The organism is Microbulbifer sp. GL-2, assembly GCF_007183175.1.
Taxonomy (GTDB): Bacteria; Pseudomonadota; Gammaproteobacteria; order Pseudomonadales; family Cellvibrionaceae; genus Microbulbifer.
In genome coordinates this window covers 2,760,413-2,818,083 of the sequence record NZ_AP019807.1, presented here as the reverse complement: position 1 = coordinate 2,818,083, position 57,671 = coordinate 2,760,413, and the positions used below count along the sequence as shown (strand labels likewise).

General features: G+C 51.1%; 49 protein-coding genes and 1 pseudogene (2 of these 50 running past the window's edge). 18 read left to right on the top strand and 32 right to left on the bottom strand.

The genetic code is table 11. The features are described from left to right. The 6 genes from sixA to GL2_RS12240 all read right to left on the bottom strand — a co-directional run. Positions 1-54, bottom strand: partial view of a phosphohistidine phosphatase SixA gene (gene sixA, locus GL2_RS12265; protein WP_143730925.1) — the start only. The gene continues 399 nt to the left of window position 1, outside the view; 54 of the gene's 453 nt are visible here — the first part of the coding sequence; it begins with the start codon at positions 52-54; the stop codon falls past the left edge of the window. Positions 55-86: 32 nt separating this feature from the next. Beyond that, a complete protein-coding gene (locus tag GL2_RS12260; protein WP_143730924.1) occupies positions 87-614 on the bottom strand; it encodes a DUF4389 domain-containing protein in 528 nt (175 codons plus the stop codon). A gap of 12 nt (positions 615-626) precedes the next feature. Beyond that, positions 627-1,658, bottom strand: coding sequence for an NAD(P)H-dependent glycerol-3-phosphate dehydrogenase (locus GL2_RS12255; protein ID WP_143730923.1), 1,032 nt, complete (start codon positions 1,656-1,658; stop codon positions 627-629). 263 nt (positions 1,659-1,921) lie between these two features. After that, on the bottom strand, positions 1,922-3,841 hold the full coding sequence (gene htpG / locus GL2_RS12250; protein WP_143730922.1) for a molecular chaperone HtpG: 1,920 nt from the start codon (positions 3,839-3,841) through the stop codon (positions 1,922-1,924). A 100-nt stretch (positions 3,842-3,941) separates the two neighbouring features. Then, positions 3,942-5,144 carry a serine hydrolase gene (locus GL2_RS12245; RefSeq protein ID WP_143730921.1) on the bottom strand — a complete coding sequence of 401 codons (1,203 nt, stop codon included), beginning with the start codon at positions 5,142-5,144 and terminating at the stop codon, positions 3,942-3,944. Between the two features lie 240 nt (positions 5,145-5,384). After that, complete coding sequence (locus GL2_RS12240; protein WP_143730920.1) at positions 5,385-5,987, bottom strand: peroxiredoxin; 603 nt, start codon at positions 5,985-5,987, stop codon at positions 5,385-5,387. Between the two features lie 333 nt (positions 5,988-6,320). Between GL2_RS12240 and GL2_RS12235 the strand changes: the two genes are divergently transcribed. After that, a complete protein-coding gene (locus tag GL2_RS12235; RefSeq protein ID WP_143730919.1) occupies positions 6,321-6,533 on the top strand; it encodes a bacterioferritin-associated ferredoxin in 213 nt (70 codons plus the stop codon). Between the two features lie 123 nt (positions 6,534-6,656). Here the strand turns inward: GL2_RS12235 and GL2_RS12230 are convergent, their stop codons facing one another. The 4 genes from GL2_RS12230 to GL2_RS12215 all read right to left on the bottom strand — a co-directional run bounded on the left by GL2_RS12230 (position 6,657) and on the right by GL2_RS12215 (position 10,396). Next, positions 6,657-8,144, bottom strand: coding sequence for an ATP-binding protein (locus GL2_RS12230; protein ID WP_143730918.1), 1,488 nt, complete (start codon positions 8,142-8,144; stop codon positions 6,657-6,659). Further along, positions 8,125-8,832, bottom strand: a complete 708-nt coding sequence (locus tag GL2_RS12225; RefSeq protein WP_143730917.1) for a response regulator transcription factor — start codon at positions 8,830-8,832, stop codon at positions 8,125-8,127. The genes GL2_RS12230 and GL2_RS12225 overlap by 20 nt, the downstream gene beginning before the upstream one ends. Before the next feature lie 98 nt (positions 8,833-8,930). Next, positions 8,931-9,671 (bottom strand): spondin domain-containing protein, encoded by a 741-nt coding sequence (locus tag GL2_RS12220; protein ID WP_143730916.1) that lies wholly within the window; start codon positions 9,669-9,671, stop codon positions 8,931-8,933. 23 nt (positions 9,672-9,694) lie between these two features. Continuing rightward, positions 9,695-10,396 (bottom strand): spondin domain-containing protein, encoded by a 702-nt coding sequence (locus GL2_RS12215; RefSeq protein WP_143730915.1) that lies wholly within the window; start codon positions 10,394-10,396, stop codon positions 9,695-9,697. Positions 10,397-10,757: 361 nt separating this feature from the next. Here GL2_RS12215 and GL2_RS12210 point away from each other — a divergent pair, with 361 nt between their 5' ends. Then, on the top strand, positions 10,758-12,086 hold the full coding sequence (locus GL2_RS12210) for a DUF2254 domain-containing protein (RefSeq protein WP_143730914.1): 1,329 nt from the start codon (positions 10,758-10,760) through the stop codon (positions 12,084-12,086). A 306-nt stretch (positions 12,087-12,392) separates the two neighbouring features. Continuing rightward, positions 12,393-12,872 (top strand): bacterioferritin, encoded by a 480-nt coding sequence (bfr, locus tag GL2_RS12200; protein WP_143730912.1) that lies wholly within the window; start codon positions 12,393-12,395, stop codon positions 12,870-12,872. Between the two features lie 110 nt (positions 12,873-12,982). Here bfr and grxD read toward each other — a convergent pair whose 3' ends face one another. Further along, positions 12,983-13,315: a Grx4 family monothiol glutaredoxin gene (gene grxD, locus GL2_RS12195; RefSeq protein WP_143730911.1), complete on the bottom strand. Its 333-nt coding sequence runs from the start codon at positions 13,313-13,315 to the stop codon at positions 12,983-12,985. 334 nt (positions 13,316-13,649) lie between these two features. On the opposite strand from grxD, the gene GL2_RS12190 reads away from it, so the two are divergent. The 4 genes from GL2_RS12190 (at position 13,650) to GL2_RS12175 (ending at position 21,286) form a co-directional block, all read left to right on the top strand. Beyond that, a complete protein-coding gene (locus tag GL2_RS12190; protein ID WP_143730910.1) occupies positions 13,650-14,816 on the top strand; it encodes an aspartate aminotransferase family protein in 1,167 nt (388 codons plus the stop codon). Positions 14,817-14,839: 23 nt separating this feature from the next. Continuing rightward, the gene (gene argF, locus GL2_RS12185; RefSeq protein WP_143730909.1) at positions 14,840-15,754 is read left to right on the top strand and encodes an ornithine carbamoyltransferase; all 915 of its coding nucleotides are present in this window, start codon (positions 14,840-14,842) and stop codon (positions 15,752-15,754) included. Between the two features lie 856 nt (positions 15,755-16,610). Beyond that, positions 16,611-19,550: a ribonucleoside-diphosphate reductase subunit alpha gene (locus GL2_RS12180; RefSeq protein ID WP_143730908.1), complete on the top strand. Its 2,940-nt coding sequence runs from the start codon at positions 16,611-16,613 to the stop codon at positions 19,548-19,550. 470 nt (positions 19,551-20,020) lie between these two features. Beyond that, on the top strand, positions 20,021-21,286 hold the full coding sequence (locus GL2_RS12175; RefSeq protein WP_143730907.1) for a ribonucleotide-diphosphate reductase subunit beta: 1,266 nt from the start codon (positions 20,021-20,023) through the stop codon (positions 21,284-21,286). Positions 21,287-21,428: 142 nt separating this feature from the next. Here the strand turns inward: GL2_RS12175 and GL2_RS12170 are convergent. The 3 genes and pseudogenes from GL2_RS12170 to GL2_RS12160 form a co-directional block, all read right to left on the bottom strand. Then, a pseudogene (locus GL2_RS12170) lies at positions 21,429-22,627 on the bottom strand (IS256 family transposase). A 288-nt stretch (positions 22,628-22,915) separates the two neighbouring features. Further along, positions 22,916-23,251, bottom strand: a complete 336-nt coding sequence (locus GL2_RS12165) for a hypothetical protein (protein ID WP_143730906.1) — start codon at positions 23,249-23,251, stop codon at positions 22,916-22,918. Further along, positions 23,244-23,768 carry a hypothetical protein gene (locus GL2_RS12160; protein WP_143730905.1) on the bottom strand — a complete coding sequence of 175 codons (525 nt, stop codon included), beginning with the start codon at positions 23,766-23,768 and terminating at the stop codon, positions 23,244-23,246. The genes GL2_RS12165 and GL2_RS12160 overlap by 8 nt, the downstream gene beginning before the upstream one ends. Positions 23,769-23,971: 203 nt before the next feature. Between GL2_RS12160 and GL2_RS12155 the strand changes: the two genes are divergently transcribed. The 4 genes from GL2_RS12155 (at position 23,972) to GL2_RS12140 (ending at position 26,820) form a co-directional block, all read left to right on the top strand. Further along, the gene (locus tag GL2_RS12155) at positions 23,972-24,532 is read left to right on the top strand and encodes a GreA/GreB family elongation factor (RefSeq protein ID WP_143730904.1); all 561 of its coding nucleotides are present in this window, start codon (positions 23,972-23,974) and stop codon (positions 24,530-24,532) included. A gap of 186 nt (positions 24,533-24,718) precedes the next feature. Further along, positions 24,719-25,771, top strand: coding sequence for a DMT family transporter (locus tag GL2_RS12150; RefSeq protein WP_143730903.1), 1,053 nt, complete (start codon positions 24,719-24,721; stop codon positions 25,769-25,771). A 149-nt stretch (positions 25,772-25,920) separates the two neighbouring features. Then, a complete protein-coding gene (locus GL2_RS12145; protein ID WP_143730902.1) occupies positions 25,921-26,145 on the top strand; it encodes a hypothetical protein in 225 nt (74 codons plus the stop codon). Between the two features lie 288 nt (positions 26,146-26,433). Further along, on the top strand, positions 26,434-26,820 hold the full coding sequence (locus GL2_RS12140) for a DUF2750 domain-containing protein (protein WP_143730901.1): 387 nt from the start codon (positions 26,434-26,436) through the stop codon (positions 26,818-26,820). Between the two features lie 274 nt (positions 26,821-27,094). Here GL2_RS12140 and GL2_RS12135 read toward each other — a convergent pair whose 3' ends face one another. From GL2_RS12135 to GL2_RS12125, 3 genes are all read right to left on the bottom strand, one after another. Beyond that, entirely contained in the window at positions 27,095-28,312 is a 1,218-nt protein-coding gene (locus tag GL2_RS12135) for a hypothetical protein (protein ID WP_143730900.1), read from the bottom strand. A 717-nt stretch (positions 28,313-29,029) separates the two neighbouring features. After that, positions 29,030-29,152, bottom strand: coding sequence for a hypothetical protein (locus GL2_RS22145; protein ID WP_255505652.1), 123 nt, complete (start codon positions 29,150-29,152; stop codon positions 29,030-29,032). A 159-nt stretch (positions 29,153-29,311) separates the two neighbouring features. Next, entirely contained in the window at positions 29,312-29,980 is a 669-nt protein-coding gene (locus tag GL2_RS12125; RefSeq protein ID WP_143730899.1) for a DNA-3-methyladenine glycosylase I, read from the bottom strand. A 223-nt stretch (positions 29,981-30,203) separates the two neighbouring features. Here GL2_RS12125 and GL2_RS12120 point away from each other — a divergent pair, with 223 nt between their 5' ends. Next, positions 30,204-31,661, top strand: a complete 1,458-nt coding sequence (locus GL2_RS12120) for an amidohydrolase (RefSeq protein WP_143730898.1) — start codon at positions 30,204-30,206, stop codon at positions 31,659-31,661. Between the two features lie 145 nt (positions 31,662-31,806). Here the strand turns inward: GL2_RS12120 and GL2_RS12115 are convergent, their stop codons facing one another. Then, positions 31,807-33,990 (bottom strand): S9 family peptidase, encoded by a 2,184-nt coding sequence (locus GL2_RS12115; protein WP_143730897.1) that lies wholly within the window; start codon positions 33,988-33,990, stop codon positions 31,807-31,809. 204 nt (positions 33,991-34,194) lie between these two features. Beyond that, complete coding sequence (locus GL2_RS12110; protein ID WP_143730896.1) at positions 34,195-35,571, bottom strand: DASS family sodium-coupled anion symporter; 1,377 nt, start codon at positions 35,569-35,571, stop codon at positions 34,195-34,197. Between the two features lie 443 nt (positions 35,572-36,014). On the opposite strand from GL2_RS12110, the gene GL2_RS12105 reads away from it, so the two are divergent. The 3 genes from GL2_RS12105 (at position 36,015) to GL2_RS12095 (ending at position 38,039) form a co-directional block, all read left to right on the top strand. Then, complete coding sequence (locus GL2_RS12105; RefSeq protein WP_143730895.1) at positions 36,015-36,689, top strand: outer membrane beta-barrel protein; 675 nt, start codon at positions 36,015-36,017, stop codon at positions 36,687-36,689. 190 nt (positions 36,690-36,879) lie between these two features. Next, positions 36,880-37,479, top strand: a complete 600-nt coding sequence (locus GL2_RS12100; protein WP_143730894.1) for a DUF4231 domain-containing protein — start codon at positions 36,880-36,882, stop codon at positions 37,477-37,479. 41 nt (positions 37,480-37,520) lie between these two features. Continuing rightward, a complete protein-coding gene (locus tag GL2_RS12095) occupies positions 37,521-38,039 on the top strand; it encodes a TrmH family RNA methyltransferase (RefSeq protein WP_143730893.1) in 519 nt (172 codons plus the stop codon). A gap of 63 nt (positions 38,040-38,102) precedes the next feature. Here GL2_RS12095 and GL2_RS12090 read toward each other — a convergent pair whose 3' ends face one another. The 3 genes from GL2_RS12090 to purL all read right to left on the bottom strand — a co-directional run bounded on the left by GL2_RS12090 (position 38,103) and on the right by purL (position 43,785). Beyond that, entirely contained in the window at positions 38,103-38,987 is an 885-nt protein-coding gene (locus GL2_RS12090; protein WP_143730892.1) for an aldo/keto reductase, read from the bottom strand. A gap of 209 nt (positions 38,988-39,196) precedes the next feature. Continuing rightward, positions 39,197-39,520, bottom strand: coding sequence for a TfoX/Sxy family protein (locus tag GL2_RS12085; RefSeq protein WP_143730891.1), 324 nt, complete (start codon positions 39,518-39,520; stop codon positions 39,197-39,199). A 398-nt stretch (positions 39,521-39,918) separates the two neighbouring features. Then, entirely contained in the window at positions 39,919-43,785 is a 3,867-nt protein-coding gene (purL, locus tag GL2_RS12080; RefSeq protein WP_172621134.1) for a phosphoribosylformylglycinamidine synthase, read from the bottom strand. Between the two features lie 413 nt (positions 43,786-44,198). Here purL and mltF point away from each other — a divergent pair, with 413 nt between their 5' ends. Then, positions 44,199-45,677, top strand: coding sequence for a membrane-bound lytic murein transglycosylase MltF (gene mltF / locus GL2_RS12075; protein WP_143730890.1), 1,479 nt, complete (start codon positions 44,199-44,201; stop codon positions 45,675-45,677). On the opposite strand, the gene GL2_RS12070 is transcribed toward mltF, so the two are convergent. From GL2_RS12070 to mtnP, 6 genes are read right to left on the bottom strand one after another with little or no spacing between them, the layout of a single operon-like run. After that, positions 45,674-46,327: a TIGR04282 family arsenosugar biosynthesis glycosyltransferase gene (locus GL2_RS12070; RefSeq protein ID WP_143730889.1), complete on the bottom strand. Its 654-nt coding sequence runs from the start codon at positions 46,325-46,327 to the stop codon at positions 45,674-45,676. The two genes, mltF and GL2_RS12070, sit on opposite strands and share 4 nt — an antisense overlap. Next, a complete protein-coding gene (locus tag GL2_RS12065; RefSeq protein ID WP_143730888.1) occupies positions 46,320-46,994 on the bottom strand; it encodes a TIGR04283 family arsenosugar biosynthesis glycosyltransferase in 675 nt (224 codons plus the stop codon). Before GL2_RS12065 ends, GL2_RS12070 begins: the two co-directional genes overlap by 8 nt. Further along, positions 46,994-48,469 (bottom strand): NAD(P)/FAD-dependent oxidoreductase, encoded by a 1,476-nt coding sequence (locus tag GL2_RS12060; protein WP_143730887.1) that lies wholly within the window; start codon positions 48,467-48,469, stop codon positions 46,994-46,996. Before GL2_RS12060 ends, GL2_RS12065 begins: the two co-directional genes overlap by 1 nt. Before the next feature lie 9 nt (positions 48,470-48,478). Continuing rightward, positions 48,479-49,162 carry a TVP38/TMEM64 family protein gene (locus GL2_RS22140; RefSeq protein ID WP_143730886.1) on the bottom strand — a complete coding sequence of 228 codons (684 nt, stop codon included), beginning with the start codon at positions 49,160-49,162 and terminating at the stop codon, positions 48,479-48,481. A gap of 35 nt (positions 49,163-49,197) precedes the next feature. Then, positions 49,198-50,145: an arsenosugar biosynthesis radical SAM (seleno)protein ArsS gene (gene arsS, locus GL2_RS12050; protein WP_143730885.1), complete on the bottom strand. Its 948-nt coding sequence runs from the start codon at positions 50,143-50,145 to the stop codon at positions 49,198-49,200. Between the two features lie 5 nt (positions 50,146-50,150). Continuing rightward, complete coding sequence (gene mtnP, locus GL2_RS12045) at positions 50,151-51,050, bottom strand: S-methyl-5'-thioadenosine phosphorylase (protein WP_143730884.1); 900 nt, start codon at positions 51,048-51,050, stop codon at positions 50,151-50,153. 254 nt (positions 51,051-51,304) lie between these two features. Between mtnP and GL2_RS12040 the strand changes: the two genes are divergently transcribed. Then, positions 51,305-51,871 carry a DUF2239 family protein gene (locus tag GL2_RS12040; protein WP_143730883.1) on the top strand — a complete coding sequence of 189 codons (567 nt, stop codon included), beginning with the start codon at positions 51,305-51,307 and terminating at the stop codon, positions 51,869-51,871. Between the two features lie 12 nt (positions 51,872-51,883). Further along, the gene (locus GL2_RS12035; RefSeq protein ID WP_143730882.1) at positions 51,884-53,272 is read left to right on the top strand and encodes an MATE family efflux transporter; all 1,389 of its coding nucleotides are present in this window, start codon (positions 51,884-51,886) and stop codon (positions 53,270-53,272) included. A 107-nt stretch (positions 53,273-53,379) separates the two neighbouring features. Here the strand turns inward: GL2_RS12035 and sucD are convergent, their stop codons facing one another. From sucD to odhB, 4 genes are all read right to left on the bottom strand, one after another. Next, on the bottom strand, positions 53,380-54,252 hold the full coding sequence (gene sucD / locus GL2_RS12030) for a succinate--CoA ligase subunit alpha (protein WP_143730881.1): 873 nt from the start codon (positions 54,250-54,252) through the stop codon (positions 53,380-53,382). A 2-nt stretch (positions 54,253-54,254) separates the two neighbouring features. Beyond that, positions 54,255-55,421 carry an ADP-forming succinate--CoA ligase subunit beta gene (sucC, locus tag GL2_RS12025; RefSeq protein WP_143730880.1) on the bottom strand — a complete coding sequence of 389 codons (1,167 nt, stop codon included), beginning with the start codon at positions 55,419-55,421 and terminating at the stop codon, positions 54,255-54,257. Between the two features lie 164 nt (positions 55,422-55,585). Then, complete coding sequence (gene lpdA, locus GL2_RS12020; RefSeq protein WP_143730879.1) at positions 55,586-57,028, bottom strand: dihydrolipoyl dehydrogenase; 1,443 nt, start codon at positions 57,026-57,028, stop codon at positions 55,586-55,588. A gap of 65 nt (positions 57,029-57,093) precedes the next feature. After that, positions 57,094-57,671, bottom strand: the final stretch of a protein-coding gene (gene odhB, locus GL2_RS12015) for a 2-oxoglutarate dehydrogenase complex dihydrolipoyllysine-residue succinyltransferase (RefSeq protein WP_143730878.1). Its footprint extends 610 nt past the window's final position; only the last 578 of its 1,188 coding nucleotides appear in the window; the start codon falls outside the window, past its right edge; it ends in the stop codon at positions 57,094-57,096.

Below are 57,671 nucleotides of genomic sequence, written 5' to 3'. Positions count from 1 at the left end.
GTCGTTGCCGAGCATGGGCTCAGCCTTACCGTGGCGCAGGATAAACAATTGCATCAGTGCTGCCTCAACCGGAATTGCCCGATCAGCTAATTTTTATCATTGCGTTCGTCGGATTCGGGCTTTTTATCGGTAAAAGAAGCCGCAGTCTCATCTGCACTCTCCTCGACCAACTCGGGCTTGTTGTCATCGGACGGCTCATCACTACCGAGGATTATGGCATCCTCAACCTCTTCCTTTTTTGACTCAGATTTTTTCACCGACGCCGCTTTTTCCTCAGTTGAAACCACTTCCGCAGATACTTCTTCGGCACCTTCATAACCGGAGAGATCTTCTACGTCTGACTCTGGCCACTCGGCAAAGGGGAAAGGCTTTTCGTCGGAGTTGTAAATCAGGAATTGCACGGCCTGGTAGATATAGGAGGCGAGCTGGTCGCCGAAACGACGCAGGTTATCATTGGACTTGCCACCAATAATCGAAAACAGGAATTGCAGCACTACCACAGCCAGCAACACCCAGCCAGCCAACTGTAAGCAGATGGCAAACAGCACCATGTAGATCAATCGCACCCACTGGTTACCGGAAGTCAGGTTGCGTTTAAGTTCATCATTTTTCATAGGAGGCTTCCATCAAGGCTTGGCCGAGTAGGCCACATCAAATGTTTGCGCGCCCGACATTAAATTGCGAATTACCTCTGGAATCGGCCGCTCTTCAAATAATATGGCGTGAATCGCGGAAACCAAGGGCATGTAGACGCCCATTTCGTCGGCTTTCTGTTTTATCAGTCGAACAGTATTCACACCCTCGGCCACTTGACCGATTTCTGCGACAGCACGATCCAACGGTTTGCCTTTACCCACCAAATAACCCACCCGGTAATTGCGGCTCAGGTCTGAGGAGCAGGTCAGAATCAGGTCTCCAACACCGGCGAGACCGATAAATGTCATGGGATCTGCACCCATGGCCTCGGCAAAACGCATCATTTCGGCCAGGGAGCGGGTAATCAATAAACTGATCGTGTTTTGCCCACGATCCAGGGCCGCAGCCATACCGGTTACTATCGCGTAAATATTTTTCAGGGCGCCGGCCAGCTCCACTCCAAAAACGTCATTACTGGAATAAACCCGGAAGGTCTCCGAGTGCAGGGCCGACTGGATACTCTTGCACAGCGTTTCATCTTCGCTGGCGACCACCGTCGCAGTATAGTGGCCCGCAACAATTTCCTTGGCAAAGTTGGGCCCACTCAGTACCCCCACGCGCATGCCATTGGTTTCCTCGCGCAGAATATCGCTCATCAGGTGGAAATTATCGTGTTCAATTCCCTTGGTTGTGGAAATCAACATGGTACCCGGCTTCAGCAAAGGTGCCACACGGCGCACCACTTCACGGAATGATTTACTGGGAATAGCGACAAACACAATATCGCAGCCCTGCACGGCCTCCTGCAGGTCACTGCTGATACAAAGCTCTGGATGCAGGGCGACACCGGGCAGGTATTTACTGTTCTCACGTGTTTCCCGGCAAGCTTCAGCGCTCTCCGAATCCCGCATCCACTGGCGGGTATCATGACCATTGCCCGCCACAATATTGGCAATCGCCGTCCCGAAACTGCCGCCGCCCAATACGGCTATGGAGAGGGGGTTGGAAGTTTCCTTTTGCATAGTGATTCCGATAAAGCTTATCTCGTGGCCTGGGATTATAGAGGTATGACCCGCTAAGCCCAAAGGGTTCAAATTGCGGGAATTTGCACGCAACTTTGCAAAACTACAGTAAAAAAACAAAAAACGGCCCGCTGCAGCAACCAGCCATGCCGAATTATCAGCGGGCCGTTACGACAGGGGCCGTACATCAGAAGCGCGCGGGCACCCCGCAGGGCTTTAACGCGCTGGGCTCACAGGGCGAGCCCGTAAATGGAGCGAATCGCTTAGCCGTGCATTTCCAGCAGCAGCGTATTCAGGCGGCGCACATAGTCGGCCGGATCTGCCAGCTGGTTGCCCGCAGCCAGGTTGGCCTGGTCCATCAGGATATTGGTGAGGTCCGCGAAGCGATCCTCATCCTGTTCCTGATCCAGACGCTGTACCAGCGGGTGAGACGGGTTCAGCTCAAAGATAGGCTTGGCATCCGGCAGGGCTTGGCCAGCCTGCTCCAGAATACGGCGCATCTGCGGGCCCATATCCTGTTCGCTCACGACCAGACATGCAGGAGAATCCACCAGGCGAGTGGTCGCGCGCACAGACTCAACGCGCTCTTCTAGTACTTCCTGTACCCGTTCAACCAGGGCACCGGACTCCTTCTCAACCTTTTCGCGCTCGGCCTTGTCCTCATCGCTTTCGGCTTCACCCAGGTCCAGCGCGCCCTTGGCCACGTCCTGGAACTGTTTGCCATCGAATTCGTTCATATGGCCTACGAACCACTCATCCACCTGGTCGGTGAGCAGCAGAACCTCAATACCCTTCTTGCGGAAAACTTCCAGGTAAGGGCTGGATTTTGCGGTGGCAAAGTTATCAGCGCAAACATAGTAGATCGCCTTTTGGCCATCTTTCATGCGCCCGATATAATCTTCCAGGGACTGATCCTGCTTGTCAGTATCAGTGTGGGTGGTTGCAAAGCGCAGCAGCTTGGCCACTTTTTCCTTGTTGGAAAAGTCTTCTGCCGGACCTTCTTTCAGTACATTGCCGAACAGATCCCAGAATTTTTGGTACTCGTCGCCATCCTTTTTCGCCAGCTTGTCCAGCATATCCAGAACGCGCTTGGTCAGGGCGCTCTTGATCGCATCAGTATTGCGATCCTTCTGCAGGATTTCACGGGATACGTTCAGCGGCAGGTCGTTGGAATCCAGCACTCCCTTCACAAAGCGCAGATACAGCGGCAGGAACTGCTCGGCGTCATCCATGATAAAGGTGCGCTGTACATAGAGCTTGAGGCCGCGGGCCGCATCGCGCTGATACAGGTCAAACGGAGCACGCGCGGGGATATACAGCAGGCTGGTGTAATCCTGCTTGCCCTCTACACGGTTGTGGCTCCAAATCAACGGGTCGTCGAAGTCGTGGGAGATATGTTTGTAGAATTCCTTGTACTCCTCGGATTTCACCTCAGAGCGCGGGCGGGTCCACAGGGCCTGGGCGGCATTGACCGCTTCAAATTCAGGTGCTTTCTCTTCTTTCGGCTCCTCGCCCTCTTCTGCCGCCGGCATTTCCTCTTTCAGCATTTCCACCGGAATGGCGATGTGATCGGAGTACTTTTTAATAATGGAGCGCAAGCGCCAGCCATCGGCATACTCTTTGGCATCTTCTTTCAAGTGCAGCACCACGCGGGTACCGCGCTGGGGCCACTCTACATTTTCCACGGAATATTCCGCTTCGCCGTGACATTCCCAGTGCACACCCTGGTCAGCTTCCACACCAGCACGACGGGTAAATACTTCTACTTTGTCGGCGACAATAAATGCGGAGTAGAAACCCACACCAAACTGACCAATCAGGTGCGCATCTTTTTGCTGGTCACCGGTAAGCTGTTGCATAAATGCAGAGGTACCTGAGCGGGCAATGGTACCGAGGTTTTCGATAACTTCATCGCGACTCATGCCAATACCGTTATCGGTAATGGTCAGGGTGCCCTCGTCCTTGTCGAATTCAATCCGAATGCGCAGGTCGGTGTCCTCGCTCAGCAGCTCGGGCTTGGACAAAGCTTCGAAGCGCAACTTGTCTGCAGCATCGGAAGCGTTGGAAACCAACTCGCGCAGGAAAATCTCCTTGTTGGAGTAGAGCGAGTGGATCATCAGGTGTAATAGCTGCTTGGCTTCCGTCTGGAATCCATGGCTTTCTTTTTGGGCCGCAACGGTCATCTATTAGTTCTCCCCATACAAGTCAATCGGAACAGGGAGCAGATATGAGGCCCTTCTGGCGGGTTTCAAGGGGTGAGAGCTAGAAGCACTACTGCGGGGATCAACGATCCCCGCTGGCCTTGACGGTGACAGGGGTACCCTTGCCGGTAATATCGATCACAAAGTTTGCGGTCAAATCTGAGATTACACGGGACTCCGCGTTCATCAGGATGGCGATACCGATCTTCAATTTCTCCGAATAGGCCACCGCCGCGCGAAAGCCTGCCACCCAGCCACCGTGATAGATAATGCGATCATCGCCAATGGTGTACAGGCGCCAGCCCAAACCATAACCGGCATGGGACAGGTAGTCCCGCCAAATGCGATGGCGCATATGACGCTGGGTTGCCACCCGCTCAGTGGTCATATCCTCAATCACCTCCGGGGACAGCACTTTCGGGTAGTAACCCATCTGCGCTTTCAGCCACTGGGCCATATCGGAGATACTCGCGTTTACCCCTGCCGCCGGTGCGGCGAAGTAATACTCTTTCTCAACTTTCACCGGGCGCCAACCGCTGCCCGTCTGCACATGGGGCGCGGCGCGGTTGTCAGAGGCCATAAAGCTCTCCCAACCCACCGAGGCATTCTGCATTTTCAACGGCACGAAGATGCGTTTTTTCAGCTGACTGGCGAAGGAGACGCCGGTAGCCCCAAAAATCACATCCTCAATCAGGCTGAACAAGACATTCTGGTAGCCATAACACTTCCCTGGAGTGCAGCGCGGGTCAATATTGGCGAATTTCGGCAATATCTTACTCAGCGGCTTGTTGTCCTCAAGGTAGTTATCGTAGGCGTTGGGGGTCAGGCCTGAGGAGTGACTGAGTAAATGCTCCACCTGTAGCTGTCGCGACAGGGATGAAGTCTTGAAGCTCAGATCCGGCACAAAATTGACCACTTTGTCATTCCAACTGAAGCGATCCTCATGCTCCAGAATGGTGGCCATACTCGCAGCAAAGGTTTTCGACACCGAGGCCAGGCGGAACACCGTGTCACTATCCACCTTGCCGGCCTTACCTCTGATCCGCACACCATAGGTATCCATGGCGACCACCCGGTTGCCATCGACGATTACATAGGCGCCACCAGGAATTGACTTGCCCGCCATCATGTGCCGGAAGTAGCGGTCAAAAGCCTTGGCCCTGGCGTCAATATCTACCGCCCGCGCAGGCAGAGCCAGCCCACACAGAAGCAGTGTTGAGAGGAAAATACACGCCTTCCCGGCACGTAGGTGATAGACGATATTTAAAAGAATTGCAGGTCTCATACGCAAATCGAGCCGCCAAAGCAATCCGGTACTTGCAGATAAGACTAGCAGCCAACGGGCAAAAACTCTATTTAGGCGCCACGCAAGACTGACTGCAGAATTCTAGTCGCTATTTCCAGACTCCGCGCGGACACCGGTGCCAGATACACAAAACTGCGCACTGACACTGATATAAACGAAAAAACCGCCTCTCGGCGGTTCTTTCACTGTGGGGGCTTCACCCCCAGCGAGCGCTCAAGCTTACAGCTTTTCAGCATTCTCGCTCAGGTACGCCGCTACACCTTCAGGAGAAGCATTCATACCTTTGTCGCCTTCCTGCCAGCCGGCGGGGCAAACTTCACCGTGCTCCTGGTGGAACGCCAGGGCGTCAACCATACGCAGCATCTCATCAACGTTACGACCCAGCGGCAGGTCATTGACTACCTGATGGCGAACATTACCTTCTTCGTCGATCAGGAAGGAACCGCGGAAAGCGACACCAGCGTCAGCTTCAACGTCGTATGCCTGGCAGATTTCGTGCTTAACGTCTGCAACCAGGGTGTACTTAACCGGGCCAATACCACCGTCATTGACGGAAGTGTTGCGCCATGCGTTGTGAGAGAACTGCGAATCGATGGAAACACCGATCACCTCAACACCGCGCTTCTCAAACTCAGCGAAGCGGTGATCGAAAGCGATCAACTCAGAAGGACATACGAAGGTGAAGTCCAGTGGGTAGAAGAAAACTACCGCCTTCTTACCTTTGATCGCTTCTTTCAGGTTAAAAGTATCGACGATTTCGCCGTTACCCAATACCGCTGCAGCGGTGAAATCCGGAGCCGGCTTGCCTACCAGAACTGCCATGAAAACCTCCTCAATCCCATGATGGGTTGTTGATAAGATGTGAAGTGTTCAATTTATGAGCAATAGCTATAAATCGAATGGGAATTAATAGTGGGCCGCTATGATACACACCCGCTTAATTCAGGCCCATAAATTTTTTAAATGAGCTTGATAGCAGAACAGCTATGCGTGAACCAGGCCGCAAATAGGAAGAAAAGGCCCAACAATGCGCACAAAAAAGAACCAAAGTGGTCGATTTGCAATCTTTTCGGAATCTTATTGACACTCATTCTCAATTGCAATAGGATTTACATCAGTCTACTATTGAACAGTAATCGACCAGAGCCTCCAACGATGTATGTATGTATCTGTAAAGGTATAACCGACCGCCAAATCAAAGAGGCAGTCTATGATGGCTCCACTTCTGTCAAGGCATTGAGGCGCCAGCTGGGAGTTTCCTCCCAATGTGGTCGCTGTGCGGAGCAGACCAAGGAGATCATCGACGAGACCATGAGTGGAGGCATGATTACCTCAGGCAACAATGGCCTGTTTTACTCTGCCAACTGATTTCTGCTCTGGCTCTGTGATCGTCACATTGGCGATCGCCCCCCCTACCCTGATCTTTTCCCCTGTACTCTCACCATTCCCTTGTGCGAAGTTGGGTTTTCCCCACATCCGGCCCAACTACAGTCAGCTACGGTTCAATTGGAACTCAAAGGCAGTGCCACAGTTTTCTGTACTGTGCACATAAATATCAGCTTGGTGCAGAGCCAACAGCCTTTTGGTAATCGCAAGCCCCAGGCCGCCCTGCCCGCTGCTGTCGTGCACACTATTAGCAGCCCTGTAATGGGCATCGAAAATATGCGGCAGATCATCTACAGGAATTCCAATACCGCTGTCTTTCACACTCACCAAGACCTGATCACCCTGCGGCCGCAAGTGCACGATGACCTCATCACCGGAGCCACAGTGCCGCAGGGCGTTTTCTACCAGGTTGGAAAATACCCTTTCCAGTTTTTCAATATCGCCGTGTACTACGATGCTTGAATCTCGGGGGCTTACATCCATGTGCACACATTGTTCGTGCGCTTTTAAGGTAAATTTTTGTAGTACGTCCTGTATCAATTCCGCTAACACAACACGCTCAATATTCATCGGCACATCGGCGCTTTCCAGGCACGCCAGCTCGAATAACTGCTCCACCAGCCGGTTCACTTTCTTACTGTTGCGGTAAGCCGTTTCCACATAGTGTCGACTGTCATCCGGGTGCAGCTCCTCGCGCTTGATCAGCCAGGTTTCCAGGTAGCCTCGCAAAGATGAGAGTGGAGTACGTAAATCGTGAGAGATGTGAGTTAGTAATTCACGGCGCATTTCGTCGACAGTTTTTATTCTCTGATACTGCTCCCGCAGTGAGGCGGACAGTTCGTTGAAGGCACTGCCGAGACGGTGGACCACATCATTCGCATTGGTATCCCAGGGGGTTGGTGACAATTCCTGTTGCAGGCCCACGGCGCGAAAATGTTGCATATCCCGAGTAAGCTGTCTCAGCGGCCGGGTGAGCAGGGCAAATACCCACAAAGATGCGATCAAACTAAGTACCAGGCCGCCGAGAAAAACCACCACTACCCAGCGTAAGAGATGATTCTGCCAAACTCCCTGGACCACATCGTCGAACACTTCGCTACCGATAATCACATACATATATCCCTTTAACTGCCCCCCCTGCTCTACTGGAGCGGCGGAAAAGGCTTTCAGTCGCTCGTGGTCGCGAGGGTCTGGGCCGTATATCGTGCGCTGAATTTCCGTGGGATTATCGAGAAAAGAACGAATAGGCCTAGTATCAATAAACTGGCGTTTTATCTGTTCCGGATCAGCGGAATAGGCGAGGATCTCCCCCTGAGGACTCAGCAGATAAAATTCGAAGTTTGGACCCAACACCATCAAATCGTGAAACAGGTGATAGAGTCCCTCTTTATCCGGCGCGCCTTCGATAAATAATGTATTTTCTTCAACCAGGTGGCGAGCGAGGTCGCGGTGCAGGTTCTGCGCCACTTCGTTTTGATAAGCACTGACCAGATAGCCCATCAGGAGTAAAAACAGCACGCCCACAGCAATAAAGCTGCACAACAGCAATAAAGCCAGGCGGCGATAGAAAGCGTCACGCAGGAATTGCATCATTGAATTTGTAACCCACCCCCCAGACTGTCAACACGTATTGCGGTTGTGCAGGGTCCCGCTCCAGTTTGCTGCGCAAGCGATTGATGTGTGAGTTCACTGTGTGTTCGTAACCACTGTGCTGGTAGCCCCAAACTGCATCCAGAATCTGCGCTCGACGAAATACCCGACCAGGGTGACTGGCGAGGTAAAACAGGAGGTCGAATTCCCGTGCTGTAAGTTCCAGGTGCTGCTGATCCAGCATTGCAAGCCGTTTACTACAGTCAATCTTCAGACGGCCACAGGTGATCATAGAATCTGTTTGAGGCGCCATCTGGGCGTTAAGTGCGCTGCGGCGTAACAGCGCTTTGACCCGTGCCTGAAGCTCGCGCACACCGAATGGCTTGGGAAGGTAATCATCGGCTCCCATTTCGAGACCCAGCACACGATCCAGCTCGGAATTACGCGCGGTAAGCATCAGGATCGGAAGGGCACTACCAGCATCCCTCAGGCGTCTGCATATCTCCAACCCATCCAGACCCGGCAGCATTACGTCGAGTACCAGCAGATTGAACTTCTGGTTGAGGGCCCGCATCAACCCCTGCTCTCCGTTGTCACATGTGGTTACCGAATAACCCAGAGTCTCCAGGTGCATGTGCAACAACCGCAGTATGTCGTGATCGTCCTCGATTATCAGAATGCGCTTGCTCATGGTGCCCCACCGCTTCATCATCTTTCTCCTGTCGCACCCCCTCCAGAGGAGGGGGTGCGACAGGCCCCAGATTGTTTGTCGCGCCAGCAGCGAAATTATTACTCGGTCCGGGTTATTTCCAGAAGCATGGCCGGCTGATCAAAACGGTGTGACTGCTCGAGAGCTGACGCGTCGTAGCCATCCGCACGGCTGACTATGCCGGGATGACGTGCAACAAAATCCACATCATCCCGCTCAGCGTTAAAACCCTCGCCACCGTCGGCGGGGCCGGGAATAGTGCCTACTAGCTCGCTGTTAAACTCCGTGCCGGCATCGTAAACCGGAGCCAGTCTCTGCAGTGAGTCGCCTACCGCCAGGGAGGAAATATCAATTTGCGTGAGTCCGCTAAATGCATCATTGGTATTGACCAGCATGGTGACAATCGTCAACAACACCTCCTCCTCTTCATCGAACTCTAGGGTAAAGCGTTCAGTTGCCCCGGGTCCAAGCGGTGCCGTCCCACTCACATCGGTATAACTACCTGAATCTTCCAGCCCAGTCAGAAACTCACTGTTATCACCGCCCTCGGCAAGCAGCTCGAGACCGGCACTGGAAGGTTGACCAACAACCCAGCCTCGCAAAGTACTATCGTGGGCCACTATCGCCACTGGTGACAGAGGCTGATTTTGGGTCAGGTTGGTAATTGTTACTTCAAATCCCAACGTGACAGCTTCCGGGGTAGGTGTGGGTACAGGGGTAGCTGGCTCGTCATTACGGCTGTTGTTATCGCTGCTACAACCGGCCAGGAGGGCTGTGATGGCCAGGGGCAATAGCAGAGCGCCCAACGTGTATATTCTCATGGTGAATCCTCCCATAGGCACTCTTACTGAACAGTTACGACGACCTTAGCTACAGGGTTCAACCAGCGGTGAATACGGGCATCCAAGTCACTGCTGCCAGCGTCGGGGTCAGTGTCGCCGATATTGCCGCGATGGATATGTACTTGCTGGTTAACTTCTTCTGCTGTGATACCTATTCCACCCACACCTCCATTAGCGCCTGGATTGGCGGGGATACCAGCAACAAATGGCGCTCCGCTGCCCTCAACGAGCAATTCATTATTGGCCTCGGTGCCGGCATCATAGGCATTGAGGTAAAGGGTATAGCTGCCCGGTTCGGTGGGTATTTTCCAAGCATCGAGACCGACAAAACCGTCATTGGTGGGTAACAGCATGGCGGTTATGGACAGGAATCCATTGCTGCCGGTATCAAGCGCCTCGATATTGGTACTGGTGCCTGGAGCTAGCAAACCGGCCGCAGGATTTTCCACATTGGCCGCCCCCATTGCTGTGGCAGCGGCTACCAAACCACTGATATCACCGCCTTCGGCCATCATTTGTAATTCCGGGCTTGCGGCGGAGCCGGTTTCAAACAGGTGAAATTCACCAACATGTGCGGAAACCAGTAACGGCGTAAAATAAATACCCTGGGTGAGATTCGTGATTTCCACTGACGCAGTTTGCGCCTGGGCCGCTGTCGCGACAGTGGCCAGCGTCAACGCGCTGAGAACTGACTTTATTTTCATAGTTATTCCCAAAGTCTGTGGTTAAACAAGTAAATGGCCGATCAACCTGTTCCAGACTAAGGGTGAGATATCCAATAACTGTCACCAAAACATCACATTTTTATCACGGAGGCGCCACGCGTCTAACAGCGCTGTATCTATGTATCTGTTAAGGCAGTTTAAGGTGGCGTGACTTCTGCCAGAGCTTTTAAGGGGGCGCATGCTTACTGTAACTAGAGACTGCCTGTTTTACCCTATCAACTAAACGCATAACCCACTGCTCCAGATATCGGCGACCGGGAGCACCCCCTTGTTTTCCGGTTCTGTCTCCTTTCCACTGCCATTGGCTAAGCTGGCTTTATCTCTGTGCCAGCGACAAACCATGAAAAAATTTGGACACTTGTATGAGAAGTTACGCTCCAGTTTCTGGAGTGTGCCTTTAGTAATGATTCTGATGGCGCTGCTCCTCGCATGGCTGATGCGCACTCTGGATAATTTAGCTGCCCTCCCTCTCAGTGACAGGCAAGGATGGTCACTTCCCTCCCTGCTACAGATACGTGATACGGAAAGTGCCCGCGCCCTATTGTCAGTAATCGCCGGATCAACCATCACTGTCGCAGGAACGGTATTTTCGATCACAATGGTGGCTCTGACACTCGCTTCAAATCAATATGGTCCCCACCTGGTACGCAACTTCATCCGCGATAGAGGCACCCAGGTTTCCCTGGGTATTTTTCTCGCAACCTTTACCTATGCACTAGTCACCATGCGTGTAATCGGGAGATCAGGGGGGGCATTGGGTAGTTACGGTTTTTCGGTGCAGTTTGCCTTGCTGTTAACCTTGGCCAGTATCGGGTGCCTGGTTTATTTCATTCACAATGTCGCTCAGTCCATACAGGCAGACAACATCACCCAGCGTGTTTACAGCGAATTCTACCAATCAATTAATCGCGAGTACCCAGAGACTACCGACGCTGACAAAGGGCAATTATTCGATGTATCGAGATTGAAGCTGGGAAACAACCAGATGGCTGTGCCAACTTCTCGTAGTGGTTACGTACAGTTTATTGATCGCGAGAAGTTAATCAGTATTGCCCGGCAGTATAATTGCTGTATAAAAATTGAATGCCACCCAGGCTCGTTTCTACACAGCTGGAATGATATCGGGCGTATTTACCAAGATCAGAATAATTCACCTGCTTTATCACAATCACAGGTTCAGAGCGCTATACTGATTGGCTCTCTGCCCACCTCTGAGCAGGATGTTGTTTTCTGTATCCAGCAATTGTCACAAATTGCTGTACGCGCACTATCTTCTGGCATCAACGACCCGTTTACTGCTTACTCTAGTGTCGAGCGCCTAGTCGAAGGCCTGGGTAAGGTCTTATTGCGCCCAGAGCTTCCAAACTGCTTTACCGATTCATCCAATCAATTACGCCTCATCAGCTGTCGACTGGAATTTTCTCAATTGCTCAGCGCCGCACTGGATGAAATTATTGAACACGGCCATTCCAATGGCGTCTTTATTCTCCACCTGCTCAATTCACTAAGCAATCTAACCGGAATCTGCAGGCGTAAAAAAGATAAGTCAGCCTTATCCGATTACCTCAGCCGTCTTTCTGAAGACAGCGATTTTTACATTAAAAGTGCCAGTGATTTAAATGCTATTAAAGAAAAAATATCCGACATTCAAACGAGGCTGACAGACTAAAACCGTCCGCCCGCTCAACCTAAACAGGAATCATTTTCGTTGCGATTTTCGGCTGAATTAATGTTTAAACCCTTGTTTTTCCTGCATTCTGCAACAAATATTTTTTCTTGACTTGCCGCAAATCGCAACGCAAACTCGGCCCGGATTGCAGTTGCCACCCTAGAATAAATTGTGGGAAAACGGTCAGCCGCAGACTTTAGTGACTCAACCTGTTTAGTCACTTTTATCTCTACTTATCTCAAGCGACCAACAATTAGGAATCCTCTGCTGGCCTTATCGAGCTCGCAGGGCCACAGGAGCAAAGCTATGAAAGGCGACCCCAAGGTTATCGAACATTTAAACAAAGTATTAGGTAATGAGCTGGTAGCCATTAACCAATATTTTTTGCACGCTCGCATGTACGACAACTGGGGGTTAAAGGAGCTTGGCAAGCAGGAGTATCACGAATCTATTGATGAAATGAAGCACGCCGACTGGTTGATCGAGCGTATTCTTTTCCTTGAGGGCATTCCCAACCTGCAGCACTTGGGCAAACTGATGATCGGTGAAAACACCGAGGAAATGCTCAAGTGTGATTTGAAAATCGAGCACAAGGCAATTCCCGACCTTCGTGATGCTATCGCCTATTGCGAATCTGTACGCGATTACGGTAGCCGCGAGCTGCTGGAAAAAATTCTCGATTCCGAAGAGGAACACGTGGACTGGCTGGAGACCCAGCTTGAGCTGATCGACAAAGTGGGACTCAAGAATTACCTGCAAACCCAGATGGAAAAAGCGTCCGGCTGATTTGTCACAATACCCTCTGACAGAAAAAAACCGCGGTAAAAGCCGCGGTTTTTTTCTTTAATACGTCCGGCTATCCCTGCCACCGGAATCACATAGGAACAACAACTCGTCTAGTTGTCGCCCTCACCTTCAGCCGCAGCCTCATCAATCAGGGTTTTCAGCTCACCATTTTCATACATTTCCATGATGATATCGCAACCACCGATCAACTCGCCTTTAACCCACAGCTGAGGAAAAGTTGGCCAGTTGGCATACTTCGGCAGTTCGGTGCGAATATCCGGATTGGACAGGATGTCCACATAGGCGAAGCGCTTACCGCAGGCCATCATCGCCTGGGAGGCGCGCATGGAAAAGCCGCACTGGGGGGCGTTGGGGCTACCTTTCATATAAAGCAGGATGGCGTTGTCGGCAATCTGCTGTTTGATGTTCTCCAGTGTATCCATAAGCTTGAGAAACCTCAGGTGGTGGAAGCAAAAAAATGATTCGTGTGTTTCGCATCGGCACCCAGCCATTGCGCACGGGCCGCTATTGTACCCCAGCGCAGGGGGAATAAGTACCCGGTGCCCAGCACGGAATTAAAAAAACGCCACACACTACCTGGAATACGTCCTGTCCGGCAGCCCCAAATGGACAGCATACGCGACATAAAGCTTGTGATAGTATTAGCCAAACCCGTAGGGAATGCGGAAAGAAATACCACATACAAAATTTTCTGCGGAAATCAAATCAGCGACTCGAATACCAAAAAGGAGGCCCTGTAGTGGCACCCCCACACTGATGAGTAACTACGGCGAGAGAACCCTGACCCTGGTCAGGGGGGAAGGGAACTATGTGTGGGATGATCAGGGCCGACGATACTTGGATGCCATCTCCGGAATCGCCGTGTGCGGCCTGGGCCACTGCCACCCCAAGGTAACTGAAGCCCTACAGGAGCAGGCCAATACCCTGCTGCATGTCTCCAATCTGTACAACATTCCGGCACAACAACAACTGGCTGATCGGCTGGTTTATATGTCGGGCATGGATAACGTTTTCTTTTCCAACTCGGGGGCTGAAGCGAATGAGGCGGCAATCAAGCTGGCACGAAAGCTCGGCAACGAGCGCGGACTGGCAACACCCCATATCATTGTAATGGAGGGGGCCTTCCACGGACGTACTCTTGCTACTCTCACCGCAACCGGCAATGAAAAAGTCCAGCAGGGTTTTGCCCCGCTGCCGGAGGGATTTTTAAGAGTGCCATTTAACGACCTCGCCGCCATTAAACATCTGGCCACGCGGTACAGCGATATCGTCGCCGTGCTGGTGGAACCAGTACAGGGCGAAGGTGGTATTCGCGTCCCGGACCCAGGCTACCTGACAAACCTGCGTACCCTGTGTGACCAGCAGGACTGGCTATTGATGCTGGATGAAATCCAGACCGGCAATGGCCGCAGTGGCAGGATGTTTGCCTACCAGCACACGGACATATTGCCGGATGTACTCACTACCGCCAAAGGACTAGGCAACGGCACCCCAATCGGCGCTTGCCTGGCACGCGGTACTGCTTCGCGACTGTTTACTGCGGGCAGCCACGGCTCTACTTTCGGTGGCAACCCCCTCGCCTGTCGTGCCGGTCTCGCCGTACTCGAGACCCTGGAAAGTGAATGGTTGATCGAGCGCGCTGAAAAACTCGGCACACAATTGTTGCAATCTCTGCGCATTCAGCTCAACGACTGCCCCCTTATCGTCGACATTCGCGGGCTCGGCCTGATGATCGGTATAGAGTTGGAACGCCCTTGCACAGAACTGGTAGAGCAAGCCCGTGCACAGGGAATACTGATTAACGTCACCGCAGGCAATGTGGTTCGATTGCTACCACCACTCACCCTGACAGATATCGAATGCCAGCAGCTGGCCGGTGATATCAGTACCCTGATTCAACAGTTTGCCCTGCAAGCAGTCTGAAGCATTAATATGGAGAACAGCTTATGGCGACCAGGCACTTCCTCACCTTGCTGGACTTGTCCGCGGAGGAACTGAAACAGATCATTGAGCGCGCTATCGAACTGAAGTCACTGCGCGACCAGGGCATAACCACCGACCTTTTCCGCGGCAAGGTGCTGGGAATGATTTTTGAAAAATCCTCCACCCGCACACGGGTTTCCTTTGAGGCCGGCATGGCGCAGATGGGTGGCAGTGCCCTATTCCTGTCACCACGGGATACCCAACTTGGGCGCGGCGAGCCCATTGAGGACAGTGCGCGAGTCATCTCGCGTATGGTAGATATGGTGATGATCCGCACTTTTGCCCACCAAACCCTTGAGCACTTCGCCGCTCATTCTCGGGTGCCGGTAATTAACGCGCTGACCGACAGCTACCACCCCTGCCAACTGCTCGCCGATATTCAGACCTTTGTCGAACATCGCGGCAGCCCCGAAGGCAAGGTGGTGGCCTGGATCGGTGATGGCAACAACATGTGCCACTCCTATATCAATGCTGCGCGCCTATGCGACTTCGAGCTGCGTATCGCCTGTCCCCAGGGCTACGAGCCGGATGCTGATATTCTCGCCGCCGCCGGCGACCAGGTAAAAGTTGTACACAATCCTGAGGAGGCCGTGCGCAATGCTGACTGGGTCAGCACAGATGTCTGGGCCTCTATGGGCCAAGAGACAGAGCAGCAGGTGCGCACCAAGGCTTTTGAGCGTTTCCAGGTTAACCACGAGTTGATGAGTCACGCCAACAGCAAAGCAGTATTTATGCACTGCCTTCCTGCCCATCGCGATGAGGAGGTGAGCGCCGCATTGCTGGAAGATGAGAGCATCTCCGTAGTCTGGGACGAAGCCGAAAATCGCCTGCATGCTCAGAAAGCACTAATGGAGTTCCTGCAGGAGCACAGTGCCTAAAAATGTTTTTCACGCCGGTCAGTGGCGCCTCATACCGCACACTGGCCGGCATACCCAGCCTATTTCACACAACTGTTAGCGCCAGTTCCCCGGCCCATGCTTACCTACCAAAAAACTGCTTCGCGTAACTCCACCACAGTTTCACCGACTTGGCGCATATACACACATTTGCACAAATTCTCATCGGTGAACAATTAACAAGCAAATTGGTGACAACATAAAAATCCCGCCACAAATCTGGTCATATTAGTACCAACTTGCTCAAATTGCGCTCATTTGAAAATGGTTATTGCCGTTGTTAATTTAGAACGCCTTCGCTATTAAAAAAAATTGTAAGAGCTTGTATTTAGCCCCGCAGCGAAGTACCAAACCCCTTACAGCCCAGCAGTGGCGGGCTCTGCCGCAGAAGTGGCTACTGACTCAACCAGCCTACCCACAATTTATCCACAAACAACTACAAAGTTATTCGCCTTGAACTGACCCGCCTACCGCATTATCTTGTAGCGCACTCGAGGCAACACCCCTATATATTGGGGTAGCGAGCTGAGAGCACCCCCAATTTAAGGGGCGAATTCCGGCGCCTAGCCACACTTTTTGGCGACGGGCGTCAGACGCTGCTTTTTTCAAAGCAGAATCAGAGGTAAGCGGGCGGAAAGGAATTATCCGCCGCAGGCAGCAGCCGGCAGACCTGAACAGAAAGCCGGCGATTAAAGCCGCCTGTTTCCAGTGTCCCCCACGATGTGGGAGAGATTACTGAATGCGATGGATCCGCTCCGCACATGCCACGCAGTCTAGTGGCCGCTGTTCTGGTGAACACACGCGGACAGACAACAAAACAAACCTTTCGGAGATTTACATGCACACAGAGACAGGGCGCTCTCAAATCGTGCCTGCGGAAAAGTCGGGCACCTCAAGCGACCAGGCTACTGGCGGCACCACTCTGGCCGCTACCGCACCGGGACAGATTCGCGTTATCAAGCGCAATGGCACCGTTGTCCCCTACGACGACAGTAAAATTTCCGTCGCCGTTACCAAGGCCTTTCTCGCTGTTGAAGGCGGCACCGCCGCTGCGTCCAGCCGTGTCCACGAACAGGTTGGAGAGCTGGTTAGCCAGATCAGTGCCACCTTCAAGCGCCGCATGCCCTCTGGCGGCACCATCCACATTGAGGAAATCCAGGATCAAGTAGAGCTGGCCCTGATGCGCGCCGGCGAACAAAAAGTTGCGCGCGACTATGTACTTTACCGTGAAGAGCACGCCCGCCTGCGCGCTGAGAAAGGCAGCCAGGCCCCGGCTGAGCAGCAAGCCGTTGATGCACACCCGAGCATCCGGGTAAAACTCGAAGACGATAGCCTGGTCCCTCTGGATATGGAGCGCCTGCGCACTGTTGTCAGCGAGGCTTGTGAAGGTCTTAAGGATGTCAATGCCGACGCTATCCTCGGTGAAGCCCTGAAGAACCTCTACGATGGCGTTTCCGAAAACGATATCAACACCGCACTGGTAATTACCGCGCGTACCCTGGTTGAGCAAGAGCCCAATTACACTTACGCCACCGCCAGCCTACTGATAGACAAACTGCGTTCCGAGGCCCTGCGTTTCCTTGGTGTAGCTGAGCGCGCGACCCAGCACGAAATGGAAAAGCTCTACGCTTCCACCCTGCCCGCGTATGTGGAAAAGGGAATTGAACTGGAACTGCTTGATCCGGCACTGGCCACCTTCGACCTGGAAAAACTCGGCCAGGCCCTGAAGGGCGAACGCGATCACCAGTTTACATATCTGGGCTTGCAAACCCTGTACGACCGCTACTTCCTGCACAGCGATGACATTCGTTTCGAGTTGCCGCAGATCTTCTTTATGCGTGTGGCCATGGGCCTTAGCATTAACGAAGAAAACAAGAACGAGCGCGCGGTAGACTTCTACAACCTGTTGAGCTCTTTCGACTACATGAGCTCCACCCCGACCCTGTTCAACGCCGGTACCCTGCGCCCGCAGCTGTCCTCCTGCTACCTGACCACGGTACCGGACGACCTGCATGGCATTTACGGCGCTATCCGCGACAACGCCATGCTGTCCAAATGGGCCGGCGGTCTCGGCAACGACTGGACTCCAGTGCGCTCTTTGGGCTCCTATATCAAAGGCACCAACGGCAAATCCCAGGGCGTTGTACCCTTCCTGAAAGTGGCCAACGACACCGCGGTAGCCGTTAACCAGGGCGGCAAGCGCAAGGGCGCTGTCTGTGCCTACCTGGAAACCTGGCACCTGGATATCGAGGAATTCCTCGAGCTGCGTAAAAACACTGGTGACGACCGCCGCCGTACCCACGATATGAACACCGCCAACTGGGTCCCCGACCTGTTTATGAAGCGCGTGTTCGAAGACAAAGAGTGGACCCTCTTCTCGCCGGCCGATTGCCCGGACCTGCACGACCTGTTCGGCAGCGCCTTTGAAGAGCGTTACAACCACTACGAACAACTGGCTGCCGAAGGCAAGCTGCGTCTGTTCAAGAAGATCCGCGCACTCGACCTGTGGCGCAAGATGCTGGGTATGCTGTTCGAAACCGGCCATCCCTGGATCACCTTTAAAGACAGCTGCAACCTGCGCAGCCCGCAGCAGCACGCCGGTGTGGTTCACAGCTCCAACCTGTGCACCGAGATCACTCTCAACACCAAGGCCGATGACGAAATTGCCGTATGTAATCTAGGCTCCGTCAACCTGGCTCAACATATCGGCGAAGACGGCGAGCTGGATCGCACCAAGCTGGCCAACACAGTAAAAACCGCTGTGCGTATGCTCGATAATGTTATCGACATCAACTATTACGCTGTTGAGAGTGCGCGCCAGTCCAACATGCGTCACCGCCCTGTAGGCATGGGCCTGATGGGCTTCCAGGACGCGCTGTACAAAGCCGGCATCGCCTACGCCAGTGACGAAGCAGTAACCTTTGCCGATAACACCATGGAAGCCATCAGCTTCGAAGCCATCACCGCTTCAAGCGACCTGGCAGCCGAGCGTGGCAAGTACCAAACCTACGAAGGCTCCCTGTGGAGCAAAGGTGTTCTGCCCCTGGATTCCATCCAGACCCTTGCAGAACAGCGCGGGCAGCAATTTATCGAACAGGACACCAGCTCCACTCTGGACTGGGATGGCTTGCGCGAAAAAGTAAAAGCCCAGGGTATGCGCAACTCCAACGTGATGGCGATCGCTCCCACCGCAACCATTGCCAATATCACCGGCGTTTCCCAGTCGATCGAACCGACTTACCAAAACCTGTATGTGAAATCGAACCTGTCCGGCGAATTCACCGTAGTAAACCCCTACCTGGTACACGATCTGAAAGATCGCGGCCTATGGGATCAGGTGATGGTCAATGACCTGAAATACTACGAAGGCTCTGTACAGAAAATCGATCGCGTACCGGAAGACCTGAAAGCGAAATACTGCACCGCATTTGAAGTGGAGCCGCGCTGGATAGTGGACGCCGCCAGCCGTCGCCAGAAATGGATCGACCAGGCCCAGTCCTTGAACCTGTATATCGCTGGCGCCGATGGCAAGAAGCTGGACCTGACCTATCGCATGGCCTGGTTCCGCGGCTTGAAAACCACTTACTATCTGCGTGCCCTGGCCGCCACTACTACGGAGAAATCCACAGTGAACAGTGGAACCCTGAATGCAGTAAGCGCACACGGTAGTAGTAACGGCATGACTGCGGCAGCACCTGCCGAACAGACAGCTCCCGCGCCAGCAGCAGTGCCCCAGGCCTGCTCACTGGACGACCCGGATTGCGAAGCCTGCCAGTAAAATTTATGCCCCTTTTTAAAAGGGGCTGCACTAACTCTCGGGGGAGAGCGTCGTAACCGCACGTGCGGGCATGACCATGCGCAGCGACCCCGGTCCGCCCGGTACCCAAAAGCCGGAAGAATTTAGCGGGCCGGGGATCGTCTGCGACCTGCATCCAGCAGGGCATTCCCCAAAGTAAAAAGTGCAAAAACATGCTGCCATATCAGACTGTATGCAGCTGTAAGCCTTTGCCACAGTCAGCCACTTCAGACTGCAAAAATCCGGAAAAAATACCGGTGAGAAGCAAAGCAATAATTGATCTGGCACAGGAATTTTGTGCCCGGACAGGTTAAAAATACCTACTCCAAAGAATTACCGCCGGCAATAAACCGGTGCATCACCCCTGGCTTCTCCCTGCGAGTGCTACGCCAGGAAGATTGAAGAAATTAATATCGAACTTTCGATATCGAGACCGATCAAAAGGGCCAACTATGCTGAGCTGGGACGACTTCGAAACAAAGCCCCAACAACCCGAAAAAGCAACCGAACCGCGACCGGCGCCGGAGACCCTGGCAAAATCCGTGCAAGAGCCCAGCGCTTCTTATACGGCTAAAGCTACAGCTCCCGCAGCTACTCCGGCGTCGCCTGCGGCCCAAAGCGGCTCCACTGCCGTTGAAGCCGCCCGTGCAGCAGTTGCCACCATGGACCCGGCTCCCGGCCTGGAAGAACTGGAAATGGGTGCGGCCCGCATCCAGGTGGATGAAAAGCGCATTATCAACTGCCGCGCTGACCTCAACCAGTTGGTACCCTTCAAATACGACTGGGCCTGGCAAAAGTATCTGGATGGCTGTGCCAACCACTGGATGCCCCAGGAAATCAACATGAATAAAGACGTCTCCATGTGGAAAGACCCCGATGGTCTGACCGAGGATGAGCGTCGCATCGTGGAATACTCCCTGGGCTATTTCTCCACCGCAGACTCCCTGGTTGCCAACAACCTGGTACTGGCTATCTACCGCCATATCACCAACCCGGAGTGCCGCCAGTACCTGCTACGTCAGTCCTTTGAAGAAGCTATCCACACTCACGCCTACCAGTACTGTGTAGAATCACTGGGCATGGATGAAGGCGAAGTCTTTAATATGTACCGCGAAGTACCCGCTGTTGCCAAAAAAGCGGCCTGGAGCCTGTCCCACACCCAGGCCATCGGCGATCCCAACTTCAAAACCGGCACAGTTGAATCCGATCAGGAATTACTGCGCAACCTGATCGCCTTCTACGCCGTTACCGAGGGTATCTTCTTTTACTGTGGCTTCAGCCAGATCCTGTCAATGGGCCGCCGCAACAAAATGACCGGCGTTGCCGAGCAGTTTCAGTACATCCTGCGCGATGAGTCCATGCACCTGAATTTCGGCATCGACGTAATCAACCAGATCAAACTGGAAAACCCGCACCTGTGGACAGCAGAATTCCAGCAGGAAGTAACCCAGATGATCCTCGAAGGCATGGAGCTTGAAGTCGCCTACGCCCGCGACACCATGCCCCGCGGTGTACTCGGCATGAATGCAAATATGATGGAGGAATACCTCCAGTTCATCGCCAATCGTCGCCTCAGCCAGCTTGGCCTGAAAGAACAGTTCCCAGGCGCGCAAAATCCATTCCCCTGGATGTCTGAAATTATGGACCTGCGCAAAGAGAAAAACTTCTTCGAAACCCGGGTTATTGAATACCAGACCGGTGGTGCACTGCAGTGGTAAGCGCCTCCTGGCAAGCGAATTACTAAAAAAGGAAAAAGTAGTCGCTCACAGGAAGAGTAGTATTGAAAACGGGCTTAATGCCCGTTTTTTTTCTGAATTCTGAATAGTTGAGGGTGTTCAAAACTCTGTGTCAGCCAAGTAGCTATAGGCTGATGCATTTCTCCAACCAATCTGGAAAGTGGATCGCAAGTTGTGACAGTGTCAAATTCCAATTTTGCATCGGGTGCGTCCAGCGTTCGGAGGCTTTGAGTATACCGGCGTAGAGAAGCTTCAGTAAGCTATTCTCATTTGCGGATCCGCCCTTGGTTAATTTTCGGAACTGCCTGTGTACAGCCTTCACCGCATTTGTGGTATAGATCGAAGTGCGGACATATTCCTGTATTTAAAGTAGGCTGGGAGAGTTGGCCATTTACCGCGCCGCGACTTAATCACCATCGGATATTTTTCTCCCCACTTGTTTTCCAGCTCATCTAAAACGCTCTCGGCGGCATTGAGAGTTGCCGCTTTGTAGACGCACTTAAGATCATCCATAAAAGCCTTCTGATTTTTTGAAGCCACATACTTCAGTGAGTTACGTACCTGGTGAATGATTCAGTGCTGGATCTCGGTCGCAGGATAGATGCCCTGTATGGCCTCAGGGAAGCCCTGCAACCCATCAACACAAGCGATTAGGATATCTTTGACCCCACGGTTGTTGAGGTCGGACAGAACACTCAGCCAATGATATGCACCTTCTTGGTCGGATAAATAGAGCCCCAGCAACTCCTTTTTGCCTTCAATATCAAGACCAAGAATCATGTAAATGGCCTTGCTGGCATAACGTCCACTTTCTTTGATTTTGTAGTGGGTAGCATCGAGCCAGACAATGGGATAGACAGCTTCCAAGTCGCGTTCACGCCAAGCCTGAGGTTCAGGTAGTAGCTTGTCGGTGACGGTGTTGATAGTGCCGTTGGAAATCGACATGCCGTAGATATCGGCAATATGTGAGCGGATGTCCTGGTAGCTGTTGCCCAAGGCAAACAGGGCGATGATCTTGCGCTCCAGCCCGTCGGTAAGCTGGGTCTGGTGCTTCTTGACGACTTGAGATTCAAAGGTCCCGGCACGGTCCCGCGGCGTCTGCAGCTCGAAGCCGCCAGCGGGACTTTTCATGGTTTTTGGGGTGGTATCATTCTTGAGGTTGGTACTGTCCTCGCTGGCGAGATGTTCTTCCAGCTCCGCCTTCATGGCGGCTTCAGTGAGTTCCTTGATCAGGGGAGTTAGGATTCCATCTTTGCTACTGAGGTCTTTACCCTTACGCAAGGCTTTAACGGCGACATCCATATCAAAAGTGGGTTTGGTCATGGGTCATCTCTTTTTTTCTAATAGTAAAGAAATGACACAGAATTCTGAACACTAGCGAATAGTTTAAAAAAAGCGTAAAAAGGCTTTTCTTACCTCTCCACCGGACATCCCCCCTGGCTTAACACTTATTGCAATACTCATTGAATCCCTCGGAGTATATTTTTTTGGTGAAGTGTGCCAAGCCCCCGACAATAAATAACTCACTAACCTTTTTGTAGAGTAAGGCTCCTCTTCCTCCCTCATCAAGTAGCTTATTCCATAAAGCAACACTAGTCATAAACGGTTCACTTAAAGAAGGTGGTCAAAATCCCCCTTTTTAAAAGCTGACTCGATATAGTAGATTGTTTTTTCGTAAAGCCCCATTTGTATATCATCAAACATTTCTTCATGACAAGGGTCATATCGATGATCCTCATCATCGTAAAATGGGTATTTTAACCAGCCCTTTTTCTTCTCTATTACTGCTAGCGTGACTAAACCTTCGGCCTCTTCCTGACTAAGAAAAATTGAACCTTTACCGACATTTGAAAAAACATTCTCCAGAAGACTGTACCCCTCTTTAGAAACAATCTCTGAAAGAGAGCCTATCAACTCCTCAGGCATTTGAACTTCACGTCTAACCATTATTAACGACCTTCGGCATAGAGCCTAAATACTGACCCACAACCTTTCCACCTTTAGCAATCTTCACTCCACAAGGCTCCATTATTTTTACAAGGTCTGCTATTAGCCCTCTAAAACTATCTTCGGATATTGGCTCAGACACATTTAGCAACGGATGATCAATATCCTTAATGTTAAAAACCAAACCATCAGGTATTTTCTTACCATTCGGTATAATCCAAACCTGCCCCTCAACTTTCTTGGTGGCCAATGAATCAATACTATCAGCAAAGGAAATACCTTTCGTACCATCAGGTATTACCATTTTCTCGCCCGTCTCCGGATTAGTAACAACAGTTAAATCTGAAGGCCGCATTTTATCAATTTTTGGCGTTGTAGTATTTCCACTACCTCTAAATATGCCATGAATCTCATTATATACTTTCCAAATATCTTCTGGGCCAACAGTGGTATACTTGCCCTTCCTTAATATTTCCGACATATCACCAGATCCTTCTGTTAATAATTTCTTATACATACTATCTCAAAGCGGACCAATGGAGAATAGTTGCCATTCAAACTGTAATAACTCGTAACCCACTACTGCTACTGAAAGTCAAAGCCTTGCAGCCTAAACTTCATTCAACCAGCAACCACCCGCTAAGCAAAAGGCTCCTCCTCTCTGTGTAGCTCCTGTCAGCCTCTGTCCTTGTGTCCTTGTGTCCTTGTGTCCTTGTAACAATGCAACAGGCATTACCAAGCAGTTTCAACACAACCTGCCCAGCGAGTTCATGCCCTGGAACTTCCTTCCTCACTAAACGCCCTGAAAAACTCCCCGCAGTAGACCGGGTACCAGAAGGTAAAAAAGTACTCTTCGAGGCCTTGGTTACGCTCAAGGATGAGGGCGGTGAAACTGTTAACTATCGAATCGTGGGCCAAGATGAGTTTGATGTAAAAGCTAGCCAAATCTCAATGGACTCCCCTATTACACGCAGCCTGCTGGGGCAAAAGCTTGATGGTCGGTTAGAAGAGAAAAATGGCAGACTTACTGTATCACTGAAATCCCTTACTAGGAGTAGCGCCTCTGAACATATGGGGGAAGATAAGTGCCACTATAGTTTCCAACACCAGACACAACTGTATGGATTGCCGGCACAGAGGAACTGGAAAGTGGCTTACGCGAAGAGCCTATTAGTTTCTAAATTCACCAGCGCCAAAAAGATCCACTATATTGGCCATCCCACTGGCAGTAAAAATTGTTTTATCCATCCAGGCCCATTCCCGGTTACTGCAGCTTTTTAACAGCTAATATAGCCATATCTGACTATGCTGGATCTGCCTCAACCTCCATCAACCGATGGTATTAGACTTGGTCTAAACTAACCCAGGTCAGACTGACCTGCCCAAGCTACCAGATAGTAGAGAGGTACTCGGCACAGAACGAGGTGCATCCCTAGCATGTTTGCCGCAGCGCTCAAAGGATACTAAATGGAAAATCAGCCCGTCGTAAAAAGCACTCGGTTTTGGCTATGGATTTCGATTCTTATTTTTGCTGCTTCCAACTCAGTCGTAGCAAAAATTGGGGAGCTCGGAGCCCATCATCCCATTCATGGAAACAACCCCATATCTTTTTGTAACCTTTTGTTCGCTGGAAACCTCTTGGCGGGTATCACCCTTTTTATCATCTACAGGAAAGATTGGCGCCTCAGTATCTTAAAACAGTACCCTTTCAAAGACTGGTTTTACATGTTTGTGCTTGTCTTGATGTCTGGAGTTCTTGCCCCCGCCTTTTTCTTTATTGCTCTAATGATCACAGATGTGACCAATGTCGTTTTGATCTCAACTCTAGATGCTCCCTTAGGACTCTTGTTAGCCTATGTCATGTTTCGGGAGGTGCCTACAAAGTTCTCAATAGTGGGGGCCCTAGTTGTAACGATTGGTGTTATTGCTATTTTTGCCTTAAATCAACCGCCGATGGAAAGGCCGATGAGCATGAAAATGCTCGACGTTGGAAATCCTGAAGTGAACCAGTTCCTACAAACCCTCCCCAAAGCCGGAGAAATTTTAACCGCTATAGCCACACTCTTAGGCGTCATTGCGGTTCAGGTGAGCCGGAAACTACTCGACCGTATCCCTATTGGCGTCTTTTCAGTTTTCCGTATGCTTGCAGGGGTGATCCTCTTTACGATCATTGTCCTCTCTGTATTTGGCCCCAACCACTTTAACGATCTACTTTCCCCTTTCCTCTGGGTGTGGATGCTTGTATATGGAGCGATCATTATCGTTTTTGGGCAGATCACCTGGTTTAAAGGGCTCCAAGGAGGGGCGAGCTCTGCTGATATCTCTATCTCGACTGCCCTCACTCCTGTTGCCGGTACCTTTTTCGCTTTTCTTATCCTGCAAGAGATACCCAACTTTGCTCAAACCGTTGGAGGAATCATCATCATGGCCGGAATAGGAATCTCACTACTCGGCCAATATCGTGAACAAAAAGCTGTCGAAATGAGGTATGAAAAGCCGTGCTCATTCAAGGGTGTATAGCGCTTTAAAACGGCAGCACCTTATGAAGTGGCTTAATAACTTAGGGCACATAATAAAGCAGTTGATGACGAAGTAGGCAGCGGCAAAGCAAAGAAGAAATTATTCTACGGAATTTAAACATAAAGCGATTGCTATCGCCCGCTGAGCCAATGCTAAAGGCAACTGTGGCGGTAGTTTCTGGGAAGGCTATTTTATTCCTGGATAAAAAAGCCCTTGCCGCCTACATGGGCTATATAGATCTGAATATTATCCGTGCCAATATCGCCAAGACTCCTGAAGATTCGGATTACACTTTGATTCAACAGCGTATTCATGCGGCAATCACAGCTAGCAACCCAAAAATCTGCGAGCGCTTGTGTGAAGTGAGCGCCTAAACAAGAAGAGGAGTATTGAAAACGGGCTTTAAGGCCCGTTTTATATGCAGAGCACTCAGATTTAATCGTCTCGGCAGTCATAGATTTAAATTCTAAAGTGCTTCATTTCCCTTACCGCTGATTCCACATCCTCATTTCAAATAGTTTGGACAACATCCGTCATTGACGCATAATGCCCTGCACTGCCCGGTGTAGCAGCTATATCACCCAGAACACAGTTACCACACGTAACTTGAGCAGACGTTCAAACATCCGCCTGCTTATTAACCAGCAAACATGAAGTCATTTATGAGTAATCCCGACTTGAACGAAGTAAATAAACTGAGTTGCGAAGACCGCTACGAGTATTTCCTTAGCGTGATCGGTGAAGAAAGGGAAGTCTGGATATTAATCGATAGCCAGAACTGCTTTCTAAAGATACATACCGATGAGGATGGCGGTTTTGAGTATTTACCGGTATGGCCTAACTCCGAGCTTGCCAAAGCCTACGCAGAGGGTGAAACTGGACTCACACCAAAAAGCATCCCTTTGCCACAATTCCTAAGAAAATGGCTTCCTGGATTGAAAAGTGATGATATTGAAATCGGTGTATTCCCCGCAGCCGATAAAAGTGTATGGATTACAGGTACCGAAGAACTGGAAAACGACTTACGCGAGGAGCTGGCTAGCTTCTGAACTTGCCACACTCAACAGAGCCGCCAGGAAAATTATCTAGTAGAAAATATGAGCCAAGTTACTGGTGAGAAAATGTTTACTCGTAGGGTAGTGTGCAGAATTCTGTGTGGACATTCATAGCAAACATCCCAAACAGAATGAAAAAGTGAAGTTTACATCTCCCTCAATAAAAAAGCCCACATCTAAATGTGGGCTTTTTCCTGTGAGTATTCTAGGGAAATGAATAAACTTTCCCTCCGTACCCTTCAGGGTACAGTTTCACCTCAGCAATAGCTTACTGGGTACAGGCTGCAATACGACCAGCACTGTTTTTACCTACACCACAATTCAGGCCATTGGGGATACCCTCGTAGTCAGGTGAAAGAATACCGCCATTGCGCTGGGCATCGTGATCAGTATAGAGGCTTGCCAGGTTGTAAGAGCGCGCTGTGCCCTTGTGATTGTTATCGCAAGAGAAGATGGCACTACCGTAGGCAATTCCCAAGAAAGTCTTGTACTCCTTCAGATTGGACCACAGGTTGCGCTTGCCAGAGCCAGAGCAATTCATTTGGGAAGCAAGGTTGATATAACCGTCGTCTTCACCACCCAGTAGTATGGAGCTTGCAGTTGCAACACCTGGGAAACCTGCATAACCACCAATGGTATAAACCGGAGCGGCCAGGTTTGTGCCGACATAATTGCGTACAGCATAAACATCATTTGTCTGTAGGTAGCGTACGGCAGAGCATTCACGGCCTATAAACAGGTCATTGACTACGCTTTCGATCCAGCTGCCATTACACAGACGGTCCACAAATTCTGTGCCGGTAATAGCTCCTCCTGTGGTGAAAATTGCAGCAATACCATTAATCGCTTTATCAAAATCGACATCGACCGCATAACGATCATCTAACCCGGCTACATTGTAAGTCTTTGTCTCTGTTTTACATTTCTTCCAGAACCATCTACCAGTACAAACCTTTGAACTTTCACTAACAGTATTGGTATCAAACTGGTTGTAAGCGCGATTGTAATAAGGAGAGCCAGGTACTGCATTTCCCGCCAAGTACATCATCTGCGCCGCGCCCTGGCTATGCGAGATTACCCAAAAGGTATCATCAGCTTCACACTGATTATCATGCTGATAGCCATCACCCTTACCACTGCGAATATCAATTATCTGCCTGGCAATTTCCCCAGCAGTGCCATCGTGCCAGTATGGCATTTCGCCCTCATCAGTAGAGTTGTATCCAACCACACCGTAATTACCACCATCCATAAGCAACTGCTGGATAAAATTACTGCTATTGTACTTATCAAAGAAAGCCTCACTCCAGTAATCCAGGGCCGGCTGCTCCAGCTGACCTTGAGAATTGGTGCGCTGCTTAATATGTCCTTCGGTACCATGACCGTGCACAAGGATATAGCAGTTATCGGCAGCTGCGGAAGTGGAAGCCAATAGGCCCACAAGTGCAAGAGAAAGACTTGCACCTAATCGTTTGAAAAGAGTCATTGTTGTGTCCTTATATTTTTCCCAGCTCTACTTCACACTTCCAGAAATTATTTTATTATTGGCTGGGGCTGTTATTTGGATTGGCAAACTTATCCGGGGATGGCATTGGGGTAATAGGACTTCAAGCGCCAAAGGGGAACCGGGGGCGACATGCTTGTAGACCCGATAGTCAAAAATGCTAATACATTAAGATCAATCAAATTTACTCAAAATAAATCTGCTGGCGCGATCAATTTTCAACCAACTCAACTTGATGTAAATGAGTAGGGCTTGCGCACAAAAAACTAGACACAGGATTTCAGACCATTCGAATAATCAATACCGAATAAAAAAGGGGGAAAATCCCCCTTTTTATTCGGCTTCACCTAAATAGATAGAACCCCTACCAATAGCTTGAATAATGTACAGCTTAGTCGCCACTCTTTGAGTGGTAAACCATCGCTTGCCATTTGTTCTGTTGGCCACCAACATAATTTTCAAATACTGGATTTTTGATGTAACTCCAGGCCACTTTTCATCACCTAAATACATCGGTTCATCGAGTCCGCCCCAACCGTGACTGGGTAGCTAAATAGATCCTTCTAGAATATTAAAGTAAGCTTTAGAAACCAATGAACGTAGTGAATTTGGGCTATTGATCCAATCAAATTTCAGATTATCAGAAATACATTGAAACTTCGCATAACCAAATAGGTAATGGCCATTTTGCAAGTCAACTCATTGTGGGTCGCTGACCTGGCAATCGTTATCCTCTACATGCAATTTAAACCCCTGCCCATTAATACTGCTATCACCATTGACCTTGGCAATACCGATTCGGGTCAGAGAAGAAGAGTCCAAGGCATAGCCGAAATAAAGACCTTAATGCTCAATCGAAGGAAACTGAGCATTTTCTGAATTCGAATGTTGTAAGACATGTAGGAAAGAAAGCAATTATACTCGTCATGACCTGAACAATCTTTGATTTATAGATCCCTCTACGACAATCTTCTAGAGAATTTAACCCACTGATAGTGACAGTATTTGGCTGATTTCATTTAAACTGCGATTAGACTGTGCCTGCCAAGTTTCAATTGCATTTTGTAATGCAGCCCAGTCCTTTTTTGATGAGGGAGACTTATCCACCACTCCCTCCCTGACAAGCGCTCTGATAGTATCGCTGGCAAAAATCAGCGTATCCACCCCCATACGGCGCAGAAATACCTGGGCCGTTTTCCCTCCCAGCCTGTCTCCTCCCTTGCGCAGATACTTAAGGTTTTCTACATAGTTGGATGTATTCCAACCGGAAAAATAGTTTCCCAGATTGCCGTACTCATTAGATAAATACCAAAAGAAGTCCGCATTTCTTTGAATAGAGCGTGTTTTCGTCCAATGTTTGATCATCCCTTCCTGGCGCATCAGATCATCGAGTGCTTCTTCTGACAAATATCTACAGAAGGAAAGGTCAAAGCCATAAAATATCTTCTCAATACCCGACCATTTTTTTTCCACCACTTTCCAGCTAAAGCCAGCCTGGAATACCGCTCTGGAAGCAGCAGACAGCCACTGGCTATTGGAAATAGACTGAACTCGCTCTGGAGCTTTGGGTTTGGTCAGCTTCGCTTCGAGGCCATCCTCCCCCCCAAATCGATCGATTACAGGAGCTTCTATCTCTAAAAAGTTACGCATGCAAAATACCCCAAGAAATCCACCCCGGCTTATATCAACCAGCAGGCAGACAGGCCAGTAATGGGCTATGCAATATCAATAAAATATTCATTCCCTTCCCTTTAAGATCAAAATGAATTTCTGCTCCGCAGAAAAATGAAAACGAAGCAAAATTATCTTCAAGCTGTTACCTTGTGATCATCAGCCTATTCTACAGTCTACTTTACAACAGCAGGAGTTCATTATGGCCCGAAGCACACTCGCCGCCCTTATTCTGGCTGCCTCAGTTGCCAGCGCAAACGCTACTCAAACCAAATCATTGCCAGAGGACGCAAATTGGGTAAGCCGTCAATCTGAACAGATAGGGGCCCAGGCTATCAAGCTTGCCGATGACTTATGGAGTTGGGCCGAGATGGGGTATCAGGAGACCCGTAGCAGCTCGGCAATTCAGGCCCAGCTGAAAACCGCAGGATTCAGGATTGAAAAGGGCATTGCCGGTATACCTACGGCTTTTGTCGCCACCTACCAGCAGGGACGGGGAGGGCCGGTAATTGGTCTGCTGGCAGAAATGGATGCTCTCCCTGGAGTTTCCCAAAAGGCGGTGCCCCACCACAGCCCTATTGAAGATCAGGCTGCCGGGCACGCCTGCGGGCACCATCTGTTTGGCGCTGGCTCTACAGCTGCGGCCATAATGTTAAGCCGTTGGTTACAGGAAACCGGTACCGACGGCGCGATTCGCCTATACGGTACACCAGCAGAGGAAGGTGGCTCCGGCAAGGTCTACATGGTAAGAGCTAACGCATTTAAGGATACAGATGTCGTTTTACAGTGGCATCCGGGCGATCAGAATGAAGCTCACCCACAGTCAAGTCTGGCAAACAAGTCCGCAAAATTTCGTTTTAAGGGTATTGCGAGCCACGCAGCCGCCGCACCTGAGCGAGGCCGTTCTGCCTTGGACGGTGTTGAGGCTATGAACTTTATGGTCAATATGTTACGTGAACATGTGCCCGATAGCACCCGTATTCACTATGTAATTACCAATGGCGGTATGGCTCCCAATGTCGTTCCCGCTGATGCTGAGGTTTTTTACTATGTCCGCGACCGCAGCGCTGCAGATCTAGCGCCGGTTTGGTCACGTGTGGAAGAGATAGCTCGCGCTGCCGCTCAAGGAACAGGTACCAAAGTGGAGTGGGAGGTCATTCATGGTAACCATAGCCTCTTGCCAAACCAAACTCTGAATCGGCTTCTCGATGCAAGTATGCGTCAATTTGGTGGCATTCAGTACTCGGCAGATGAGTTGAAGTTTGCCGAGAGCCTGAAAGGACTGGCGCATCGCCCTGGTCGACAGATCGGGGATCAGGAGAATATCCTCGATTATGACCCCAGTGAAGCGCCCTTCCCCGGTTCTACAGATGTGGGCGACGTAAGCTGGAATGTACCTACTGGTGGCTTTACTGCTGCAACCTGGGTACCCGGTACCTCTGCTCATACCTGGCAAGCAGTTGCAGCAGGAGGAACAAGTATCGGCCACAAAGGAATGCTACTGGCCACAGAGACCCTGACACTCGCCGGTATCCAATTACTGAAAAACCCAGAGCTGGTGGAGCAGGCCAAACATGAGTTCAACCAGAAGCAAGGAGAAAATTTTGAGTACACCCCCCTGCTCGGCGATCGTAAACCACCACTCGACTACCGCAAATAGGTAGATCATCTCCACGCTTTGGAATATAAAAACCCCAATAGAAGGGAGGCAACCCCAATAAGAAACTTGCCTCCCATGTTTTTACCATAGATTTTTATTTCCACCATTTCTGTAAAGTGGGAAAACTTTCTAAATAAAACTCTGGTTACTCTTCAGCCGTAGCAATCGTACTTTGCCCAATAAGGTCGAGGTAAAATGCATATTGCAGGGCAGTTTCATGGTAACGGCGGAAGCGGCCGGACGAACCACCATGCCCAGCCTCCATATTTACATTAAATAAAAGCTGGTTTTTATCCGTTTTTAGCTCGCGTAACTTGGCCACCCATTTCATAGGCTCAAAATATTGCACTTGGGAATCATGTAGCCCGGTAGTCACAAGCATATTGGGGTAGTCCTGAGCCTTGATCTGGTCGTAGGGGGAATAGGACAGCATATATTCATAACTGTCCTTACTATTGGGGTTTCCCCATTCATCATATTCATTGACCGTCAGGGGAATAGACTCATCCAGCATTGTGGTGACAACATCGACAAACGGCACGGCCGCAGTGACACCCCGATAGAGTTCTGGAGCCATATTCACTACAGCTCCCATCAGCAAACCACCAGCACTGCCGCCGGATGCAAATATTTTATCGGGAGCGCCATACTTTAATTTGGTAAGCCCTTTGGTTACGTCGATAAAGTCGGTAAAAGTGTTCTTCTTGTTGAACATTTTTCCATCTTCATACCAGGCTCTTCCCAATTTCTGGCCACCGCGGATATGGGCAATCGCAAATACAAAGCCACGATCAAGAAGAGAAATTACAGAAGAGCGAAACCAGGGGTCAACGGTACTGCCGTAAGAACCATAAGCGTATTGCAGTAGCGGATTGGAACCATCTTTCCTGAATTGATCTTTGCGGTAAACCAGGGATACCGGCACTTTTGCACCATCCCGAGTAGTAATCAGTATACCTTCGCTTTGATAGTGTTCAGGGTCAAAGCCACCTGGAATTTTATCCTGCTTAAGTAAATCCAGTTCTCCACTGCTCAATTCTGCTTCATAGATACTGCGCGGGGTGGTCAAGCTCGAGTAAGAAACTCGCACGCGATCTGAGTCCGGACTGGGGTTGGTACTCAAGCTCAACTGATAAACAGGATCATTAAAACCAACCTTCAAGTCTTTGTTATCTTTCAGATTGATAATACGTAAACCCGTTTGTCCCGCTTTGCGCTCTATAACTGTAAGATGCCGGTCAAATAGAGTAAATTCCTCGAGCAGTATCGCATTATCATGGGGGATAACTTCGAACCACTTGGATTTATCTGAGGCATCCTCCATAGCAACTTTCATCAGGCGGAAGTTTTCTGCCTGCCAGTTGGTCAGGATATAAAATTCATTCCCAAGCTTCAGGGCCGAGTATTCATGGTTTTCTTCCCGTGGATACAGAGCAGAGAACTCCCCCAGAGGTGAATCAGCACTGAGTATGGACTGGCCGCTAGTTGTAGTGGAACTGTGATGAATATTAATTAACTCCCCGTCCCTGGACTTTGAAATCCAGGTATAAAACGCCTTATCACGCTCCTCATAAACAACAACATCCTCACTTTGTGGCGTTCCCAACTTGTGGCGCATCACCTGATAGCCGAGCAGAGTCTGGCGGTCTTTATTAATATAGAAGACGGTCTGGTTATCATTAGCCCAGACAGCTACAGGAGAGGCATTCTCCAACTTGTCCGGCAACAATTCCCCGGTTTTTAAATCCTTGAAGCGAATAGTGTAAACACGGCGCCCGATATTATCTTCGGGGTAGGCCAGTAGTTGGTTACTGGGGGAAACTGCCAGGCGCCCAACACTGAAGTAACCGGAGCCTTCTGCGAGTTCGTTAACATCCAGCATTACTTCTTCTGCAGCATCCAGGTTACCTTTGCGGCGTGCGTGGATAGCATATTCTTTTTCAGGCAGGTAACGGGTGTAATACCAATAGCCATTGTGAAACACCGGCACAGTAGACTTGTCTTTCTCCAGCCGTCCAGTCATTTCCTGAAACAGCGTCTCCTGTAACTTCTTAGTGTGCTTCATGACAGAATCAGTGTAGGCATTTTCTGCCTCGAGGTGAGCGATAACCTCAGGCGCTTTTCGCTCATCATCGCGCATCCAATAATAGTTATCGACCCGCTCATGACCATGGATAGACATCTTGTGCGGTACTTTTTTGGCGATGGGAGCCGATGGCAGCTCTGTAAATGCTGACACCTCCTGATCAGTTTTGGCTGCCTCATCACCAGGTTTGCCACAAGCCACAAGGCCCAGGGCAAGTACCAATGTTGCGGTGGTGGTTTTCATTGATTTCAATTCCTCTATAGTTCTGTTTTCTTATAAAAATATATCACCAATACCATACTTCCATTCTGGGCTTTCTTTCTATCAAGTATGGTTAACCCCTACCCCCTGGAAATGAACTCCCCAGCTAAGCGCCGGGTCCCAGTTTTAGCCGCCGTGGAAGAGCTGGAGCTTCCTTCCAGCCTTCCCAGTTTGCCCCCTGCCGACCTATGCCAATATCAACCAGCACATCCCTGCAATAATCAGTGATGCCGTCACACTCAGTACCGCACCCTCCCTCACCATATCCTGCATGCGTACTTTACCCGTACCGTAAGCGATAGCGTTCGGTGCTGTGGCAACCGGCAACATAAAAGCGCAGCTGGCGCTCATGGCTGCGGGGATCATCAGTACCATGGGATCGAATCCTGCAGAGGTAGCGGCAACAGCGAGAATGGGCATCAGCAGGGTTGCCGTGGCTGTATTACTGGTAATCTCCGTTAGGAAAGTAACTCCCAGGCATAAAATAACCAACATCAACCACAGGGGCATGGCTGTCAGGAATGAAAGCCCGTTTCCGAGCATGTCACTCAAACCCGAGGCGGTAAAACCCTTGGCCAGGGCAATACCACCGGCGAAAAGCAACAGCATTCCCCACGGAATTGTCTCTGCCGTCTGCCAATCCAACAGACGACCACCCTTGCCATTCGGCACCATAAACATGGCGACCACTGCGGCGAGAGCAACCGTACTATCACCAGCTGCGCCAATTCCCAGCCAGTCACTCCAACCACCAAATGGAGCATTGCGGGTCACCCAGAAAAAAATCGCCACTCCGAAAACCATCAAAGTACGCTTTTCCTCAGCACGCCACTCCCCAATTACCGGAGGTTCGATCCTATTTTTCAGGTGCACATTCCGGGTTAACCACAACGCCATAATCGGCAGCGTTACCAGTGCCACTGGAACCCCTACTTTCATCCACCCCAGGAAACTAAACTCCCTGCCTGTCACCTCTTCATAAATACCCATAAAAATCACATTGGGAGGAGTTCCCAAGGGCGTGCCAACCCCACCAAGGCTGGCCGCATAGGCAATTCCCAGGATCAAGGCAATCGTGAGTCGCTCATTCTGGATTCGGGAGAGAATTGCCAGGGCGATAGGCAGCATCATCAGTGTTGTGGCAGTGTTGGAAATCCACATACTGAGAAATCCGGCGGCCAACATAAAACCCAAAACCAGGCGCCTGCCACTGGAAACCCCAAATAGACGCAGCATATATAAGGCCAACCGCTCATGAGCACCACTTTTTTCGAGGGCTTTCGACAGTATAAAAGCACCCATTAGGAGCAATATCACATGACTGCCCAAAGAGGCCGCTACCATTTTGTGGTCGGCGACTCCAAACAGCGGCAGGAGTACAAAAGGCACCAATGAAGTGGCGGGTATGGGCAGGGCCTCAGTAATCCACCAGATCACTGTCAGCAAGGTAATTGCCGCGGTAACCGCAGGCAGATACTGCATTCCCATCATTGATAAAAAAAGATAAAAAGCCACTGCTAGTAGTGGCCCTAAAATAATAAAGCGCTGCCGCGCAATCGACATACCTGCCCCCAAATGCTCAAGGGTTAATTTTGTTATTGGTTTATTACTACCGAACCCAGGCAGAGGGAATCAACATCCATTCTCTGCCAAGTCAGCACACAAAATACAAGAAAGTTATCAGCCTGCGCAGTACTTTGAGAAAGAAATTCCATAAGCGAGTGAACTCCGAGGAGAGCGGGCCTTCGATGCTTATATTTCACTCAATACAACGCACCCCTGTCATCAAAAGAGCAAATACTCACTTACAGGGAGAGGTCCATAAGGCATGTAAGCTAGAGGAAGAACGCTTTTAGGAGTAGGGGTACAAGTGTACAATAATGACAATTCAGTATATTTATAATTTTCTTTACCCGCCCAAATTCTATACACCCCGCCATTACACCCCGCCATTCTGTGGTGGGGAGCGGTATATAATCCTGGGCATCTGTTCCTAGAGGTACTCTTTGAAATTCACCGCTCTCGCTATCCTTATAGCACTGTCCAGTACCGGCGTTTACGCCGAAGACAAGTCTTTCTACCTAAAAGCTTCACTCGGCTATATGCAGTTTGATTCCGAAGACTCCTTTGCAGTGAAGGAAGATCTGAACTCCACTGGCTACGCACTCACTTTTGGCTACCGGATTAATGACTATATTGCTATTGAGGGTGGCAGGGCCAATTTGGGAAATATCAGCAGAGACTATGAATTCACTGTTCGCGACAGCGAAATATACTACGACTATGATGAGATAGTTGTTGAAAACTACGATTACAAGGGTACAAGTGAAAGCAAACTCAAGTCCTATAGCCTGGGCTTAGCATTTTCTACACAAATCCAACAAAACCTGAATGCAGGCATTCGTCTCGGCGTTCACCAGTGGTGTGTAGACATCAGGAGTAGAAGTGAGTATTCCGGCACACGCAGCTGGTATACCGAAGATCGAGAACTTGTCAGTGTGGAACCTTATAACAGCTCTTACGACTGGGGCAGCTCCAAAAACAGTGGCAGTAACCCCTACTACGGCGCTGAGGTAAATTGGACCACTGGCGACTGGGGTTTTAGCTTGGAGCACACCATCTACGAGATTCAGGATGATACCGCCAACCTCTCCTCGGTGGGCGTAACCTATAGTTTCTGATCTCTCACCTGAGAACCGGGGCCTTGTATTGCAGGTACTCACTTACTGTTTAAGCAAAGTCCCGCAACAAACCTGCCCAGAAAACAGACAGCCTGAAACTACTCTCTCTTCTCCCGCCCTGTACATCTCATTTTTATCCGGCAAACTATCGCCCTCAAAAAAATAGTATTAAAAGAGGCGGAAGGGATTCATGAGCGCTATACCCAATACAGTTGAGGTACTGGACAAACTGCGCTGGAACGCGCACCTGTGCAAGCATAGCCACTTCCGCGCCTCCATGAAGGGCCGTAACCTGCATGTACTCTGCGGGGTACCGATAGTGGTGGTTAACCTCTTTCTCGGTTCTCTGTTCTTTTCACTGATCAATGCCGAGCTGCCAGACTGGACTAAATGGAGCGGTGCCGCCCTGGCCCTGGTTGCAGCCCTGCTTGGGGGTGTCCAGACCTTTTTCAACTTCAAAAAGAACTACGAAGGCCATCGCCAGGTAGGTAATGAGTACCTGGCCATTGCCAGGGAGTGTGAACGTCTCATCGCACTCTATTTTGATCGTATCCTCGACCTCGAACACCTTTCCAACAAAGTCTCAGAATTGAATACCCGCTATAGCGAGATTAACCAAAGAGCCGAAGAATTTATTGTTTCAGACAAGGTTTACCGCCAAGCCATGCAGATACAAAACCAGAAAGCCAGTCGTGAGCCGTCCCTGGTAGAACGGATGCGCAACTTGCAGAAAGCTGCGCTGGAACAGGATAAAATACACTCAAAGGCATCAACAATAGAAACCCCCTAAAGTCCCTTAGGAATTTAACAACGATTTCACCAACGTTAATCATGCAGAAAGAACACAGTGATCACACCCCTGGCAAACATCATTTTCCTCTGTGTTATCTGGCCACGGATATCCGCACTCCAAGCAATGTAGGCGGGCTCTTCCGTATCGCAGACGCCCTGGGCGTGGAAATGATTTATCTGGCCGGAAAAAGCCTATTACCGCCAAACTCAAAAATCCGTAAAGTTTCCAGGTCAACCGAGCAACGTGTTCCTTATCAATATGTGAGTGACGCCGTACAAGTTGCGCAGCAATTACGGGAAAAGGGTTACAAGATTATCTGCCTGGAAATTACTTCAGGAAGTATTGAACTAAACCAGGCCCCAGTCGTTATGGATGACAAGGTTTGCCTGGTTCTGGGCTCAGAAAAGGACGGGGTTGCCGGAGATTTGCTCGAGATCGCGGACTCCATCGTGCACATTGCTATGCAAGGGGTAAACTCCTCAATGAACGTCACCTCGGCCTGCGCCATCGCAAGCTATGAACTCCTGAGAAAAATTGCTCCCAAACAGCCCGACTAAAAATCAAAGTGCTCAGTATTTAACCTAACGATTCTGCAAAATATCTCTTCACACTAGCAATTTCTAATCAGGCACTTTCACTGTCAAATTATTTTTATGCACATAATCGGGGTCACCGCCCAAGCGTTTGTTACAGTTCAGGCCGTTAATCACCTGAATATCCTTATTACTGAGGTTAAACTCACTCAGTGAAAAATTTGTGCTCATATTTTCCAGTTTCTCCGACTTTGGCACAACAATTCGATGCTGTTGAATATTCCACTTCAGGATAACCTGAGCCGGCGTTGCAGAATATCTTTCCGCAACCTCCAGAATTACTGGATCCACGATTGGTTTCTCCTTAACAGCTACCCCACTCCAGGTGGAACCAGAACCCAAAGGGGCCCAACAACTGACTGCAAGTTTATGGAACTGGCAATAGTCCACTAACGGCTGCTGGGTAAAATAGGGGTGCAACTCAATTTGATTGCAAACTGGTCGAACCTCAGAAAAACTGGCTATTTGTTCAATATCCGATTTACGGAAGTTAGATAACCCCAGGGCACGCACTTTTTTCTGCTGGTAAAGTGCCTCCATTGCCTCCCAGGTTTCCCGGGTAAGGGCCGGTACCGGCCAGTGAATCATGTAAAGATCGAGGTATTCCAGTTGCAATCGCTCCAGACTGCGCGCGAATGCATCATGGGTCTTGCTCCTCCCCTGCTCCGTATCCCAGACTTTGCTGGAAATAAAAAACTCTTCCCGGGGCAGGCCCGACTCCTTGATAGCGCGGCCAAGGGCACGCTCATTCCCATATACAGAGGCGCCATCAAACAACCGGTAGCCAACGGCTATAGCCTTCAGAATGATCTCGGATACATATTCATCATCCTGCTGCCAGCTACCAATAGCAGCCATTCCCATACCCAGCTGAGGAATTTCAACACCATTGTTTAACTCAATGAAGTACATATTCGCTACCCTTACCAGATGCCGAGTTTTGCACTCACAGTGGTTTTCAGTGGTTCTACTTTTCAGGCTACCCGGCGCTGAGTGTAGGCCGCACAAGGTTTCTTGAGAGTAAAGTTATGCTGCCAGGCAAGAAAAAACGCGCCTATCTCTCACCTGCAGCAAATACAGTTGCCAATTCGACAAGATGATATTCAGCACAGCGGCCTGGCTCACTTAGGGGGCAGTGAACATGCAAACTCTGCACCCCGATTTACCCACTGATCAAGATCCGCAGCGACAGCATCCTCTTCGACATACACCATACCTTTTAAAGGCCGCCCGGTATAATCCATCGGCCGTGTATAGCGCTCTGACAGAGCATCCTGATAATTATCTGGACCGACACGAACCATTAGCTCTTCGCCGACAACTCCACAGGCCATGTTGCCATTTAGCATAAATGCCAAGCCACCAAACATCTGCTTTTCTGTAAGGCCCTGATTTTCCTGTAACAGGTTGCGTACCTTTTCTGCCAAGGTTTCGTTGTACGCCATGACAATCTCCTTTATCGCTTTTGCCAGGTGGGAAAGTGTATTTGGGATACTGCTGTGATCCGCGCCGGTGGAAAATCGACGAGCGAAAGATCAAGTGGGGGGAAATGGTAAGCGCTATTCCATGTAGTAAGGACACAGTGGAAGCAAGCAAGTATTCAATAATCGATACAGATGACTGCACCATAGCGAGAAAAGTTATTTCGAATAATCGTTTAAGTGTAGCAGGAAATATCAGATCGTCCGCCTGAATGAAGGAAAAGACGCCAGAGGTATTTGCATGGACATGTAGCAGGATTTGAAGTGAGAATTTTGACAGCAACAAAGTTGCCGCCAAAATAAATGCCAGGACACTGCGGGGCCTCTATTAACCCCACAGTGCCACTAACAAAAGTTTCAATCTAATCGACAAATACCCGTGCATTGCGGAACAGGCGCATCCAGCCGGAGTCCTCTTTCCATTCGTCCGGGTGCCAGCTGTTGCTGACAGCGCGCGCTACGCGCTCCGGGTGCGGCATCATGATGGTTACGCGACCATCTTCAGAGCACAGGGAGGTAATACCGTTAACCGAGCCGTTGGGGTTGGCAGGATAAGTTTGGGAAATCTCACCTTTGTTATTCAGGTAGCGCATAGCAATGGTGCCTGAAGCTTCACAATTCTCCAGTGCCTGCTGGTTGGCAAATTCCACTCGCCCCTCACCATGGGCAACTGCTACAGGCATGTAAGTACCCGCCATTCCCCTGAATAGCACAGAGGGGGAATCCTCAACACCCACCAGGGCAAAGCGCGCTTCATACTGCTCGGACAGGTTGCGCACAAAGCGCGGCCAGTGATCAGCTCCGGGGATCAACTCCTTGATCACAGAGAACATCTGGCAACCGTTACACACCCCCAGACCGAAGGTATCCTTGCGGTTGAAGAAGCCTTCAAACTGATCGCGGGCACGCTCGTTAAACAGGATGGTTTTGGCCCACCCCTCTCCAGCACCGAGTACATCACCATAAGAGAAGCCACCGCAGCCAACCAGGCCCTTGTATTCATCCAGGACCACTCGACCGGAGAGGATATCGCTCATATGCACGTCGACGGCATTAAAGCCGGCGCGGTGGAAGGAGTGCGCCATTTCCACCTGGCTGTTGACACCCTGCTCGCGCAATACGGCGACTTTCGGACGAGTGCCCTTGGCGATATAAGGCGCGCTGATATCGTCGTTGATATCGAAAGTAAGATTGACCGACAGGCCCGGATCTTCCTGGGCAATCGCGGCAAATTCCTGCTCGGCACAGTCGGCATTATCGCGCAGGGACTGGATGCGGAAGCTGGTTTCCGACCAGATATGCTGCAGTTCGGCACGGGAACGCTTGAAGATTTCAACGCCGTTATTGGTGATGCACAAGTGCTCGTTGTTGTTCAGGTAACCGATCTTGTGGGTGGGTACACCGACAGCGGCAAAACGCTGTACCAGCATATCCGCTTCACAGGCGGGGACCTGCAACACTGCACCCAGCTCTTCACTGAACAGTGCGGCAATTGGATCTTCACCCAGTTCGTAGATTTCCACATCCATACCCACGCGGCCGGCAAAGCCCATTTCCGCCAGGGTCGTGAAAAGACCGCCGTCGGCGCGGTCGTGGTAAGCCATAATCAGGTCTTCATTCAGAGCCTGCTGTACCACCTCGAAGAAACCTTTCAGTTTCCTGGCGTCATCCAGGTCTGCTGGTTTGTCACCCAGCTCATTGTAGACCTGCGCCAGACAGGAGCCACCCAAGCGGTTTTTGCCGGCGCCCAGGTCGATCAACAGCAGTTCGCTCTCGCCTTTATCGGTACGCAGTTGCGGAGTAACCGTTTTGCGTACATCAGTGACTGGAGTAAACGCGGAAATTACCAGAGACAATGGTGCGGTAATCGCCTTCTGCTCGCCGTCCTCCTCCCAAGCTGTGCGCATAGACATGGAGTCCTTGCCCACTGGAATGGTAATACCCAACTCAGGACACAGCTCCATACCCACCGCCTCGACGGTGCGATAGAGCTTTTCCTCTTCACCCGGGTGGCCTGCGGCACACATCCAGTTGGCGGAGAGTTTAATATCGGAGAGTTGCTTCACCGGGGTACAGGCAATATTGGTGATTGCCTCACCCACCGCCAGGCGGCCGGAAGCCGGTGCATCCAGCAGGGCCACCGGGGTGCGCTCACCCATAGACATGGCTTCACCGGCGTAGCTGTCGTAGGCAACGGTAGTCACAGCGCAGTCTGCCACCGGTACCTGCCAGGGGCCGACCATCTGATCGCGGGATACCTGACCAGTGACAGTGCGATCGCCAATGGTGATCAGGAAGCTTTTGCTCGCCACCGTGGGCAGGCGCAGTACGCGTTCAGCCGCTTCATTGAGATCGATATCCGCAGTGGAAAATGCTTTGCTTTCAACCTCACGTGTTTGCGCCTCGCGGTGCATGCGCGGTGGCTTGCCGAACAAAACAGACATTGGCAGATCCACCGGCTTGGATTCAAACTTGGTGTCGTTCAGCAGCAGGTGTTTGTCTTCAGTGGCCTCACCAACAACGGCGAAAGGCGCTCGCTCACGCTCACAGATTTGTTCGAAGCGTTCCAGGTCTTCCGGCATTACTGCCAGTACATAGCGCTCCTGGGATTCGTTACACCAGATTTCCAGCGGGCTCATACCGGGTTCATCACAGGGCACATTGCGCAGCTCGAAGTTGCCGCCGGTGCCGCCGTCTTTAACCAGCTCAGGGAATGCGTTGGATAAGCCACCCGCCCCCACATCGTGGATAAAAGCAATAGGGTTTTTCTCACCCAACTGCCAGCATTGGTCGATCACTTCCTGGCAGCGCCGCTCAATTTCCGGGTTCTGGCGCTGCACCGAGGCAAAATCCAGATCCTCAGAACTGGAGCCGCTGGCCATACTGGAAGCAGCACCGCCACCCAGACCGATCAACATCGCCGGACCACCCAGCGCTACCAGCTTGGCGCCCGGGGAAAATTCAGGCTTATCCACATGCTCTTCGCGGATGTTGCCATAACCACCGGCGAGCATAATCGGCTTGTGGTAGCCGCGGCGTTCGCCATCAAAGTTCTCTTCAAAGGTACGGAAGTATCCGCAGATATTCGGGCGGCCAAATTCGTTGTTAAAAGCGGCGCCACCGATGGGCCCTTCGATCATAATATCCAGGGCAGTAACAATACGCTCGGGCTTGCCGTAATTGGATTCCCACGGCTGTTCCCAACCGGGGATCTGCAGGTTGGAAACCGTAAAGCCGGTCAGCCCCACTTTTGGCTTGGAGCCGCGACCAACCGCGCCTTCATCGCGAATTTCACCACCAGCACCGGTACCGGCACCAGAGAAAGGAGCAATCGCAGTTGGGTGGTTATGGGTTTCCACCTTCATCAGCAAGTGAATTGCTTCGTTGCTGAAACTGTATTCCTTGCTCTCCGGGTCTGGATAAAAGCGTCCAGCCACATTGCCCGCCACAACTGCAGCATTGTCCGCGTAGGCGGACAGTACATTGTCGCCACCCTTCTGATAGGTATTTTTGATCATGCCAAACAGAGAGTGCGGCATCTCTTCGCCGTTGATAGTCCAAGTGGCATTGAAGATCTTGTGGCGACAGTGCTCGGAGTTCGCCTGGGCGAACATCATCAGTTCTACATCGGTGGGATTGCGCTCTAATTCCTGGAAACTGGTGAGCAGATAATCAATTTCGTCTTCAGCCAACGCCAGGCCAAGAGTGACATTGGCAACTTCCAGTGCCTCGCGACCGCCTTCGAGGATATCCACTCCACGCAGCGGGCGTGGTGCCTCTTCTACAAACAGCTGTTCAGCTTGCTCAAAGTCGCTAAACACCACCTCAACCATGCGATCGTGCAGCTCCGAAGCCAGGGTCTGGCGTTCAGCTTCAGTTAATTCCACGCCAGTAAGGTAATAGGCGACTCCCCGCTCCAGGCGGTGGATTTTTGCCAGACCGGTATTGTGAGCAATATCCGTGGCCTTGGAGGACCAGGGGGAAATTGTGCCTGGGCGCGGCGCCACCAGGATCAATTCGCCTTTCGGTTCATGCTTTTCTTCAGTCGGGCCGTACTGGAGCAGCTGCTCAAGCAGCGCCATCTCCTTGTTATCCAGTGAGTCGCTATCTGCAAAGTGTACGAACTCGGCATAGAGATCGTCGATAGTCGGTTGCAGCGCGCGCAGTTGGTTGAGCAGTTTTTTATGGCGGAATTTCGACAGTGCGGGAGCACCACGCAGAACTAGCATTGCGGGAGATTGCCTCTTGTCTGAATGAGAGAAATTGCGCGAAAGAAATATCGCACAAGGCCCCGGAAATTTGAGAGGCGCAATTGTACCTGAAGCATCGCCACTCCAACACACCCGCCCGACACTTGGGCAAACATGAACTAATTTGCAAACAAAGTGTTCAAAAGGCGAGCAAATTCATTCGCAAGCGTCTCTTTTAAGAGGGATACAAAAAACTGCCTACAAAAGTCCTGCGAGGTTTTCAAGCGCACAGATCACAGTGTCCAAATGCCAAATTGGGCAGATAGTCGCCAAATAAGGTAAAATTGGCGGACTGTGCCAGCTTTGGCCGGAAAAGCCCTGGCGATTTCACCCTCACCAGGCCTTAGGTATAACAGCGATAAAACCAACGGACGAGCTAAAGGGGACAGCCTATGATGATGAGAAGCCGCATGCTGCGCTATGCCCGCCGTCTATTAAAGGGGGTGGCTCTATCCTGCTGTGCCTCTATGTTGGTCGCCAGTAAGGCTCCAAATACCCTGGAGCGCATCAAGGCCTCAGGGGAGCTGATTGTGCTTTCACAGAATGGCCCCACCACATATTACGAAGATGCCACCGGCAACCCCACCGGTTTTGAGTACGGTATGTTGCGCGCTTTTGCCGAAGAGCTAGGCGTTAAATTGGTGATCCGCGATGTGCACGACCTGGACGAAATGTTCGCACTTTTGCGTGATCCCGAAGAGGGCGCGCATTTTGCCGCCGCCGGTTTGACCGTCACCCCTGAGCGCCGCGAGCAGGTTCGCTTTGCTCCTTCCTACTTCGAAATCCGCCAGCAGGTTATTTATCGTGTCGGCGAACAGCGCCCACGCAGAACCAGCGACCTGAAAGGCAAGACTGTTGCAGTGATCGCCGGCAGTGCCCATGCAGAGGAACTGAAAAAACTGTCACGACGCTATCCACAATTAAACTGGGAAGAAGTCTCCGATGTGGATGCCATGGAGCTGGTGGAAATGGTGCAGCAGGGCAAGTACAGCTATGCAGTTGTGGATTCCAATGCCTACGCAGTACACCGCGGCCTCTACCCGAATACCGCCGTCGCTTTTAATCTCACACAATTCCAGCCGGTTTCCTGGGCATTCCCCAAGAGCGACGATGACAGCCTGTACCAAAGTGCACGCCTGTTTATGCTGCGCGCCAATACCAACGGCATGATTGCGCAACTGCGCGAAGAATTTTTCGGTCATGTGAGCGATCTGAATGTCGGCGGCGCCCAGGCATTTGCCAAACGCAGCCGCGAGCGCCTGCCCCAGTGGCGCGGTGTAATGCAAAAAGTGGCCGACCAGTACGAGCTGGATTGGCACCTGCTGGCGGCACTCAGTTACCAGGAGTCCTACTGGAACCCCCGCGCCCGCTCACGCACCGGTGTGCGCGGTCTGATGATGCTCACTCTGAATACAGCTAAAGACCTGGGGGTTAACCGCCTTAATCCTGAAGAGAGTATTGAAGGTGGTGCGCGCTATATCGTACAAATCCGCAATAAGCTTCCAGAGCGCATCCGCGAACCCGACAGGACCTGGATGGCGCTGGCGGCCTATAACGTCGGCTACGGCCATCTGGAAGACGCCCGCGTCCTTACCGAACGTATGGGCGGCAATCCAGACCTGTGGCCCGATGTACGCGAGCACCTGCCACTGCTGGCCAAGCGCCAGTACTACAAGACTACCAAGCACGGTTACGCACGCGGGTGGGAGCCTGTAACCTATGTGCAAAATATTCGCCACTATCAGGCGCTGTTAAGCTGGAGCAGCCGCATCGAGGAGCAACGCCTGGCCGCCGCTAACGATGAAAGCCGCGCGATTCTCGCCAATGGTAGTGCGGTTGAGGCAGAGAGCAGCGCGGCCCCGGCACTTTAGCCCAGGAGGGCGGACTCCTGCCAAGCCCGAGGCAGAAAGGTTAAATCATCGGGCTCATCGATATCTGCCAACGCCTCCAAGCGTTGGCAACTCATTCCACACTCCCACAGTCGATCCAATGTCTGCCGCGCTACCACCTCGGTACTCCAATCGATATCCTCAAACAGCCGCGCCTGTACTTCTTTGAGCCCCAACAGGGTGTAACCGCCGTCTTTAGCTGGATACATTACCGCATCAGATTTCTGCAGCCCCAACGCCGCAATATGCAGGCGCTGCACAGTGAGTGATGGACAATCCGTGCCGAGTAACAGGAGTCCCTGCCCCAGTGCCCGCGCATTTCCCGTGGCATGCCACAAGCGCTGCCCGAGATTACCCTGGGCCTGCCCGTAAAGGGACACGGAACGCGGCATTGAGAAGCCCTGCCAATAGGCGTGAGACGAGTCTGGTGCCACATGTAACTCCACAGGCCCCAAGTCCGCTCTCACACACTCTTCCAGGGTATGGTGCAACAACTTCTCCGCCAGCACAGCGGCCCCCTGCTCGCCCAAAGCGGGAATCAAACGGGTTTTGGCATATCCTGCCAGTGGCGCCTTGGCCATCACCACCAGGCGCAGGGGTTTTCCTCCAAGGCTGCTCACTGGACTACTCATAACGCCTGGCCAGGGATTCCACTGGCACACCGCGCCAATAATCAAAACGCAATCGCCACATCAGCAATACCGTGCGCAATACACCAAATTTTTGCCAGCGGCGCCCGGAGGTAGTAACTTTTTGCTGAAGGCAATGTGGCCGGGCAATTTTTAACAGTTGCCGGCTTAACTCCACATCCTCCATCAACGGCTGCCTGGCAAACCCTCCAAGCCGCTCAAAAAGAGTACGCCGAACAAAAATAGCCTGATCGCCGGTGGCAATACCACTCAAGCGCGAGCGCCAATTAATCATGGTGGAAATTAAAGGGAACCAAAAATTTCCACCATCGATACGAATATTAAACCGCCCCCACTCAGCTCCCTGTGCAATTGCCGAAGCAATAGCGTTCAGGGCACCATGAGGCAGACGTGTATCCGCATGTAAAAACAGCAACCAATTGCCACAGGCAAAATTCGCACCAGTATTCATTTGTGTAGCACGTCCACACGGCGAGGAAATCACCTGCAACCCCTCAGCATTGGCAATTTCCACACTGCCATCAGTACTGCCGCCATCCACCAGGATAATTTCACAACTACTGAACGCTTTGAGTTCTTTCAACTGCACGATCAATTCCGGCAACTGCTCCCGTTCATTCAGCAGCGGAACAACAACAGAGTACTGCATTAACCACGCCTCCAGCGATGAAACAGTTCGAGCCAGCGCAAGAGCCTCTTGGGCGCATGGGCTCGTTTCCAATTTCCCGCAACAAATTTATTGGCTTCAGTCATAGTGGGATAAATATGAATCGTGGAGAGGATTTTATTTAAACCCAAGCCCTGCTTCATAGCGAATACAAACTCGGCAATTAACTCGGCCGCATTTTCCCCCACAATGGAAACCCCCAGAATTTTATCCTTGCCTGGTACAGTAAGCACTTTAATAAAACCCTCAGCCGCGCCATCAACAATTGCACGGTCCAGATCATCAATGCCATAACGGGTTACTTCATAGGCCGTGCCACGCTGTTTTGCCTCATGCTCGCTCAGCCCAACACTGGCCACTTCTGGATCAACAAAGACAGCCCTCGGCACTAAGTTGTAATCCACAGCAAATTTTTTAATATCGCCAAAAAGGCCGTTCACCGCGGCATACCAAGCCTGGTGCGAAGCCATATGGGTAAACTGATAGGGACCTGCGAGATCCCCGGCTGCGAGGATATGGGGATAGCGAGTGCGCAAATAAGCATCTGTTATAAATTTGCCATCCTGCAGTAATTCCAGCTTCTCCAGCCCGAAGCCCTCGGTCCTCGCACGCCTGCCAAGAGCCAGGATAACCTCATCAAATGTCACCTGTATTTCACCCTCGGCGTTACGCAAATTTAATAGGCCTCCGCGGTGGCCCTCCCGTCCGCCAAACGAGACGGCCTCATGCCCGGTGAGAAGGTGCACCCCCTCCAATTGCAGCGCCTTGGACACAGCCGCAGACACTTCAAGGTCCTCCAGGGGTAACAGGCGATCATCGCGCTCAACCAGGGTGACCCTGGAACCCAGGCGGGTAAATGCCTGGGCCAGCTCACACCCAATAGCCCCACCACCTAACAGCACCAGGCTTTGCGGGACTTCATGCAACTCGGAAAATCTATTCCAGAGTGTTTCACTGGTCAGGTAATTTACACTTTCCAGACCGGGAAAAGGCGGCACTATGGGCTCTGCGCCGGTGGCAAGAATAATGGCTCGGGCACGAAGGGATTTCTCCCCACCACTGGCCAGGGTAATCTTCACGGTCCAGGGGTCCAGCAATCGCGCATACCCTTGAATCACCTCTACGCCCAGTTCGGAATAGCGCTCCACACTGTCGTGAGGCTCAATTTTCTGAATGGATTCACGTACATGGCGCATCACCCCAGGAAAGTCAACCTTCAGCTCAGGCAAACGTATGCCGAACTGATCCGCAGTGCGCGCAGAGTGGGCAACACGAGCACACTTAATTAATGCCTTACTGGGCACACAGCCTGTATTCAGGCAGTCCCCACCCATACTTCCCGACTCAATTAAAGTCACTCTGGCATTTACTGCAGCCGAGATATATGCACTTACCAGCCCTGCGGCACCAGCTCCAATGACAATAATATTACGATCAAATTTTTTAGGTTTTCTCATTGGGATCACTCACTTAGCCTCACGGCGGCGCTTGAGCCAGTTGAGGAAATATTTTGCCAGCAGGGGGAAAAGACCCAGCAAGGCAAAAGACAGCAATAATTGCGGAGAGACGATATCTTTTAGATTTTCGATCCGTGCAAGCTGGGTGCCTGCATTCACATAGACTATCGTCGCAGCCAGCATGCCCAACTGACTCACCCAATAAAATGCCCAGACCCGGAGATGAGTCAAACCCATCAGGATATTGATCAGAAAGAATGGGAAAATTGGCACAAGACGCAGGGCAAACAGGTAAAAAGCCCCTTCCCTTTCAATACCGTTATTCACAACCTGCAGGCGCACAGCAAACTTTTCCTGTATATAGTCGCGAAATAAATAGCGAGCCATCAGGAACGCTAGGGTAGCGCCGATACTGGAGGCAAACGATACAATCACAGTGCCCCATAGCAAGCCAAAAATAGCTCCGGCGGCAATAGTGAGAATCGCAGCACCGGGCAGGGATAAACCGGTTACCAGAATATAAAAAGCGAAAAAGAGGAAAGCAACCAAAAATGGCGAAGAAGCTTTCCATTGCTGGAACTGCTCGCCGCCCTCTTGCAGTTTTTCCAGACTCAACCACTGGTTTAAATCAAACGCGTAAAAAGCAATTACCAATACCGCGATAACAGTCAGCAGCAGAATTTTTTTACTCATGGCATTCCCGCCCTCCGCTATTAAGTTCACTTTCCTTACAGTGCACCACCACAACTACTGCCCTGCCCAGCGGTACAGCCATAGCAGTGATCGGCTACACAAATTGCCGATTCCTTCAAGTCATTTTCGAGTAAGTCACGCAGGTGCAAACGGCCAGACACCGGAATATTCAACTGCTGGTTGAAATCACAATCATACAAATTACCTTGCCAATCGACACTTACCAGGCCGCGACACATCACTCCCTCAAGGTTGGATGCGGAGTAACTATCCCTAAGCAGGGCCATATAGTCCTTAAATTGCCCTTTGGAAACCAGCATGGAACCAAACCGTTTGATGGGCATGTTCGCGAGGGCAAACAGCTGGTTAAACTCAATCCCAAAATGCGCAGCCAGCTCTCTGCGATAGTCCGCTTCCAGGGCTCCCTGTTCCGGAGGCAAAAAAGCTCCTTGAGGGTTATAGACCAAATTGAGTTGCAGGCCGGTTCCTGGCTTGCCATAACCCAAGGTATTGAGCTTCTGCAGTGCGGCAATGCTTTTATCAAAAACTCCCTTACCACGCTGCTTATCGACATTCTCCATCGAATAGCAAGGCAGTGAGGCGACCACCTCCACACGATGTTGTGCGAGAAATTCTGCGGTATCCTCCTGTCCAGGCTCGAACAGCACAGTCAGGTTACAGCGATCCACTACGTGCACATCCAATGCTCGCGCCGCTTCCACCAGGGGCCTAAACCCATCGTGCAGCTCTGGAGCACCACCAGTAATATCCAGGGTGTGAACTCCCCTCGCTTTGATAACGTCCAGCAACAGCTTGAGATGCTCCCCAGACATCATCTCAGTACGATTGGGTCCGGCATTCACATGACAGTGCACACAACTCAGGTTACAGCGATAACCGATATTAATTTGCAGGGTTTCAATTGTTTCCCGGCGGATCGCGGGAAAGTCTGTTATTTCCAGTAACGGCAAGGTTTCGTGCATTCGATTCAGTGCTCCAGTTCTTCAAGCACTGGTTCTGTCGGTTCAAGCAACGGCTTTATTACAGCTTGTTTTTCCTCCGACATGGTATCGACAGGTGTTACCAAGCCACTCGCCAGTGCTGTATGCGCAGCAGATTCGGGCTGTTCAGTACCGAGCAGACGAATAGCCTCTGCAGCAATCTGCCCGGCACGTGTGGCATTCTGCTGCAGGTTGGCGATAGCCACCTCGGCAGTCACAGCTTCTTCCTGGGGATGCCAGCAGTCATAGTCCGTAGACATAGCGAGAGTGGCATAGGCAATCTGCGCCTCGCGGGCCAGTTTTGCCTCAGGCATATTGGTCATACCAATCACCGATGCACCCATACTGCGATACCAGTGCGATTCCGCACGAGTGGAAAACTGGGGACCTTCAATACAGATGTAACTGCCCCCCCTGTGTAACCTGATAGGCTCCCCATCCTGAGTCACAGCAAAGGCCCGCGCCAGACTGTCCGCCACAGCAGGACATACCGGATCTGCCATGGAAACATGGGCTACCGCACCATCACCGAAAAACGTACTCTCTCGTTTGCGGGTCATATCGATAAACTGATCAGGGATCAACATATCCAGCGGCCGTACCTCTTCCTGTAGAGAGCCCACAGCGGAGAGGGAGAGGATATAACGCACACCCAACTGGCGTAGCGCATGGATATTGGCCTGGTAAGGCACTTGGGAGGGTATCAGACGATGGCCGCGTCCATGACGGGCGAGAAAAGCAACAGGAATGCCCTGGAGCTTGCCACAGATAATAGAGTCCGAAGTACTGCCAAAGGGAGTGTCCACCTGGACTTCTTCCACCCCGGCTAACCCCTGCATATCGTACAGACCACTGCCCCCGATAACCCCGATTAAAGCCCTAGCCATGTTCACTCCTAAACAGTTGGTTTTTCCGCAGTATAGGAGTGCTCCTAGACCGTGTATATCACTGACATGTAAACAAAAATTAAGCCATTACGGTTAGAGAGCAAAGCGGACAATCCTATCCGGGGAGATCCCCACCCCTTAGATCATTTCAGAGGTCGCGGCCAGATAGAGAACCAATCGTTGTACATAGAGTGACCAATAAGCTATATTTACCCGGGTATAAATATTTAACCCGGGTAAATAAAGGGAGTACTATGGCCACTGACTATATCGCTATCGACCAACAACAGATTGTTGCGCGGGGGACATTGGAAGTAATTGTGCGCAGGGTGAAGGATATGGGTACAGTTCATGAGCCCATGGTTTTTGAAACTGAAAGTTGCAAACGGGTAGAGGTGGATTGGCACGGAGACGCAGAGGAAGTACTGGCAGCGTTAGCGGCGGATCTACCGGCCCCAAAAACCAAACGCGGGCGTCCCAAATTAGGTGTTATTCCCAAAGAAGTTACTCTGCTTCCCCGTCACTGGGAATGGTTGAGCCAGCAGCCTGGTGGTGCCTCTGTCACTCTTCGTAAACTGGTGGAACAGGCACAAAGAAATGTTTCGCTTGAAGAGCGAATCAGCATAAGTCAGCAACAACTCGATAGGTTTATGCTGTTAGTGGCAGGAGATACACTCGGTTTAGAAGAGGCGAGCCGATCTCTCTATAGAAACAGCAGAATCAGTTTTGAAAAAGCCATCTACGCATGGCCGGATGATTTCAAGCAATTTGTGTTAAACAAGTTTAATGAAATCGCGGAGATGCACAGTGGTAATTTGTAAAGTGGATTTACTATGACCCAACAACAAGACAATATATTTGTTTACGGCGCCTTACTGCCAGTTTTCTTTAAGACGGCTGCGCCTATTATTCTGATAATGCTGGTAAACGGATCGTTTACCCTGTTGGATGCCTACTTCCTAGGAGAGTATGTAGGGGCTGAAGCATTAGCCGCAGTGACCTTAACATTCCCAATGTTTATGTTGCTGGTAGCACTTTCTTCATTGATCTCCAGTGGATATTCAAGCGTACAGGCTAGGCTACTCGGAGCAGGAGAAAAAGATAAGGCGAGACAAGCATTTTCCCAGGCAATTACACTGGCACTGGTGATTTGCGCTACGTTGATGTTGCTGTTTGTGGCTAGCGGAAAACAATTAACACTGCTAGTAGCCAATGGTTCAGAAGATCTAGCGGAAATGGGGTTTACCTATTTAACGATATTAATCTTTTTATCCCCGACATTATTTATCGGTTCAGTTAACCTTGATACCTTGCGCTGCGAGGGACGACTATCCTTAATGGCTATAGTTTCCCTAACCTCCGTGCTACTCAATATTATTTTCAATTATATTTTTATTGCACGCTTGGATATGGGGGTGGCCGGCTCTGCTTACGGCACCGCCCTAGCACAGGCAATCACCCTTCTAATCTTGGCGGGCTACCGCCAATACGGCCGCACAGTAGTCGATACACAAATCTTCCGCATCTCACGCAGACTGAATTTCTGGCCTAGCTATCTATCTCTGGGACTACCATCCAGCTTGGGTTATATCGGTGTATCACTCACATCTATCACGATAATTTTCAGTATCCAGGCCTGGGGAGGTGGTAACTATGATGCGACAGTCGCCGCCTACGGTATTATTACGCGTATTATGACCTTTATCTTTCTGCCTCTACTCGGACTGAGCCAGGCCTTTCAGACTGTAGTGGGCAATAATGTCGGCGCTAAAATCTGGTCTCGCGCTGATAGCAGTATCAATATCGCTTTGACAATAGCATTTGGTTACTGCCTCGCATTACAGTTGGGCGTAATTTTACTGAAAGGATCCTTAGGAGCCCTGTTTGTCAGTGACCAGCAAATTATTGCAGAGGTGGCGCGTATACTACCTATGATGACGATGGTCTATTTCCTAGCTGGACCACTCATAATGATAAGTACATTTTTTCAGGCTATCGGCGACGCCAAGCACGCAGCGATCCTTGGCCTGGCAAAGACTTATTTTTTTGTATTACCGTTAATTTTTATTTTGCCACTGATAGCCGGGGAAGTGGGGATATGGTATGCAATGCCTATTGCAGAGGTAATGCAGCTTATATTAACCGCTTTTGTCCTTTATCAACGGGGACGCAACCATGGGCACAAATATGGTTTATATGGTGCACAACAGGCATCCGGCTGATTTTTTCAATCCAAACCGAAAAACTTTCGCGTAACATTTTTGATATGAAATAAAAAAGGCCGCTTCGAAAGAAGCGGCCTTTTCGCAGACAGGAAATTACCCGGCTATTACCAGCCAGTAATTTCCTTTAGTGCGTCGCCGATCTGCGCCAGGGAGCGCACGGTTTTAACACCGGCATCTTCCAGAGCAGCAAATTTCTCATCAGCGGTGCCTGTACCACCAGAGATAATCGCGCCCGCGTGACCCATACGCTTACCGGGAGGAGCAGTTACACCAGCGATGTAAGAAACTACCGGCTTGGTGACGTTTTCCTTGATGTAAGCAGCCGCTTCTTCTTCAGCAGTGCCGCCGATCTCACCGATCATAACGATCGCTTCGGTCTGCGGGTCATTCTGGAACATTTCCAGAATATCGATGAAGTTAGAACCCGGGATGGGGTCGCCGCCGATGCCCACACAGGTGGACTGGCCGAAGCCGTAATCGGTAGTCTGCTTAACCGCTTCGTAGGTCAGGGTGCCGGAACGGGAAACGATGCCCACTTTGCCCGGCTTGTGGATGTGACCGGGCATAATGCCGATCTTGCACTCACCCGGAGTGATAACACCCGGGCAGTTCGGGCCAATCAGGCGCACGCCCAGCTCGTCGCACTTCACTTTGGCGTCAAGCATATCCAGAGTCGGGATACCTTCGGTGATACAAACAATCAGTTTGATACCAGCGTTGGCCGCTTCCAGGATGGAGTCCTTACAGAAAGGTGCAGGCACGTAGATCACGGAGGCTTCGGCACCGGTTTCTTCGACCGCTTCTTTCACGGTGTTGAAAACCGGCAGACCCAGGTGAGTTTGGCCACCCTTGCCCGGAGTTACACCACCAACCATCTTGGTGCCGTAAGCAATCGCTTGCTCAGAGTGGAAAGTACCCTGAGAGCCGGTAAAGCCCTGGCAGATTACTTTAGTGTCTTTATTAATCAGTACTGACATGATTATTTACCCTCCGCAGCTTTAACCACTTGCTGAGCAGCATCGGTCAGGCTGGTAGCCGCGATAATGTTCAGGCCACTGTCGCTCAGAACCTTGGCACCCAGGTCTGCGTTGTTACCTTCCAAGCGCACAACAACCGGCACCTTAACGCCAACTTCTTTCACTGCGCCAACTACGCCTTCGGCGATCATGTCACAACGAACGATACCACCGAAGATGTTAATCAATACGGCTTTTACGTTCTCGTCAGACAGAATGATCTTGAACGCTTCAACAACGCGCTCTTTGGTCGCGCCACCGCCCACGTCGAGGAAGTTAGCCGGCTTACCGCCGTGCAGGTTGACGATGTCCATGGTACCCATGGCCAGGCCAGCGCCATTCACCATGCAGCCGATGCTGCCATCAAGAGCTACGTAGTTCAGTTCGAACTTGGCAGCGTGCGCTTCGCGCGGATCTTCCTGGGAAGGATCGTGCATTTCGCGCAGGTCAGCGTGGCGATACAGGGCATTGCTGTCGATTACAACCTTGGCATCCAGACAGTGCAGGTTGCCTTCAGTGGTAATTACCAGCGGGTTAATTTCCAGCAGGGCCAGATCTTTTTCCTGGAACATTTTTGCCAGGCCCAGGAAGATCTTGGTGAACTGCTTAACCTGGATTGGGTTCAGGCCCAGCTTAAAAGCCAGCTCGCGCGCCTGGTAAGGCTGAGCGCCTACCAGAGGATCGATGGTGGCTTTAAGGATTTTCTCCGGAGTCTCTTCCGCTACTTTCTCGATCTCAACTCCACCTTCAGTGGAAGCCATGAAAACGATACGACGGGTGGAGCGGTCAACAACAGCACCGAGGTACAGCTCTTGATCGATGTCAGTGCAGCTTTCAACCAGGATACGGGTTACCGGCTGGCCATTTTCATCTGTCTGGTAAGTTACCAGACGCTCACCCAGCCACTTCTTGGCAAACGCTTCAATTTCTGCCTTGGAATCTACCAGCTTTACACCGCCAGCCTTACCGCGGCCACCGGCGTGTACCTGGGCCTTTACCACCCACTTATCACCGCCAATTTCGTCAGCCGCTGCTACTGCCGCTGCCGGGGTTTCCGCTGCAATGCCTTTGGAAACCGGCAATCCGTATGCCGCAAACAGTTGTTTGCCCTGATACTCATGCAAGTTCATAGTCAATACCAATTCACATATAGAAATGTGTTTACTAATTGCAGATTACTCTGCACCTGAAAGACAAAATTCAAAATTTCCGTCGTTGCAAATTTCGAATTCCGCAAATGAAACCGGGGCAGCTAATTAATCAATAATTAGTGCCCCGAGATCGAAAAGTATTCTTACTTACGCTTCTTGCGATTCACAGTGTGAATCGCATGGCCGTTCACGCCCAGAGCCGCTTCCTTCACGGTCTCAGACAGGGTCGGATGCGCAAATACTGTCATGCCGATATCTTCAGCGCTGGAACCGAACTCCATCGCAATCGCCACCTGCTGAACCAGGTCTGCGGCAGACGGGCCGACTATGTGAGCACCCAGTACGCGATCGGTATCCGCATGGGCAATAATTTTTACAAAGCCCTGAGTATCGTTCGCAGCCATGGCTCGGCCGTTAATCGCAAACGGGAAGCTGCCTACGTTGTAGGGCTCGCCGTCAGCTTTTACCTGTTCTTCGGTGCGGCCAACCGCGGCGATTTCCGGATGGGTGTAGATCACGTTGGGGATCACGTCGTAGTTCATCATCGGCTTCTGGCCGGCGATGCGCTCGGCAACCACAACCCCTTCTTCCGAGGCTTTGTGCGCCAGCATTGGACCGCGTACCACATCACCGATGGCCCATACGCCCGGGGCGGAAGTCATGCACAAATCGTTAACGTAAACGAAACCGCGCTCGTCCATTTTCACACCGGCATCTTCAGCCAGCAGGCCTTCAGTGTAGGGGCGACGGCCAACACAAACGATTAATTTATCGAAGGTTTCATGGTGCTCCTTACCGTCTTTATCCTGGTAAGTGACAACCACCTCCTCGCCCTTCACCTCGGAGCCGGTAACACGGCAAGCAAGGCGGATATCCAGGCCCTGCTTTTTGAAGATCTTCTGGGATTCTTTGGCTACCTGCTGATCCATGATGGCCAGGAACTTGTCCATAGCTTCCAGAACCACAACTTCGGAGCCCAGGCGATTCCATACGGAGCCCAGCTCCAAACCGATAACGCCAGCACCAATCACACCCAGACGCTTGGGCACTTCAGTGAATTCCAGGGCGCCAGTGGAATCGACAATAATTTTGTCGTCTACCGGAGCGGGGGGAATATTCACGGGAACAGAGCCTGAAGCCAGGATCACATTTTCCGCCTCGTATACACTGGCGTTGCCTTCGTCGTCGGTCACTTCCACTTTCTTGTTGGACAGCAGTTTGCCGGTACCAAAAATGGAGGTCACTTTATTCGCGGTGAACAGGCCAGCCACACCACCGGTCAGCTTTTTAACGATCTCGCCCTTGCGCTCAATCATCTTGCTGACATCCATCTTGACCTTGCCGACTTCAATGCCGTGCACGTCGAGGGCATCTTTGGCTTCGTGGTATTTCCACGAGCTATCCAGCAGAGCCTTGGACGGAATACAACCGACGTTCAGGCAGGTGCCACCGTTTACGTATTTGCCTTCCTTGTTTTTCCACTTCTCAATACAGGCAGTTTTCAGGCCCAGCTGAGCGGCACGGATGGCAGCGACATAACCACCAGGACCAGAGCCAATTACGATTACGTCAAATTTTTCCGACATGATCAATTCCAGATATTTCTAATGCAGTGTGATCGAGGGGGCCCGTGGGCCCCAGAAAGTATTTCTTAGACTTCGAGCAGGATACGCGCCGGATCTTCGATCATTTCCTTGATCGCCACCAGGAAGCCAACTGCCTCCTTGCCATCAATCAGACGGTGATCGTAGGAAAGCGCCAGGTACATCATCGGCAGGATTTCCACCTTGCCGTTTACCGCCATTGGGCGCTCCTGGATTTTATGCATGCCCAGGATTGCAGTCTGCGGCGGGTTCAGGATCGGGGTGGACAACAGGGAACCGAATACACCACCGTTGGTGATAGTAAAGGTACCGCCAGTCATCTCTTCGATGGAAAGCTTGCCATCACGGGCGCGCACACCCAGATCGCGAATATTGTTTTCCATGTCCGCCAGACCCAAATTCTCTGCGTTACGCAAAATGGGCACAACCAGCCCCTTCGGAGAGGATACCGCTACACCAATATCCTGGTAACCGTGATAAACAATATCGTTACCATCAATGGAGGCGTTTACCGCCGTATAGCGTTTCAGCGCTTCTACTGCAGCCTTTACGAAGAAGCCCATAAAGCCCAGGCGGGTACCGTTGTGGGTCTTCTCGAACAGGTCCTTGTAGTTTTTGCGCAGGT

What these genes read in the sequence shown, in the direction of transcription:
- bfr (WP_143730912.1), top strand. Translation starts at nt 12,393, where the DNA reads ATGAAAGGCGACCCCAAGGTTATCGAACATTTAAACAAAGTATTAGGT.
- GL2_RS12125 (WP_143730899.1), bottom strand. Translation starts at nt 29,980, where the DNA reads ATGCGTAACTTTTTAGAGATAGAAGCTCCTGTAATCGATCGATTTGGG.
- GL2_RS12085 (WP_143730891.1), bottom strand. Translation starts at nt 39,520, where the DNA reads ATGGCGTACAACGAAACCTTGGCAGAAAAGGTACGCAACCTGTTACAG.
- GL2_RS12215 (WP_143730915.1), bottom strand. Translation starts at nt 10,396, where the DNA reads ATGAAAATAAAGTCAGTTCTCAGCGCGTTGACGCTGGCCACTGTCGCG.
- GL2_RS12090 (WP_143730892.1), bottom strand. Translation starts at nt 38,987, where the DNA reads ATGTACTTCATTGAGTTAAACAATGGTGTTGAAATTCCTCAGCTGGGT.
- grxD (WP_143730911.1), bottom strand. Translation starts at nt 13,315, where the DNA reads ATGGATACACTGGAGAACATCAAACAGCAGATTGCCGACAACGCCATC.
- GL2_RS12150 (WP_143730903.1), top strand. Translation starts at nt 24,719, where the DNA reads ATGGAAAATCAGCCCGTCGTAAAAAGCACTCGGTTTTGGCTATGGATT.
- GL2_RS12165 (WP_143730906.1), bottom strand. Translation starts at nt 23,251, where the DNA reads ATGGTTAGACGTGAAGTTCAAATGCCTGAGGAGTTGATAGGCTCTCTT.
- GL2_RS12070 (WP_143730889.1), bottom strand. Translation starts at nt 46,327, where the DNA reads ATGAGTAGTCCAGTGAGCAGCCTTGGAGGAAAACCCCTGCGCCTGGTG.
- GL2_RS12160 (WP_143730905.1), bottom strand. Translation starts at nt 23,768, where the DNA reads ATGTATAAGAAATTATTAACAGAAGGATCTGGTGATATGTCGGAAATA.
- GL2_RS12100 (WP_143730894.1), top strand. Translation starts at nt 36,880, where the DNA reads ATGAGCGCTATACCCAATACAGTTGAGGTACTGGACAAACTGCGCTGG.
- GL2_RS12035 (WP_143730882.1), top strand. Translation starts at nt 51,884, where the DNA reads ATGACCCAACAACAAGACAATATATTTGTTTACGGCGCCTTACTGCCA.
- GL2_RS12225 (WP_143730917.1), bottom strand. Translation starts at nt 8,832, where the DNA reads ATGAGCAAGCGCATTCTGATAATCGAGGACGATCACGACATACTGCGG.
- GL2_RS12190 (WP_143730910.1), top strand. Translation starts at nt 13,650, where the DNA reads ATGAGTAACTACGGCGAGAGAACCCTGACCCTGGTCAGGGGGGAAGGG.
- arsS (WP_143730885.1), bottom strand. Translation starts at nt 50,145, where the DNA reads ATGCACGAAACCTTGCCGTTACTGGAAATAACAGACTTTCCCGCGATC.
- GL2_RS12140 (WP_143730901.1), top strand. Translation starts at nt 26,434, where the DNA reads ATGAGTAATCCCGACTTGAACGAAGTAAATAAACTGAGTTGCGAAGAC.
- GL2_RS12060 (WP_143730887.1), bottom strand. Translation starts at nt 48,469, where the DNA reads ATGAGAAAACCTAAAAAATTTGATCGTAATATTATTGTCATTGGAGCT.
- purL (WP_172621134.1), bottom strand. Translation starts at nt 43,785, where the DNA reads ATGCTAGTTCTGCGTGGTGCTCCCGCACTGTCGAAATTCCGCCATAAA.
- GL2_RS12180 (WP_143730908.1), top strand. Translation starts at nt 16,611, where the DNA reads ATGCACACAGAGACAGGGCGCTCTCAAATCGTGCCTGCGGAAAAGTCG.
- GL2_RS12260 (WP_143730924.1), bottom strand. Translation starts at nt 614, where the DNA reads ATGAAAAATGATGAACTTAAACGCAACCTGACTTCCGGTAACCAGTGG.
- GL2_RS12245 (WP_143730921.1), bottom strand. Translation starts at nt 5,144, where the DNA reads ATGAGACCTGCAATTCTTTTAAATATCGTCTATCACCTACGTGCCGGG.
- GL2_RS12155 (WP_143730904.1), top strand. Translation starts at nt 23,972, where the DNA reads ATGCAACAGGCATTACCAAGCAGTTTCAACACAACCTGCCCAGCGAGT.
- GL2_RS12210 (WP_143730914.1), top strand. Translation starts at nt 10,758, where the DNA reads ATGAAAAAATTTGGACACTTGTATGAGAAGTTACGCTCCAGTTTCTGG.
- GL2_RS12240 (WP_143730920.1), bottom strand. Translation starts at nt 5,987, where the DNA reads ATGGCAGTTCTGGTAGGCAAGCCGGCTCCGGATTTCACCGCTGCAGCG.
- GL2_RS12135 (WP_143730900.1), bottom strand. Translation starts at nt 28,312, where the DNA reads ATGACTCTTTTCAAACGATTAGGTGCAAGTCTTTCTCTTGCACTTGTG.
- GL2_RS12095 (WP_143730893.1), top strand. Translation starts at nt 37,521, where the DNA reads ATGCAGAAAGAACACAGTGATCACACCCCTGGCAAACATCATTTTCCT.
- GL2_RS12115 (WP_143730897.1), bottom strand. Translation starts at nt 33,990, where the DNA reads ATGAAAACCACCACCGCAACATTGGTACTTGCCCTGGGCCTTGTGGCT.
- GL2_RS12120 (WP_143730898.1), top strand. Translation starts at nt 30,204, where the DNA reads ATGGCCCGAAGCACACTCGCCGCCCTTATTCTGGCTGCCTCAGTTGCC.
- GL2_RS12255 (WP_143730923.1), bottom strand. Translation starts at nt 1,658, where the DNA reads ATGCAAAAGGAAACTTCCAACCCCCTCTCCATAGCCGTATTGGGCGGC.
- GL2_RS12230 (WP_143730918.1), bottom strand. Translation starts at nt 8,144, where the DNA reads ATGATGCAATTCCTGCGTGACGCTTTCTATCGCCGCCTGGCTTTATTG.
- GL2_RS12175 (WP_143730907.1), top strand. Translation starts at nt 20,021, where the DNA reads ATGCTGAGCTGGGACGACTTCGAAACAAAGCCCCAACAACCCGAAAAA.
- argF (WP_143730909.1), top strand. Translation starts at nt 14,840, where the DNA reads ATGGCGACCAGGCACTTCCTCACCTTGCTGGACTTGTCCGCGGAGGAA.
- GL2_RS12110 (WP_143730896.1), bottom strand. Translation starts at nt 35,571, where the DNA reads ATGTCGATTGCGCGGCAGCGCTTTATTATTTTAGGGCCACTACTAGCA.
- lpdA (WP_143730879.1), bottom strand. Translation starts at nt 57,028, where the DNA reads ATGTCGGAAAAATTTGACGTAATCGTAATTGGCTCTGGTCCTGGTGGT.
- GL2_RS12220 (WP_143730916.1), bottom strand. Translation starts at nt 9,671, where the DNA reads ATGAGAATATACACGTTGGGCGCTCTGCTATTGCCCCTGGCCATCACA.
- GL2_RS12145 (WP_143730902.1), top strand. Translation starts at nt 25,921, where the DNA reads ATGCTAAAGGCAACTGTGGCGGTAGTTTCTGGGAAGGCTATTTTATTC.
- GL2_RS12040 (WP_143730883.1), top strand. Translation starts at nt 51,305, where the DNA reads ATGGCCACTGACTATATCGCTATCGACCAACAACAGATTGTTGCGCGG.
- htpG (WP_143730922.1), bottom strand. Translation starts at nt 3,841, where the DNA reads ATGACCGTTGCGGCCCAAAAAGAAAGCCATGGATTCCAGACGGAAGCC.
- GL2_RS12065 (WP_143730888.1), bottom strand. Translation starts at nt 46,994, where the DNA reads ATGCAGTACTCTGTTGTTGTTCCGCTGCTGAATGAACGGGAGCAGTTG.
- sucD (WP_143730881.1), bottom strand. Translation starts at nt 54,252, where the DNA reads ATGTCAGTACTGATTAATAAAGACACTAAAGTAATCTGCCAGGGCTTT.
- GL2_RS22140 (WP_143730886.1), bottom strand. Translation starts at nt 49,162, where the DNA reads ATGAGTAAAAAAATTCTGCTGCTGACTGTTATCGCGGTATTGGTAATT.
- mltF (WP_143730890.1), top strand. Translation starts at nt 44,199, where the DNA reads ATGATGATGAGAAGCCGCATGCTGCGCTATGCCCGCCGTCTATTAAAG.
- mtnP (WP_143730884.1), bottom strand. Translation starts at nt 51,050, where the DNA reads ATGGCTAGGGCTTTAATCGGGGTTATCGGGGGCAGTGGTCTGTACGAT.
- sucC (WP_143730880.1), bottom strand. Translation starts at nt 55,421, where the DNA reads ATGAACTTGCATGAGTATCAGGGCAAACAACTGTTTGCGGCATACGGA.
- GL2_RS12235 (WP_143730919.1), top strand. Translation starts at nt 6,321, where the DNA reads ATGTATGTATGTATCTGTAAAGGTATAACCGACCGCCAAATCAAAGAG.